Genomic DNA, 57,671 nt, shown 5'->3' with positions numbered 1-57,671 from the left:
ACGCGGTCGACCAGCCCGACGCCGACGACCGCGGGTTCCTCTCGCCCGTCGCGACGGGGGACGACGGCGGCAGCCGGCTCGCCGAGGCGCTGCGCGAGCGCGGGGTGACGGTGCAGCGGGAGACGGACACGCGGGCCGCGCTGCTGGCCGCCCGCGACGACCCCGCCACGCTCTTCGTACCCGCGCCGGCGCTGCTGCACCCGGACACGGTCGGCGCGTTGGCCCTGCTGCCCTCGGCCACCAGGCTGGTGCTGGTGGACCCGCCACGGCGGGTGCTGGAGGCGATCCCGCTGTCGGTGCAGCCGACCAGCCGGCGCTGGGCCGCGCAGGCGGTGGAGCCGGACGCCCGGGGCCTGCCCTGCCCGATGCCCGAGCTGGCGCAGCTCGGGCGCGCGGCGGTCGGGTTGCAGCGCTATGCGGTCACCTCGAGCAGGGCGACACATGTGCAGTTCTGTTTCGACGGCGGGCTCGCCCGACTGCTCCGGATCCCCGAGAGCGTGGTGGTGGTCGGCGCCAGCGACCCGTTCCGCAACGACCGGATCGACGAGTGGGACAACCTGGCGTTCGCCACCGCGCTGCTCGGCGGGGCGGGCCGGGTGGTGTGGCTCGACCTGGCCGGCCCGGCGCCGCCGCCGACCTTCGGCTCCGGCGACAGCGACAGCCCGGCCTGGTCGCCCACGCCGGGCGGCTCCACGGAGTACGGCGGGCCGGGCGACGGCCGCCCCGGCAGTGGCGACGGCGACGGGGGACGCGGCGGCCCGGGCGGCGGCGCGGACGAGGACGGAGACGACTCCAGCGCCGGCGGCTCCGACCCGCCGAACCCGCTCTGGTCCGCCTTCCCCGGCTGGTTCTGGGCGCTGCTGCTCCAGCTCGCCCTTGCCGCCCTGCTGGCCGCCGTCTGGCGGGCCCGCCGGCTCGGCCCGCCGACGCCGGAGCCGCTGCCGGTGACGGTCCGCTCGGCGGAGACGGTGCTCGGCCGGGCCCGGCTGTACCAGAAGGCCGGCGCCCGGGACGCCGCCGCGCGGACGCTGCGCACCGCCGCCCTGGACCGCCTGGCGGCCCGGCTCAACCTGCCGCCGGCCGCCCCGCCCGCCGAGGTGGCCGCCGCGGTCGCGGCCCGCACCGGCGACGACCCGGGGCGGGCCGCGGACCTGCTCTACGGCGACGGGCCCGAGACCGACCAGGACCTGTTGGAGCTGGCCCGCGAGCTGGACCGGGTGACCCGTACCGTCGCCCCGCCCCCGGCCGACGCGCCGCCACCCCCGCTCCCACCCGACGCACCCCCGGCCCTCGGGCCGCACCTCCACCCCGCGCCGCACCCGGCCGGGCCGCAGGCCGACGGGCCGCACCCGGCCGCGCCCCACCCCGCGGACGGGCCGCCACCGGCAGCCGGACCGCACCCGCACCGACCCGAAGGAGACCACCGGTGACCCGACCCGCCGGAACCGCCGAGCCGCTGACCGCCGGCGCCGCCGACCCCCGCGCCGCCCTGCACCGGCTCCGCGCCGAGGTCGCCAAGGCGGTCGTCGGGCAGGACGCGGTCGTCACCGGCCTGGTGATCGCCCTGCTCTGCCGCGGACACGTGCTGCTGGAGGGCGTGCCGGGCGTGGCCAAGACCCTGCTGATCCGCACCGTGGCCACCGCGCTCGACCTGCGCTCCAAGCGGGTGCAGTTCACCCCGGACCTGATGCCGGGCGACGTGACCGGCTCGCTGATCTTCGACCCGCACACCGCCGCCTTCACCTTCCGCGAGGGACCGGTGTTCACCAACCTGCTGCTCGCCGACGAGATCAACCGGACGCCGCCGAAGACCCAGTCGGCGCTGCTGGAGGTCATGGAGGAGCGGCAGGTCTCGGTCGAGGGCGACCGCCGGCCGCTGCCGGACCCGTTCATCGTCGCCGCCACCCAGAACCCGATCGAGTACGAGGGCACCTATCCGCTGCCGGAGGCGCAGCTCGACCGGTTCCTGCTCAAGCTCACCGTGCCGCTGCCCAGCCGGGACGAGGAACTGGGGGTGCTCCGCGCGCACCACGCCGGCTTCGACCCGCGCGACCTGACCGCCGCCGGCGTACGTCCGGTGGCCACGGCGGCCGACCTGGAAGCGGCGCGGGCGGCGGTCGGCCGCGTGCACATGGCCGAGCCCCTGTTCGGCTACATCGTCGACCTCTGCCGGGCCACCCGCGGCACCCCGGCGCTGGAGCTGGGCGCCTCGCCCCGGGGCGCGACCGCGCTGCTCACCACCGCCAAGGCGTGGGCCTGGCTGGCCGGCCGCGACCACGTCGTACCCGACGACGTGAAGGCGGTCGCCCGGCCGACGCTGCGGCACCGGCTGCGCCTGCGGCCCGAGGTCGAGCTGGAGGGCGTCAGCGTGGACGCGGTGCTGGACACGGTGCTCGCCACCGTGCCGACGCCGCGATGACCTGGCGGGCGGCGCTCCTGCTGGCGGTCGGCGCGCTGACCCTGCCGGCGTGGCCGGCGCCGTTCGTCGGCCTGCTGGTGATGACCGGCGCGGTGCTGCTGCTCGTGCTCGTCGACCGGGCGCTGGCCGTGCCGCCGGGGGCGCTCACGGCGGCCCGGGAGGGCGACCGCGCGGTGCGGCTCGGCGGCACCGCCACCGTCGCGCTGCTGCTGCACAACCCCGCCCCCCGTACGCTGCGCGCCCGGGTCCGCGACGCCTGGGTGCCCTCGGCGGGTGCCCGGCCGGACGTGCCGCCGTCCCGGACGGTGCACGTCGCGCCGGGCGGGACGGTGACGCTGCCCAGCCGGCTCACCCCCCTGCGGCGCGGCGACCGGCCGGCGGTGGCGCTGACCGTGCGCTCGTACGGGCCGATGGGGCTGGGCTTCCGGCAGCGCTCCGGCCGCCCGGCCACCCCGCCGTGGACGCTGCGCGTGCTGCCCCGCTTCGACTCCCGCCGGCACCTGCCGGAGAAGCTGGCGCGGCTGCGCGTCATCGACGGCACGCAGGTCAGCCGCGGGCGGGGCCAGGGCACCGAGTTCGACACCCTCCGCGAGTACGTGGTCGGCGACGACGTGCGGTCGATCGACTGGCGGGCGAGCGCGCGCCGGGCCGACGTGCTGGTCCGCACCTGGCGCCCCGAGCGGGACCGCCGGCTGGTCTGCGTGCTGGACACGGGGCGCACGTCTGCGGTGCGGGTCGGCGACGAGCCCCGGCTGGACACCGCGATCGACGCCGCGCTGCTGCTCACCGCCCTGGCCGCCCGCGCCGGTGACCGGGTCGACCTGCTCGCCGCCGACGCGGCGGTCCGGGCGACGGTGACCGGCACCGGCCGGCCGGCCCTGCTCTCCCGGCTGGTGCACGCCCTCGCCCCGCTCCAGCCCGCGCTGGTCGAGACCGACTTCGACCTGATCGCCGGCGAGCTGCTGCGCCGGCGGAGCCAGCGCAGCCTGGTGGTGCTCTTCACCGCCCTGGAGGCCGGGGCGCTCGGCGAGGGGCTGTTGCCCGTGCTCCCCCGGCTCGCCGCCCGGCACAGGGTGGTGATCGCCGCGACGCACGACCCGGTGCTGACCGCGCTCACCACCGCCGTCCCGCAGCGCCCCGGGGACGCCTACGCCGCGGCGGCGGCGTGGCGCGCGCTGGCGGAACGCGAGCGGGTCCGCGCCGCCCTGGCCCGGCACGGCGTCACGGTCGTCGACGCCCCGGCGGGTCACCTGGCCCCCACCCTCGCCGACACCTACCTGCGCCTCAAGGCCCAGGGCCAGCTCTGACCCCGGCCTCCCCCCGGGGCGCAGCGGTCAGTGGCCGGCGGGTGGGTCGAGGGCGTCGGCGGGCGGCACGGCGGGCGCGCGGCGGCCGAGGATCACGACGTACGCCAGGAAGGCGAGCCAGACGGCGGCCCCCAGGGCGACGCGGAGCGGGACCGGCACGGGCGCCGGGGTCACGAACGCCTCGACGACGGCGGAGACCGCGAAGAGCCCCACCAGACCGACGGCGACGAGGACCCCCTCGCGGCCCGCCCGGGCGACCGCCTGCCCCCGGGTGAGCTGCGCGGGCGGCGCGATCCACGCCCAGCCGGTACGCAGACCCAGCCCGGCGGCCACGAAGACGCCGGTCAGCTCCAGCAGCCCGTGCGGGGTGATCAGCCCGAAGAAGACGTCCGCCCGGCCGTAGGCGACCATCACCCCGCCGACCACGCCGATGTTGAGCGCGTTCTGCCAGAGCAGGTAGAACACGGGGACGATCAGCACCCCGGCGGCGAGGCACTGGGCGGCGAGCCAGGCGTTGTGCGTCCACAGGTGGAACGCGAAGGTCGGCGCGGCGAACTCGGTGTAGTAGCCGGCGAAGCCGGACTCGACGAGGTCGGCGGCGGCCTCGTCGCCGATGAAGGCCCCGGCCGTCTCGGGATTGCCCGACACGAACCAGATCAGGAAGAAGCTGAGCAGCGTGAAGCCGGTCGCCACCCCGCACCACCAGGGCCAGGCGCGGTAGACCGCCCCGGGGAAGCCGACCAGCAGGAACCGGCCGACCGCCGCCCAGGACGGTCGCGGGCGGTCGGTGAGCCGGGCCCGGGCGCGCAGCACCACCTGGGAGAGCTGGCTGACCAGCGCCGGGTCGGGTGAGCGGCTGCGCAGCACCGAGAGCTGGGTGGTCGCCCGCTGGTAGAGGGCGACCAGCTCGTCGACCTCGGCGGCGTCGAGCCGGCCGCGCCGGGAGAGCTCCTCCAGCCGCCGCCACTCCCCGCCGTGTTCCGCGACGTACGCGTCGAGATCCACCGTCACCCCCGTCCGGCGATCATAGTGTTCACTGTCGGGGTGAGAGCGCAACCACGACCGCCGGCCCGACCCGCCCCGTGGGGCGACGCCGGGCTGGTCAGCGGGGAGGCCGTGGAGCTGGATGTCCGGGCCGCCCGGATCGGCTCCCGGGTGCTCGCGCTGATGCTCGACGTCCTGGTCCAGCTGGCGCTGGCGCTGGTGCTGGTCCTGACCGCCGCCGTCGCGTTCGCCAACCTGCCGACCGGCATCGTCGACGAGGCCCTCGCCGGTGGCGCTGCGACGGTGGGGCTGGTCCTGGTGCTGGTCGGCTATCCGGTGCTCTGCGAGCGGCTCAACCACGGCCGGACGCTGGGCAAGATGGCGGTCGGGCTGCGCGTGGTCAGCGCCGACGGCGCCCCGGTCGGGTTGCGGCAGTCGCTGACCCGGGCGCTGGTCGGCGTGGCGGTGGAGTGGCCCGGGCTGGTGCTGCCGCTGCTGAGCTGGGTGGCCGGGGTCGCGGTGATGCTGAGCGACCGGCGCGGGCGCCGGCTGGGCGACCTGGTGGCGGGCACGCTCGTCGTGCACACCCGGACGGCGACCGCCTGGCGGCCGGTGCCGACGGCGGTGCCGGTGCTGGTCGGCTGGGCGTACACGCTGGACCTGAGCCGGCTGGACGACGGGCTGGCGCTGGCCGCCCGACAGTATCTCGCCCGGGTGCACCACCTCGCGGAGCCGGCCCGTGGGCGGCTCGGCCGCGGCCTGTGGGCCGAGGTCTCGGCGGTGACGACGCCGCCCCCGCCGCCGGGCATGCCGGAGTCGGTCTACCTGGCGGCGGTCCTCGGCGAACGGCACCGGCGGGCGTGGCACCGGCTGGGTCGGGGCCGGGCGGTCGCCGCGGCGCTCTGGCCGGAGCTGACGCCCGCCGCGTCCGCGCCGCCCGGCGCGCCCCTGCCCGGTGCCGCGCCCGTAATCGCCGCGCCCCCCGGCACCATCCGCCCGGCGGCCCCCGGCGCGGACGTGGGCGGGAACACCCCGGCCACGCCGCCGAGGCAGGCCCCACCGGCGGCGATCGCCGCGCAGGCCCCACCGGCGGTACGGCCCGCGGTCGCCGCGCAGGCCCCACCGGCGGTACGGCCCGCGATCGCCGCGCAGGCCCCACCGGCGGTACGGCCCGCGATCGCCGCGCCGGTGGGCGGTGCACGCGGCTCCGACCCCGGCGCCTGAGCGCCGGCGGGGCGTCGACAGTCGGCCGGCTGTGGCAGGATCCGGCTCGCTCGCCCCTACCGAGACGGGAAGACCGTGGCCGACGACCTGTTCACCCCCACCATCACGCCGGCGGCGTACGAGGCCCGACGCCCGCCGTGGCGCCCGCACTCGCTGATCTTCCCCGCCGTGTTCGGCGGGCCCACGGCGGCCACCGTGCTGGCCCTGGTCAACGGGCACCGGCTGGGCCTGCCCCGGCGGGCGAACCTGGCGGTGCTCGGCGTCGGGCTGGCCGCGCTGGCGGCCCGGCTGGTGGTCACGCTGGCGATCTTCGACGACGAGGCCGACCGCCCGGCCCGGCTGGTCGGGGCGCTGGCGGGCGCGCTGGTCTGGCTGGCGGCCTCCACCGCGCAGAAGCGCCGGTTCCGGGCGTACGAGCTGCGCGGGGGCGAGCCGGCGTCGCTGTGGCTGGCCGGCGTCGGGGCGGTGTTCCTGCTGGGCTTCGCCGAGGCCCTGCTCCTCGTGCTGGTGACGGCGTGAGCGCCCCGGAGGCCGCGCTCGCCCGGGCGGCCCACCTGCTGGAGCTGAACCGGCCGGACCAGGCGCTCGACGAGTTGAACCGGCTCCCCGCCGCGCTGGCCACCCACCCCGCCGCGTACCAGCTGCGGGCGGCGGCGCTGACCGGGCTGGACCGCTGGGACGAGGTCGCCGCGGTCGCCCGCCAGGGGCTGGCCGAGACCGGCCCGGACGCGGAGCTGCTCGGGCGGCTGGGTCTCGCGCTGCGCCACCGCCGCGAGTTCGCCCCGGCCGAGCGGGCGCTGCTCGACGCGCTCGCCATCGAGCCGGAAAATCCGTGGCTGCTCTGCCAGTACGCCGACCTCTGCTCGGCCGTGGGCCAGACCGACAAGGCGGAACGCCTGGTCGCCCGGGCCGCCGCGATCGTCCCGGACGCGCCGGCCGTCTTCGCCTCCCGCTTCCAGCTCGCCTACGCCCGGGGCGACGACCGGGCCGCCGAGCGGATCGCCCGAGAGTTCCTCGGGGCGTGGCCGGGCAGTCCGGCGGCGCTCGCCCTGCACGGCGTCGCCGCCGCCCGCCGTGGCCGGGTCGGTGCCGCGCACCGCGCCTTCGGCGAGGCGGTGGCGCACGACCCCACCGACGCCGACTTCGCGGAGGCGGCGTGGGAGACCCGGGTGTACGCCCATCCGCTGCTGGTGCCGCTGCGGCCCCTCTACCGGCTGGGCATCCTCCGCACCTGGCTGCTCGCGATCGGCGTGGTCGTGCTGCTCAACCTCGCCGGGCTGGACCTGCTCGCCGGCCTGTTCGGCCTGGCGTGGCTGCTCTTCTGCGTCTGGTCGTGGATCGCCCCGCCGCTGGCCCGGCGGCTGGTCCTCGGCCGGTGGCGGTCGTGAACCGGCCGGGGGCGCGCGGTGGCGGCGGCGCGGCGGTGAGGGGGTTCGGGCCGTGGCTAGCCGTACTGGCGCTGGTGCTGCTGCTCAGCGCCCTGCGCCTGCGCGCGCTGGCGGCGGTGGTCTCGCTGGCCTGGCTGGCCTGGTGCGTGTGGACCTGGGTCCGCCCCGCCCGCCGCCGCCCGCGTCACGACTGACCGCCGCCCGCCAGGAGCAGCCGCCGCCGGCCGCCGAGGGCTCGCGCCACGTCCGTGGAACGCCGACGGGCCGGCCCGCTGACGCGGGCCGGCCCGTCCGGTGTGCTCGGCTCAGTAGCGGTAGTGCTCCGGCTTGAACGGGCCCTCCACGGGGATGCCGAGGTAGGCGGCCTGCTCCTTGGTCAGGGTGCTCAGCTTGGCGCCGAGCGCGTCCAGGTGCAGCCGCGCGACCTTCTCGTCCAGGTGCTTCGGCAGCACGTAGACGCCGGTCGGGTATTCCTCGGTCTTGGTGTACAGCTCGATCTGGGCGATCGTCTGGTTGGCGAACGAGTTCGACATCACAAAGCTCGGGTGGCCGGTGGCGTTGCCCAGGTTCAGCAGGCGGCCCTCGGAGAGCACGATGATCGCGTGCCCGTCGGCGAACTTCCAGAGGTCGACCTGCGGCTTGATGTTGACCCGCTCCACGTCGGAACGCTTCGCCAGGCCGGCCATGTCGATCTCGTTGTCGAAGTGGCCGATGTTGCCGACGATGGCCTGGTGCTTCATCCGGGCCATGTGCTCGTTGGTGATGACGTCGAAGCAGCCGGTGGCGGTGATGAAGATGTCGGCCTGCTCGACCACGTCGTCCAGGGTGGCGACCTGGTAGCCGTCCATCGCCGCCTGGAGGGCGCAGATCGGGTCGACCTCGGTCACCACGACCCGGGCGCCCTGGCCGCGCAGCGACTCGGCGCAGCCCTTGCCGACGTCGCCGTAGCCGAGCACGACCGCCATCTTGCCGCCGATCAGCACGTCGGTGGCCCGGTTGATGCCGTCGATGAGCGAGTGGCGGCAGCCGTACTTGTTGTCGAACTTGCTCTTGGTCACCGAGTCGTTGACGTTGATGGCCGGGAAGAGCAGGGTGCCGGCGCGGTGCATCTCGTAGAGCCGGTGCACGCCGGTGGTGGTCTCCTCGGTCACGCCCTTGATGCCGGCGGCGATCCGGGTCCACCGCTGGCCGTCCTCGGCGAGCGAGCGGTGCAGCAGGCCGAGGATGACCGCGTACTCCTCGGAGTCGGCGGACTCGACCGGCGGGACGACCCCGGCCTTCTCGAACTCGACGCCCTTGTGCACCAGCAGGGTGGCGTCACCGCCGTCGTCGAGGATCATGTTGGGGCCGGAGCCGTCGGGCCAGGCGAGCACCTGCTCGGTGCACCACCAGTACTCCTCCAGGCTCTCGCCCTTCCAGGCGTAGACCGGGACGCCGGCCGGCGCCTCCGGGGTGCCGTCGGGGCCGACCACCATCGCCGCGGCGGCGTGGTCCTGGGTGGAGAAGATGTTGCAGGACGCCCAGCGGACCTGCGCGCCGAGCGCGACCAGGGTCTCGATCAGGACGGCGGTCTGGATGGTCATGTGCAGCGACCCGGTGATCCGGGCGCCGGCGAGCGGCTGGGCGTCGGCGAACTCACGACGGATCGCCATCAGGCCGGGCATCTCGTGCTCGGCGAGCTGGATCTCCTTACGCCCGAACTCGGCGAGCGACAGATCCGCCACCTTGTAGTCGCCCTCGGCGAGGGTGCTCGGCCGAGCCTCGGACGGCGTTCCACTGGCGGACGCCGGGAGGGTGCTGGTCATGGAAGCTCCTGTCGGACGATGTGCTGCGCGACCCTCCACCTTACGCGCGCGGGCCGCCGCCGAAGGGACCGGCCGGTGAAGAGCGCAGGAAGACAGAAGCGGGCAGCGCACGGGGCGGTCGGTCGTGTACGGAGTTACCGTCCACCAGCCGCCCGCCCCGTGCATCCCCCCGGTTTGGATCCCTCGCGCGCGTTCTCGGACCGTCGTCGCGATAACGCTGCGTACCCATAGAGTCACACTCTGCTGACGCGACGTCAAGCTATTCCGGGAAAGTCGGACTTGCGCGTGGAGTCGGCTCAGCGCAGGCCGCAGCTCGCGACGTACGCCTCACCCGCGCCCGCCACGCGCAGCGGCCCGGCGGCCGCCGTCCCGACCGCGGCCCGCCCCGGCCCCAGCGTCACCGCGCCGCTGCCGTCGTCGACCGTGACCTCCCCGGAGCAGCACAGCACCACCCGGGGCCCGGGCACCGGCAGCGTCACCTCCGGCGGCGTCGCGCCCACCGTCACCCGGTGCAGCGCGAAGTCGTCCACCGGCACCGGCCAGGCGACCACCCCGGGAGCGACCTCCAGCGGCGGCACCACCGGTTCGCGCAGCACCTCGAAGCGCAGCACCCGCAGCAACTCGTCGACGTCGACCCGCTTCGGGGTCAGCCCGCCGCGCAGCACGTTGTCGCTGGCCGCCATGATCTCCACGCCGGTGCCCCGCAGGTAGGCGTGCAGGTTGCCGGCCGGCATCCAGATCGCCTCCCCGGGGGCGAGCCGCACCCGGTTGAGCAGCATCGCCACCAGCACCCCCGGATCGCCCGGGTAGGCGGCGCCCAACTCCCGCGCCAGGTCCCCGTCGGGCCCCGCGACCCGGGCCGCCACCACGGCCGCCACCAGCGCGTCCCGCTCGTCGGCGGGCCAGGTCAGCAGCAGCCGTACGGCGTCCCGCAGCCCCGCCGGGCCGGTGCGCAGCGCCGCCAGCACCGGCTCCAGCCCCGGCACGCCGAAGCCGGCCAGCGCCGCCGCCGAGTCGGCCGGGTCGCGGAAGCCGCAGAGCGCCTCCATCGGCGAGAGCGCGACCAGCAACTCCGGCTTGTGGTACGGGTCGACGTAGTTGCGCTGCCCGGCCGGGCGGCCCGCGTCGGCGGCGTGCCCGGCGCGGGCCTGCTCGGCGTCCGGGTGTGCCTGGAGGCTCAGCGGGGCGTCGGCGGCGAGCACCTTGAGCAGGAACGGCAGCCGGGTGCCGAACCGGCCGACGACCCGCTCGCCGAGCCAGTGGTCCGGCTCGGCGAGCAGCACGTCGGTCAGGCTGACCCGGCCGCCGTCGCGGTCGACCATGGCCGGGGCGCCCGGGTGGGCGCCCAGCCACAGCTCGGCCTCCGGGCCGTCGCTCGGCACCGGCCTGCCCTGCAACCTCGCGATCGCCGAGCGGGACCCCCAGGCGTAGTCCCGGATCGGTCCGTACAGCAGTTCCACCGGTCAGCCCCCGGGCCGCCCGGCGGCCTCACCCGGCTCGGACCCCGGCACGGCGGTGGGCGCCGCGCTTCCCGTGCCGGCCCGCTCGGCGGCGGCGCTGTAGATGTCCGGCTCCAGGTAGATCACCCGGGCGGTCGGCACGGCGGCGCGGATCCGGGCCTCGACGGTGTTGATGCTGCGGGCCAGCACCTCGGCGCTCTCGCAGGCCGGCGCGGCGACCTTCGCGGCCACCATCAGCTCCTCGGGGCCCAGGTAGAGCGTCTTCATGTGGATGATCCGCTCGAACTCGGGGCCGTCGGTGACCGCCTTCTCGATGGCGGCGACGTCCTGCGCCTCGGCGCCCTCGCCGAGCAGCAGGCTCTTGGTCTCGATCGCGAGGATGATCGCGATGGCCACCAGCAGCACACCGATCATCCCGGTGCCGATCGCGTCCCACTCGCCGTTGCCGGTGATCAGCGTCATGCTGACGCCGAAGAGCGCGAAGACCAGACCGACCAGCGCGCCCAGGTCCTCCAGCAGCACCACCGGCAGCTCGGGCGCCTTGGCCCGCCGGACGAACCGCACCCAGGACTGGTTGCCCCGGACGAGGTTGGACTCCTTGATGGCGGTGCGGAAGGAGAACGACTCCATGACGATCGCGACCACCAGCACGGTGACCGGGACCCACTGCCACTCGTCGATCGGCTCCGGGTGGGAGAACTTGTGGTACGCCTCGTAGAGGGCGAACAGGCCACCGACGCTGAACAGCACGATGGAGACGATGAACGCGTAGATGTAGCGCTCGCGGCCGTAGCCGAACGGGTGCTGCGGGGTGGCCGCCCGCTTGGCCCGGCGGCCGCCGAGCAGCAGCAGCCCCTGGTTGCCGGAGTCGGCCACCGAGTGGATCGACTCCGCCAGCATCGACGACGACCCGGTCAGCAGGAACGCGACGAACTTGGTGACGGCGATGCCGACGTTGGCCAGCAGCGCGGCGACGATCGCCTTCGTCCCGCCGCCGGCGCTCACGCCACCGCTCCGGTCCGTCGCCCGGCGCCACCGGGCATCGGCGCGCCGCGCCGTCCGAACCGTTCCCTGCTATCGCTCACTGGTTTGCCAGCTCCTTCATCTCGGTGATGGCCGGCACGGCCATCGGGTCCAGTCCGTGTGCCAGCGCGAGGTAGACCGAGGCGAAGTCCGGCACGGCGACCAGCGAGGCGAGCCGTTCCAGCGCGGAGCCGCCCTCGGCGGTCACCACGTCGCAGCGCACGCCCCGCCGCTCGGCGAGGGTCTGCACCGCGTCGGCGCGGCGCTCCTCGACGTCGAGCGGCTCGTCGGCGTCGTCCTCCGGGTTCAGCCCGCCGTCGCGCAGCAGCACCAGCCGCAGCCGGGTGCCCGCCGGCGCCTCGTCGTCGGGGTCGGCGAAGATGTCCCGCTCCCCCTCGGCCAGGCCGCCGAAGACGCCGTCGAGCAGGCCGACCCGCCCGCGCCCCGCCTCGCCCAGCGCCCCGCTGACCACCGGGTAGCGGGCGTTGGCGGAGAGGGTGTCGCCGAACCGGCGGGCCGCCACGGTGGCCAGCGGCGACGAGCCCCAGACGATCGGCACCGAGCCGGCGAGGCCCAGGGCCAGCGACTTCGCCGGGTTGACGAAGGACTCGGCCGTCGGGCGGCAGCGGTCGGCGTCCGCGTCCAGCCGGGCCGCGGTCTCCGCCAGGTCCGCCTCGTTGACCTTCACGAGGCCGAGCGTACGGGCGGCGAGCAGGACCGGCACGGTGAGCGCCCAGAGGCTGGCCCGGGCCGGGGCGCGCCGGGGCACCGGGATGAACGGCGCCCGGGCCCGCTCGGCCACCGACTGCAACTGCGAGTCGGGCGCGCCGACGGCGACGAGCCGGGCGCCCCGCCGGTGCGCGGCCTCGGCGGCGCCCAGCGCCTCGGGGCTGCGGCCGGAGGCGCTGACGGCGATGACCACGTCGGCGGCGCCCACCCAGCCGGGCACGCCGGCGCTGCGGTGCGGGATGACGGGCACCGGGCAGCGCGGCCCGGCGACGGTCGCCAGCACGTCCCCCGTACGCCCGGCGGTGCCGATGCCGGCGATGACCACGGCGCGGGGCCGGCCCTCGTCGGCGAGCACCTGGAGGTTGGCCTCGGCGGCCAGGGCGGCCGACTCGCGGACCTGCGCGCCGGCGGAGGCGGTGTGCCGCAGCATGCCGCCCGGGTCGTGCTCGCCGAGCGCGCCCTGGTCGTCGAGCAGTGCCTCGTCGGGCTCCCGGCGGCCGCTGACTCCGGCCGTACCGTCGATCACGACCGCTCCGCGGGGCCGCGTGCCTCGTCGAGCAGCAGCACCGGCACGTCGTCGCGGACCTCGAAGATCCGGCCGCACTCGGTGCACGTCAGCGTCTGCGCCTCCGCGTCGTAGTCGAGCGGGGCGTGGTGCGTGTCCGGACAGGCGAGGATTTCCAGCAACTGCGGGTCCAGGGCCACGGCGCGGCTCCTTCCACGTATGCGGTTTCACCGATCGACGGTGCCGACCGGCGCAGGCGATCTTATCGGCGAACCCGGTCGAGCACCTCGTCGCGGAGGGCGGTCATCCGCTCCCGCGTCGGCGCCTCGACGTTGAGCCGCAGCAGCGGCTCGGTGTTGGAGGCGCGCAGGTTGAACCACGCGCCGTCCGGGAAGCGCAGCGTGAGGCCGTCCAGCTCGTCGGCCTCGGCCTGCGGGTACGCGGCCCGCACCTCGGCCACCTTGGCGGCCTGGTCGGCCACCGTCGAGTTGATCTCGCCGGACGCGACGTACCGCTCGTACTCGCCGGCCAGCACGGACAGCGGCAGCGACTGCTCGCCGAGGGCCGCCAGGGTGTGCATCGCGGCGAGCATGCCGGTGTCGGCGAACCAGAAGTCCCGGAAGTAGTAGTGGGCGGAGTGCTCGCCGCCGAAGATGGCGTTGGTCCGGGCCATCTCCGCCTTGATGAAGGAGTGCCCCACCCGGGCGACGACCGGCTCGCCGCCGTGCTCGCGGATGATCTCCGGCACGGCGGAGGAGGTGATCAGGTTGTGGATCACCGTCGAGCCGGGGTGCTTCGCCAGCTCGCGGGCGGCCACCAGGGCCGTGATGGCCGACGGCGAGACCGGCTCGCCCCGCTCGTCCACCACGAAGCAGCGGTCGGCGTCGCCGTCGAACGCCAGGCCGATCTCGGCCCCGTGCTCGACGACCGCCCGCTGCAGGTCGACCAGGTTCGCCGGGTCGAGCGGGTTGGCCTCATGGTTGGGGAACGTGCCGTCCAGCTCGAAGTAGAGCGGCACGATCTCCAGGGGCAGCGCCGGCAGGGCGGCGTCGCCGAGCACCGTCGGGACGGTGTAGCCGCCCATGCCGTTGCCGGCGTCCACGACCACCTTCAGCGGACGGATGCCCGACAGGTCGACCAGCTCACGCAGGTACGCCGCGTAGTCGGCCAGCAGGTCACGCCGCTCGGCGGGCGCGGCCGGCCCGCCGGCCGGACGGGCCTCGCCCTTGTCCAGCAGGGCCTGCGCCCGGTCGCGGATTTCGGCCAGGCCGCTGTCCTGCCCGATCGGGCGGGCCCCGGAGCGGCACATCTTGATGCCGTTGTACTGCGCGGGGTTGTGGCTCGCGGTGAACATCGCGCCGGGCAGGCCGAGCGAACCGGAGGCGTAGTAGAGCATGTCCGTCGAGGCGAGCCCCAGCTCGATCACCGAGCGCCCCTCGGCGCGCACGCCGGCCGCGAAGGCGGCGGCCAGGCCGGGGCCGGTGGCACGCATGTCGTGCGCGACGAGCACCGCGTCGCCGGGCTCGTCGTACGCGTTCAGCACCTGCGTGAAGGCCGCGCCCAGCGCCTCGGCGGTGCGCTCGTCCCACTGGTCCGGCACCGTCCCACGGACGTCGTAGGCCTTCACGATCTGGGACAGATCAGACACCGGTCTCGCTCCTCGCGCCGCAGGTCGTCAACGGCCTGAGCGTATCGGAGGGGCGCCGGGCGGCCCGGCTCAGCCGGGGAGCCGGGGCATGAACACCGTGTGGTCGCCGCCGCCGGCCTCCGGGGGCGGGTCACCGGGCCGCCCGGAGGCGGGCGGTCCCGAGGCGGGCGGTGCCGAAGCGGGCGGCCCGGAGGCGGGCGGCGCCGAGGCGGGCGGTCCCCAGGCGGGTGGTCCCGAGGCGGGCGGCGCCGACGTCGGGCGGCCGTACTGGCCGGGGGCGGGCGGCGCCGACATCGGGGCCCCGGGCGGGGCCGACGCCGGCGGCGGGGCGGGCGCGTCCCCGCCGGGGCGACTGCCGTACACGCCGCCGGTGGGGCGCGGCGCGGACGTTGTCCCGTACACGCCCGGGGCGGGCTGCTGGCCGTACACCTGGCCGGGCGGGGTGGGGGCGGCGGCCGGGCCCCGCGCGGAGCGGTAGGTGGTGCCGCCGGGGTTACGCGGCAGCGGGACGCGCGACAGGTCGTCGGCCGGCTCCTTGTCCGCCCGCGAGCGGCGGAACAACAGGACGATGAGCAGGATCCCGACGGCGACCATGGCGATGCCGAAGAACATGATCACCGAGCCTCCGCCGCCGGACTCCTCGGCGGCGGCGTCGACGGTGGCGCCGGCGCCCTGGCCGGAGAGGGCCGCCGCGGTCACGCCCGCGTCGACGCTCGCCGGTACGGTGGCCACCGCGCTCGGGGTGGGCGACGGCTTCTTCGACGGCGTCGGCGTCGGCGACGCGGAGGCCCGGCCGCCGACCACCCGGGAAGCCTCGGCGGCCCGGCCGAGGAGCCGCCCGAGGGCGCTGGTGGCCTCGCCGGCCACCGTCAGCCGACCGTCCGGCGCACCCGCCACGAACGCCACCCGGTAACGCACCGTCGCGCTCTTGCCCTTGCACAGCCGCGGGTTCGCCGGCGCGGTCGCCGGGGTCGCCACGCTGCCGCCGCCGCCCGAGAGCGAGACGGGGAACCAGCGACCACCCACGTTGACCTGCGCCCGGACCTGGTCGGCGCGCAGCCCGCCCAGGCGCAGGCCCAGGGCGGTGCGCAGCAGCACGCAGCCGTCGCTGCGCTTGCGCACCTCGATCGAGACGCCCTCGGCGGAACCGCCGGCCGTGAAACTGCCGGCCGACCGCACCCGGACCGAGTCGTCGGCGGCGAGCGCCGGCGTCGCGCCGAGCGCCACCAGGCCACCCAACAACGCGCAGACCGTCGCGAGCCGCGCCACGTGCCGACGTACCGCCATGATCACCTCGCCGTTCCTCCCCCGACGGGGGTCCGCCGGTAGGCTACTACCGCGCCCGGACGGGCCAGGGTCATCGAGCGTTCCGGATGTGCTGCGGATTACCCCGACGGCCACCTTCCGGCACCTGTCTCGACCCGTCGATCCTGGTCCCGGCCCCACGGCCGGTCGTCCGGCGCCCATCGCCCGTCGCCTCTTTCGACCGGGCGGCGGGTTCGCCCTCATCCTCGGCGCGGTGACCCGGGTGTGGCGGCGGGTTCGCTCCCCATCCTCGGCGCGGCGACCCGGGTGAGGCGCCGGGTTCGCTCCCCATCCTCGGCGCGGTGCCCCGGCCGGCGCCTCAGCCCGGGGTGGCGGCGGCCAGCGCGTCCCGGCAGAGCCGGTCGGCGGTCCGGGTGGTCTCCGGCAGCCGGTACCGCGGCGTCAACGCGAGCACCCGGGCGGTCGCGTTGTCGAGACTCATCCGGTGGCCGACGCTGACGAAGACCGGCTTCACCCCGTCGCGGGTGCGCAGCACCCGGCCGACCACCTCGTCCCCGTCGCGCAGCGGCGTCCACGCGCCGCGCCGGTCAGCCGGCGGCGCCCACGCACCGAGCAACGGCGTCTTGCCGACGCCGATCGCCGGCAGGCCGGTCACCACGCCCAGGTGGCAGGCCAGCCCGAACCGGCGCGGATGGGCAAGCCCGTGCCCGTCGCAGACCAGCACGTCCGGGCGTACGGTCAGCCGGTCGAGCGCGTCGAGCAACGCGGGCAGCTCACGGAACGCGAAGAGCCCGGGGACGTAGTCGAAGGCCGGCCGACCCACACTGACCGCCGAGTCGACCACCGCGAGGGTCCGGGCGTCCAGCACCGTCACGGCCGCCGCGAGGCGGTCGCCGCCCTCCGCGTACGCCACGTCCAAGCCGGCCACCGTCGCGGGCTCGGCCGGCCCCGGCCCGACCAGGTCGACCAGCGGACGCAACCGCTCCTGTACGGCCAACGCCTCCGCCACGCTGCCCGGCGGATCCACCCGCGCACCCGTCACGTCAGGGACACCTTCCACTTCGTCGGGACGACGTGTCATCGGTAGCCGGCCTGCTCCCGCCCTTGCTTGTCGCTGGTCAGCCCGTCAACGCCTTACTCCGCGATGTCCGGTTCAGCCGCCTCGCCATGCTATTCGCTCCCGCCAGCCATGACGGACACCGAGAACGATGGGAGCCCTACTGGCCAGCACCGATCAAACTTGTCCGCTCAGCCGGAACCTGGGTCGTTCTGGCGAGCAGGCGGTGTGAGCGGGAGCCTGCGATACGGCACGACGATCCTCAACGGGCAATGGCACCGGCGCCGAGCGAACTTCGACCAGTGGCAGCACTCATGCCTGCTCGCCCAGCAGGGGATCGGCTGCCGGGTCTCCCGCCCGCCGCAGCTCTTCTTCGAACATGACGAACGTCTTCCTCCGGATCCCCTTGACCAACGCCGCTTCGACAGGGCTCAGCGGCCGCCGTTCCGCATCCGCCTGCTCCTCGATCGCGCTGACCGTCTCATAGAGGGCGAAGATCGGACCGTCACCCCTCAGATAGCGTCCCCGATCATGCTCGATGTATTCGATGAACTCATCGCGCGACAATTCCTCAACCTCGTCACCACCAACAAAGAGGACTTTGCGAACCAATTCGTCAACACGCTCCCACCCTCCGGTCTTCCGTGATATTCGCCAAGCCTGAATTCGGCCCGCGTCATCCGCTACAAGCTTCAGAGGGCTCTCGTAGTAGTTGAAGAACGCCGGCAGTCTCCCCGGCCGTCGAGTGCTCACCGCTCCATCGCCTCTCGCTCGTGACGTTCCAGAGCAACTCGAAACGCTTCCTGCTCCCGGGCGACGAGACCATCCCGTATCGCCAGTTCCGATGTGGTCAGAGAGCGGTCCTGCGACTCCGCCATCGCCTCAAGGTCACGGCGCACCTCGTAGAGCGCATGTTCCCACTCCGCCACCTCGTCCATGGCGGCAAGTTGGAGGCGCAGTTCCGCCACATGTCCGTTCGACATCCGCAAACTTAGCAGCACGTCCCGATAACCGCTCAACTGAGGCTTAAGGAAACGGTCCTTCTTGACGAGAACGTCAATACCGGGTTCCTGACCTATCCGCCACAGCCCGCGATACAGATCGTCAAGTCTGCGGAACTGGATCCTAGCCGCAGCCAGGTCCTTCAAGGACGACACATCGTTTTGGTACTCGACCAACTTGTCGAGGACGCGTTGACGGTCTTTGGGCTTGTCGCGCCAGCTCGCGACACCTTGCCGCCCAGCCATTCGTATGGCCAGTTCGTTCAGTTCCCGCTGGGCTACTATCGCCTCACGATAAAGATGCTCCAAGTAGCTCAGGCGATAGCTCTCGTCGTCCTGCCGGGAGGAATCGAACCCTGACTGGTACACCTTTCGGCTCCTCGGGCTGACCGAGTCACCAAGCGCCTTCTGCTCGGCGCTTATCGAACCCTCGGGCGCCTCGATCTGATCCGAGTCGATCGCGCTGGCATCGGAGCTCACGTTGTCATCGAGGACGGAGCCGAGGACGTCGATCGCCTGTTGATGTGTGGCCAGGTGATGGAGCGTCACCGGGCGCGCAGTCAGCGAGTTCGTCAGCTCCGGGGTGGCGAGGATCATCCGCGCCAGGTCAGGCTGCCGCGCCAACTGCCGGACGAGGGTCTCGGCGAGCATCGGCTCGCCTCGGGGCGGTTCCCGCCAAGTCTCGTCCAGCATGCGTTGCACACGCGGCTCAGCGAACAGCCGGGCCACGTCTCGGGCGGCTGGCTCGTCGAGGTGCGGCACGAGACGACGGAGCGTCGGCCCATCGAGAGCGGCAGCCACCTCGGCGGGGGTCACGCCTGCGGCGAACACCGCGTCCAGGTCCGGCTCGCCGGCCAGGACGGCGTTGGCAGCAATGCCGTTGGCCATCCGCTCCGCCTGGGCGCGTTCCCGCTCGGACCGCAGGTCCTTTGGTGGGAGGCCGTCATGACCGGACGGCTGCCTCGGCTCGTCGAGCTGCGGTGAGGGCCGGTCCGGCACCGGCCCGCTCGGCGGGGCCGCCCCAGGACCATCGAGCAGGTGCATGCGGTTCAGGTACGGCTCGCCGTACCCCTGGTCGATTTCGACGGGCGGGTATTCCGGCAGGTCCGGTCGCTCGCTGAACCGGCCGCGCCGCAGCCCGCCCAACGGCATGGGCCGCGCGTCCGGCCCGAGCACCAGCACCTCGGTGTCGACAGCGTTGTACGGGTGGGGGGTGCCCCGGTGTCGATAGAGGGGCGCGTCCGACAGGACTCTGACCTGCGGGTCGAGGTAGAGCACCGTGCCGTGTTGGTTGAGGGCGACCCAGATGTGCGACCCGCCGCCCTCCCAACTGTTGACGACGAACGCGAAGCTGCCGTGGCCGGCGATGCGGAGCTGGTCGTGCAGGTTGCGGTAGCCGGCGTCGATGGCCCGCTGCCGCTCGGCGCCCTGCATGTCGTCGGTCGGCTGGCAGAGACGCTGGAACCGCCCCCCGGTGACGTCCTCGACCCGCCCGATGCCGTCCCGTTCCCCGTCGATGGGGCGCGTGACGTCGCCGGCCAGATAGGCGTCGAACGTGCGGGGCGCGGCCACCCGGGGCCGGCCGTGCATCCACGTGTCGAACATCGACAGGGTGCAGTCGATGCAGTTGATGCCGCGGGTCGGGTCGGCCTCCGGCCCACCGTCGTTCACCAGCCTGAACCAGCCGCCCCGCCGGGGATCGGCGGTCCGCCTGACGCTCCCGTCCGGCTCACGCGGCATCTGCCGTTCGATGTCGGTCTGGTGCAACGCCAGCGGGGGACGCAGCCCGCCCGGCTGGCCGTAGCTCCGCGACCGGTCGACGGACGGCGGATGGTCGTCACCCGTCAGCGCCGAACGGTCCCCGGTCTCCACGGCGCCGAGCGCCAGGTCGCCGACATCGTCGTTGATCCGGCGAAAGTCGGCGGGATCGACGACGCCCACCACCGACGGTACGGCTCTGCCGGCCAGCACGGCTTCCGCATAGTCGAGGCACTGCCCGTACGCCCGCGACTCGTCGTCCGCCGCCACCTGCCACCTGGCAGCCTGGCGCGCCTGACCCGTCTGCCGCAGGTGAGACGCATGGGCCACGAAATCCCGCGCCCGCTGGTCGTGTTCCTCCGCGCGTGCCCTGAGCCGGGCAGCCTCGTCGAAGCGGCGCTTGTCCTCGAACCACGCCCGTTGCGACTCGAAGTAGCCGCGATAGCGTCGTCTCTCGAACGCATCCCGGTCGACCGCCCACCTGGCCGCATACCACTCCGGAGTCCTGACCTGGGGGACGGATGGCCCGTCTTGGCCGGCCGCCGCCGTCGAGTCGGTGCGGACGTGCGGGTTCGGCGTGGGCGTTGGCGCGTCGAGCGGAGGCACCCGGGTGGGAGGTGCCTGCGGTGGATCTGCTGATCCCGCCCCGGCGACACCTCGTACGGCCGTCTCAGGGCTGGGGACCGCCGGGGCGTGCCCGGCAACCGGCACGGACGCGCTCGCCGTCCTCGGCTCGGAGTGCGTGAGGGAGGTCTGCCCGACCGCCGGGGTCCCCACGGCCGCCCCAGCCCCGACTGCCGACGCCGCCACCGGCGCAGCCGGAGCACCAGCAATGCCTGCGGCGTTTCCGGAGCCGGCAACACTCGGGACGCTTCCGGAGGCGGCCGTTTGGACGTCGGCGCCGGTCGAGAAGGTGGCGTTGGCAGCGACGGGCGCCGCCGTCGTGACCGAGGAGAGCGTCGGGCTGGGGGCAGGTTCCGGTAGCGCGGACGGGGCGGGAGCCGTCGCGCCTACCCGTTCGGCGCTGGCGGCGGTCACGCCCTCGGTCGTGGCACCGGTCCTTGCGGGCGTATCCGAGAGCTGAGACGAGGCCGCCTGCCCCTCCGGCGACTGTCTCGGCGCTGGCACCGCCTCAGCGCCCCGATGACTCTCGGCTGTCCCACCGGCCGATGCCCCTGAGCCGTGCGCAGGCGACCCCGCTCCATCTCCTGGCACGGCAACCGGGGCGGCCTCCGCCGGCACGTCGGGAGACGTCGAAATCCCGCCGGCTCCTGTCGTCGGCGTCAGTGACATTCCCGCCAGGGCGCTCAGCTGGCCGTCGAGCCGGGCCTGCAACGCCGCGTCGGCCTGGGTGGTGGCCGAGCCCCGGGCGCCGGACACGGCCGCGCGGGCGGCATCCTCCACGGAGGTCAGACCCTGTCCGGTGGCGAGGCTGGCGGCCTGCTCGGCCATCACCTCGCCGGTCATCTCGCGTCCGACGTGCTCCCCGATCCGGGCGCCCCGTCCGGTGGCGTGTCGGCCGAGGCCGGCCAGCGGCGCCACCGCCCCGCCGGCCAGCCCGCCGACCGCCGTCGTGCCCAGCTCCGTCAGGTCCAGCCCGTGCCGTCGGCCGGTCGAGTTCTGGTACGCCTGGGTGGCGAGGTTGATCCCGCTCTCCTCGGCCGCCTCGGAGAGGCCGCCGAGCGCCGCCCGCCGGCCCATGCCACGCACGCCGCCCTTGGTGACCTCCTTGGCCGCTCGCTCGCCGGCTTCCTTGAGCCCCTGCTTGAGCGACTTGCGGGCCAGTTGCGCCATGAGCCGCTTGAAGATCTGTTGCACGATCAGCCGGGTGGCGGTGATCGCCGCCCCGGCGGCAGGCGAGGCCGCGCCGGCGGTGAGGACGGTGGCGACCGCCAGCGACAGCAGCTCGATCACCAGGATGCCCAGCTCGATCCAGACTTCGAGCTTGGCGCCCTCGATGTCGCAGCCGCACTCCTCGACCAGCCTGCCCAGCTCGGTGCTGACGGCGAGCAGCACCGGCAGCGGCGCCTCGTCGCCCTCGGCGACCCGACGCCAGGCGGTGTCGAACGCCGCGGCGACCGCCCCGACGCCGCCGTAGCCACCCCGCACCTCACCGGCTGCCGCGACCGCGTCGGCGTGCGGCCCGGCCAGTGCGGTGGCCACCGAATACCACTGGTCTGCAAGTTCCCAGACCGCGCGCTCGTTCCCCTCCGGCCACTCGACGCCGATCACCCAGTCAAGGGCCTCGTAGACCCAGCCCGGCAGATCCCAGGGCGAGTAGTCGAGCGGGTGGGGGATGGGGCTCGGCAGCAGGCTCATCCGGGTCTCCTCCGCGGATCAGCGCTGCTGGTGCCGGTCGCGGGCGCGGTCGAACCGACCGGCGCTCGCGGCGTCCGTGCGCACATTGGCGTCGACGGAGCGGACGACGTCCGCACCCAGCCCGTCGAGGTGCCGGCCGACGCCCTCCCACACGCGCAACACCAACTCCTCGATGCCGCGGTACTTCTGCTCGAAGGCGGCCCCGATGTCGTCCTTGCCCCAGGGGCGCGACGCGCTCGCCGCCGCGATCGCGCCGCCCACCTCGCGGCGGCGGGCGACGACGGCCTCACCGGCGAGCGAGAGGTCGGCCCCGCCGCGCCGGGCGCGCTGCGGGTCGAGCCAGAGCTGCCCGTCCATCACTCGCCCCGGCGCAGCGCCGAGTCCGCCCGGCCCAGCAACGACCCGAAGTCCCCCGTACGCAGGAAGTCGACCGCACCGGAACCGGCGGGCAGATAGCCGGCCACCAGCTCCTGCGTGGCGGACGCCGCAGCGGCACCGGCCCGCAGGACCGTGTTGGTGATCTTCCGGCTCAACGCCTTCGCGTCCCGGTCGTGGTAGACGGAGGGGTGGATCTCCACGGAGATGAGGTCGCCCCGGGCCCCGACGGTGGCGGTCACCTGGCCGTCCTCGGAGCGCTCCGTCACCCGCAACTCGGCGAGCCGGGCCTGCAACTCGTCCAGATCGGACCGTAGTCGCTGGTAGTCCCCGTACACCTCGTCGAACCGCGCCCGCAGCGCGCGATTGGCGTCCCGGTCCACGCTCTCCACCAACGCCACCCTCCCCCGTCACCGTCGGTAGGGCGAACCATACCGGGCGCCACAATTCCGTGGGGTCCGGTAGTTTCAAGCCCGTGATCGATCGCCAGCAGGCCGAGCAGCTCGCCGCCGTGTGGGCCCGCCGCGACTCGCAGCGCCTGGGTCACGAGTGCCGGCCGACGGTCGACGAGTTCGACCTCGGCTACGTGATCACGTCCACTGTGTCCGTCGAGGCGCGGGCGGTGCCGGGCGATCTGCCGACCACCGTGGTGGACAAGCGGACCGGCGAGGTGACCACCTGGCCGCGCGTGCCGGTCGAGGTCGTCGAGCAGATGTACCGCCGGAGCCGACCGGAGGGCGCCGCAGCGCCGCGCACGGTGGATCCCGCGAGCCAACTGCTCCGCGAGATCCACCGGCTGCCCACCCCGGACACGGCGGCGCATCTGACCGTCGAGGGCCGGCTGTTTCGCGCACGGGGCGCCAAGGGCGACGTCGAGCTGCACCATCACCCGCTGGTGCGCGCCTATCTGGACGAGCTGCCCACCGGGCACCTGGTGCGCGGCGGTGACCGGCACGCCGAGCTGATCGTCGTCTCCGACGTCCTGCACGACTACGACCAGCGGCGCACCGCCGAGGGCGTCGCCCCGCTCGACATGGCCGACGCGAAGGACCTCCTGGAGAGCGCGCGGTTCGAGGTCTTCCGGGTTCGCGAGCCGGGGGATCCGCACGGCGGCCCCGCGGACCGCCCGTGCGACTCGTGCGTGGACCTGCTCGTGGAGTTCAACCTCCTGCCCTGGTCCGACCGTGCCTTCACGTTGCCGTGGCAGCCGGATCCGCAGCCGGATCCCGATCCCGGCCGCTTCCCGCCCGAGGTCGCACAGGCGCTCGTCGCGGCCGGTTGGCGACCGCACTTCGGGGACGAGGTCGTCGCAAGCTCCGCCATCCGGGATGTGAGCGCGGTCCGGGGCAGGACGTCCGCGCACACGGGTTTCCCGGCGGCCCTGGCGACGCTCACCGCCTTCCCCAGCCTGGTCGGCGCCCGACGCGGGCCCGGCGAACAGGTGTGGATCTCGCGCTTCGACATCCGCCCGCGTCAGGTAGCCCACACCGCCGACAGCCTGGCCGACTTCGCCAATGTCCTCGGGTCGCGGCTCTTTCCCATCGGCACCGAACGGCAGGAGAGCATCCTGGCCGTCGACGAGCGGGGGCGGGTGTTCGCGTTGGACCAGGCCGGCGAGTGGTTCCTCGGCGAGGACGTCGACGCCGCCCTGACCACCCTGCTGCTCGGTCGGGCGCCCGCCCGGGTCCGCGACGACGGCACCTGGTGACCTACAACGTCACCCCGGTCAGCACCATGACGCGCGGGTCGGTGTAGTCCTCCATCGCGCTGCGCAGGCCCTCGCGCCCGACGCCGCTGCCCTTCACCCCGCCGTACGGCATCTGGTCGGCCCGGTAGGACGGCACGTCCCCGACGATCACCCCGCCGACCTCCAGGGTGCGGTGCGCGGCGAAGGCGACGTCCAGGCGGTGGGTGAAGACGCCGGCCTGGAGCCCGTACGCCGAGTCGTTGACCGCGGCGAACGCGGCCTGGTCGTGCTCGACGCGGGCGACCACCAGCACCGGCCCGAAGACCTCCTCCGCGCTGACCCTGGCGTCGGCCGGCACCCGGGTGAGCACCGTCGGCGGGTAGGTGGCGCCCTCGCGCCGGCCGCCCACCTCGATGGTGGCGCCGGCCGTGACGGCCTCGTCCACCCATGCCTCGACCCGTCGGGCGGCCTCCTCCGACACCAGCGGGCCCACGTCGGTCAGCTCGTCGGACGGGTCGCCGGTGCGCAGCTCCCGCACGGCCGCGACCAGCCGGGGCAGGAACGCGTCGTAGAGCCATTCGTGCACGTAGACCCGCTGCACGGCGATGCAGGACTGCCCGGCCTGGTAGTTGGCGAACGTCGCGATGCGGTGCGCCGCGTACGTCAGGTCCTCGTCGGTGTTCCAGTCCTCGCAGATCACGGCGGCGGCGTTGCCACCCAGCTCCAGGGTGACGTGCTTGTCGGGCGCGGCGCGGCGGATCGCCGCGCCGACCGGGCCGGAGCCGGTGAACGACACCACCGACAGCCGGGGGTCGGCGACCAGTTCGGCGGCGCGCTCGTTGGGCAGCGGCAGCACCGAGAACATACCCTCCGGCAGGTCGGTCTCGGCGAGCAGTTCGCCGAGCAGCAGCGCCGACAGCGGGGTGGCCGGGGCGGGCTTCACGACGATCGGCGCGCCCACCGCGATGGCCGGGGCGACCTTGTGCGCGACCAGGTTGAGCGGGAAGTTGAACGGGGTGATGCCGAGCACCGGCCCCTTCGGCGCCCGCCGGACCAGCGCGATCCGCCCGGTGGCGGTCGGGTCGGTGTCGAGGCGTTGCAGCTCGCCGGAGAAGCGTCGGGCCTCCTCGGCCGCCCAGCGGAAGGTGGAGACCGCCCGGCCGACCTCGGCCCGCGCCCACCTCAGCGGCTTGCCGCCCTCGGCGGTGATGAGCAGTGCGGCCTCGTCGGCCCGCTCGGCGAGGCGTCGGGACACGTGGTCCAGGGCCGCCGCGCGGGCGTGCGCGGGCAGGGCCGCGGCCGCCGCCGCCACCCGGGCGGCTGCCGCGACGGCCGCGTCGACCTGGTCGGCCGTGGCCAGGGTGGTACGCCCGACGGCGCGCCCGTCGTACGGGTGGTGGACGGTCAGCTCGCCCTCGCCGTGGGCGGGGCGGGAGGCGACGTAGAACGCTGCGGACTCCACGCGAAGCAGCCTAGAGACCCGGTGGCCTGTCCCGCCGCCGGCCTGCCGTCGCAACCTGCCGCCCGCCCCGGCGACGTGCTGCGCCGCCCGCCGCCGCAGTGATGTAGGTCACTCGTACGGGCCGGGACCGGCCGGCCTCGAGGCGGGTTTCGGCAGGTGGGGACGGGCGGGCCGAGCCCGACCCGGTCGACCCGGGACGACTCCCGCCAGCGCTTGCCCAATATCGAAACATCTACACGTTCAGACGTCAGCCCTCTACAGTCTTGCTCAATTTGATCAACTCTGATCGATGGCGCGAACCGCCGTCGTTGAGCGAGAGGAACACCCGAGGGATGACACTCCCCTATCCTGCCGGGCGCCGCTGGCGCTTCGGAGCGGTGACCGCCGCCGTGGCCGCAGCAGTGGCGTTCGGCACCCCCGCGACCGCCGCCCCCGCCGAGGGACAGATCCTCCTGGCCGGCGGCGCCACCGCCGTCGACGACTCGTACATCGTCGTCTTCAAGGACGCCTCGGTGGGCCGGGCCGACGTGACCAGCAAGGCGCGCGACCTCGCCGGCCGGCACGGCGGCGCGGTCAACCGGACGTACCAGAACGCGCTGCGCGGCTTCGAGGCGCGGATGTCCGAGGCGGAGGCCAAGCGGCTCGCCGCCGACCCCTCGGTGCGCTACGTCCAGCAGAACCACACGATGCGGATCAGCGGCACGCAGAGCCCCACGCCGTCCTGGGGCCTGGACCGCACCGACCAGCGCGCGCTGCCGCTGAACAACTCCTACACCTACCCGAACACCGGCTCGGGCGTGAAGGCGTACATCATCGACACCGGCATCCGGTTCTCCCACGGTGACTTCGGCGGTCGCGCCGTCAGCGGGTTCGACGCGGTCGACGGCGGCAGCGCCGACGACTGCAACGGGCACGGCACCCACGTGGCCGGCACGGTCGGCGGCAGCGCCTACGGTGTGGCCAAGGGCGTCACCCTCGTCGGCGTCCGAGTGCTCGACTGCGGGGGCAGCGGCACCAACGCCGGCGTCATCCAGGGCGTCGACTGGGTCACCGGCGACCACGCCGCCGGCCAGCCCGCCGTGGCCAACATGAGCCTCGGCGGCGGCTTCAACCAGGCCGTGAACGACGCGGTGGCCCGCTCCATCGCCGACGGCGTCAGCTACGGCCTCGCGGCCGGCAACGACAGCGGCGCGAACGCCTGCAACAGCTCCCCGGCCAGCACCCCCGCCGGGATCACGGTCGGATCGACCACCAGCACCGACGCCCGGTCGTCGTTCTCCAACATCGGCACCTGCCTGGACATCTTCGCCCCCGGCAGCTCGATCACCTCCGCCTGGCACACGGGCGACACCGCCACGAACACCATCAGCGGCACCTCGATGGCGACCCCGCACGTGGTCGGCGCCGCCGCGCTCGTGGTCGCCGCCAACCCGTCGTTCACCCCGCAGCAGGTACGCGACAAGCTCGTCGCCGACGCCACCAGCAACGTGGTGACCAACCCGGGCACCGGCTCGCCCAACAAGCTGCTGTACGTCGGCGACGGCGGCACCACCCCGCCGCCCCCGCCGCCCACGGGCTGCACCCAGACCAACGGCACCGACGTGACCATCTCGGACAACGCCACGGTGGAGAGCACGATCACCATCGCGGGCTGCACGGGCAACGCCGGCTCGGCCAGCACGGTCGCGGTGGACCTCGTGCACACCTACATCGGTGATCTCGCCGTCAGCCTCGTCGCCCCGGACGGCAGCGCCTACACCCTGCACAACCGCACGGGCGGCTCCGCCGACAACATCAACCAGACCTACACCGTCAACCTCTCCTCCGAGGTCGCCAACGGCACCTGGAAGCTGCGGGTCCAGGACGCCGCCAGCGGCGACACCGGCTACCTCAACAGCTGGACGCTCAACCTGGGCGGGTCCGGCACGACGGACTGCACCGGCACCAACGGCAACAACGTCACCATCGGCGACAACGCGACGGTGACCAGCGTCGTCGCGATCGCCGGCTGCACCGGCAACGCCTCGTCGACCAGCAAGGTCGCGGTGCAGATCGTGCACACCTACATCGGCGACCTGGTCGTCAGCCTCGTCGCCCCGGACGGCAGCGCCTACACCCTGCACAACCGCACGGGCGGCTCCGCCGACAACATCAACCAGACCTACACCGTCAACCTCTCCTCCGAGGTCGCCAACGGCACCTGGAAGCTGCGGGTCCAGGACGCCGCCAGCGGCGACACCGGCTACATCGACACCTGGACCCCTACCCTCTAACCAGCCAGGCACAAGGTCCCCCGACGGCGACACCGCCCACCAACCGAACAGGTCCAGGCCGGGTAACAGCGAAGGGACCCTCGCCCCCCGCCCTCGCCCCCCGCCCCCGCCCTCGCCCCCGCCCTCGCCCCTCCCGCCCCTCCCGCCCCTCCCGCCCTCGTCGATCTTGCACTTTGTGCCCGCGAAAAGTCCTTTTGGTACCGGTAAGTCGGGGCAGAAGGTGCAAGATCGCCGAGGTCAGGGGCGTGGGGGCGGGGCGCGGGGGCGGAGCGCGGGGGGCGGGGGGCGGGGGCGGGGGCCGAGGGGGCGTCAGGAGAGGGCGGCGCGGATCGTGGCGACTATGCAGGCGGGGCGGCTATAGAGGTCGCGGTCGGTGAAGTAGCGCATCCGCCAGCCGTTCACGTCGAGCCAGTTCATCCGCTCGCGGTCGTACCGGAGTTGATCACGTTCGAGATGCGACGCGCCGTCGTACTCGATGCCGACCCTGCGCGCCCGGTAGCCGAGATCCAGCCGGTAGCGAGGCAGGCCATCACCATCGTGCACCCACAGCTGCGGCTCGGGCGCCGGGAGCCGCCCGTCGACCAGGACCAGCCGCAACTGGCTCTCCTGCCGACACTCGGCTCGGCCGTCCGCCAACGGCACGAGGTTCCGAATTTGCCGTACGCCACGGAGCCCGCGATGGACCGCCACCTCCGCCATCAGCTCGTGTGGATCGACCGTGCCCGACCGGATGGCAGCGTCGAGCACGGGCAGGGCGTCCAGCCGCCGGACGGTACGCGCCAACTCGACGGCGCACCGGGCGGCCGGCACGCAGGGCACCCCCCGGACGAGGACGGGCCGCGTGGGAATCACCGAGTGGTGGACGACCAGGCCGGGAAGCCGCGGCTTGGGCACCGTGGCGGGCAACTGGACGTGGACGATGTCCTCGCGCAGTACGCCGAAGCCGTACCGCCGGGCCGCGCTCTGCCTGGTCAGCATGGCCTCCTCGGGAAGGCACAGCATGAGGGCGCGCAGTTCGTCCTCGTCGTCGCAGGGCTGGTCGCCGTAGACACCCCGCCGCACCCGATGCAGTTCCGCCCTGTCGAGTCTGGTGCGGATCCGCTTCACGGTGAGGTCCCGCATCAGCTCGCCGGCGCGCCAAAGCTGAGTAGACATGCGCACAGGATCGACGAAACCGCCCCGCCACCCCGGCCCTCAACGGCTTCCCCTGTGGACAACCCCCGCCCTGTGGACAACTCCCCAAACCCACCCCACCCGTGCTAACACCACCCCCTCCCGCCCAGCCCAGCCTCGTCCAGCCCCGTCCCGCCCCGGCGATCTTGCACTTTTGGCCCCCGATAAGCGAGGAACGCCCGAAATGCCGAGGCAGAAAGTGCAAGATCGCGGGCGGCAAGGGGGGCGGGGCGGCAAGGGAGGGGGGTTAGCGGGCGTCTAGGAGGGGTTGGTGGGGGGTCCAGGGTGGGCCGCCGGTGGCGTCGCGGCGGCGGCGGGCGATCGCCGACAGCGCCTCCAGTACCACCCGGTTGGCCAGGTACGCGGTGATGTCGGCGTGGTCGTACGGCGGGGCGACCTCGACCACGTCGACGCCTACGACGGGCAGCTCGTAGCAGCAGCGCCGGACCGCGTCGAGCAGTTGGCGGGAGGTCAGCCCGCCGGGTTCCGGGGTGCCGGTGCCGGGCGCCATGCCGGGGTCCACCACGTCCACGTCGACGGAGAGGAAGACGCCCTCGCACTCGTCCACCGCGATCCCGAACGCCTCCGTCAGGCACTCGTCGAGGCCGCGCGCCACCAGCTCGGTCATCTCGTACGACCGCATCCGCTGCTCCGCCATCCACGACAGGGTCTCCGGGCCGGGCCAGTAGCCGCGCAGGCCGATCTGGAGGAACCGGTCGCCGCGTACGGCGCCGGACTCGATGAGCCGGCGCATCGGCTGGCCGTGCCCGTGCAGGCTGCCGAACTCGATGTCCCCGGTGTCGGCGTGCGCGTCGAAGTGCACCAGCGACACCCGGCCCGGCCCGTGGTGGCGGGCGACGCCGGTGGCGTCGGGCAGCGCGATGGAGTGGTCGCCGCCGAGCACCACCGGGATCGCGCCGGCGCGCGCCACCGCGAAGACCGCCGACTCCAGGGCGGCCAGGGAGCGTTCGATGTCGCCGGAGAACATCTCGACGTCGCCGGCGTCGTACACCCGCAGGTCGCGCAGTGCGTCGACGCGCAGCGCGAGGGACGGTCGGGAGCCGTCGTGCGGCAGGTAGCAGGCCTGGCGGATGGCGGACGGCCCGAACCGGGTGCCCGGCCGGTGCGAGGTGCCACCGTCGAAGGGCGCGCCGACGATCACGATGTCGGCGTCGGCGAAGGACGACGGGTCGTCGAGCGCGCAGCGGTCGACGCCGAGGAAGGTGACGTCGGGGCCGTACATCGGGCCGTAGCGGGTCATCGCTGCTGTTCCTCCACGGTGGGCGGCGGCCGGCGGCCGCGCAGGGTGCTGGCGAGCACCAGCAGCAGGGCGACCACGAACATCGCCGTGCCGACGACGTTGACCTGCGGCGGGATGCCCCGCTGGGCGGCGCCCCAGACGTACATCGGGAACGTGACGGTGGTGCCGGCGTTGAAGTTCGTGACGATGAAGTCGTCGAACGACAGCGAGAACGCCAGCAGCGCGGCGGCCACGATGCCGGGCCGCACCAGCGGCAGGGTGACCAGCCGGAAGGTCTGCCACTCGCTGGCGTAGAGGTCCATCGCGGCCTCCTCCAGCCGGGAGTCCATCCCGGCCAGCCGCGCCCTGACGGTGACCACCACGAACGACACGCAGAACGTGACGTGCGCGACGACGACGGTCCAGAAGCCCTGCGGCACCCCGGCGGAGACGAGGAGGGCGAGCAGCGAGGTGCCCAGCACCACCTCGGGGGTGGCCATCGGCAGGAGGACCAGCACGTTGAGCGCGGACCGACCGCGGAACCGGTGCCGCACCAGCGCGAACGCCATCAGGGTGCCGAGCACCGTGGCGACCGCGGTGGCGACGAAGCCGATCTGGACGCTGCGCACCACCGCGTCGCACATGTCCGAGGTGGCGCAGGGGTCGCGCCAGTTGTCGAGCGTGAACTCGTGGAGGTCGTACGACAGGCGGCTGGACGGGCGGTTGAACGAGAGCGCGGCGACGACGCCGACCGGCAGGAGGAGGTAGCCGAGCACCAGCAGCGCCACGCCCGTCACCCAGTGGTCGGCCAGCCTGCGCAGGATCCGGGCCGTCACGACGCCTCATCCGTGCGGCGCAGGCAGCCGAGGACGACCGCGAGGATCGCCGCCATCAGCAGGAACGACAGGGCCGCACCCTGCGGGTAGTCGAGCCGGACCAGGAACGCGGAGTCGATGACGTTGCCGATCATGTATTCGTTGGGGGTGCCGAGCAGTTCGGCGTTGATGTAGTCGCCGCTGGCCGGGATGAGGAAGAGCAGCACGCCGGCGACCAGGCCAGGCATGGACAGCGGCAGCGTCACCCGGCGGAAGGCCCGCAGCGGGCTGGCGTAGAGGTCGCTCGCCGCCTCCAGCAGCCGGGGATCGAGCCGCTCCAGGCTCGCGTACAGCGGCAGCACCAGGAAGGGCAGGAAGTTGTACGTCAGGCCGAGCACCACCGCGACCGGGGTGGCCAGCAGCCGGCCGTCGGGCGCGAGCAGGTGCACGTCGCGCAGCAGCCCGACGAGCCCGCCGCTGTCGGACAGGATGGTCTTCCAGGCCAGCGTGCGCACCAGGAAGCTGGTGAACATCGGCGCGACCACGCAGACCAGCAGCAGGTTCTTCCACCGCCCGGCCTTCCGCGCGATGGTGTACGCCAGCGGGTAGCCCATCAGCAGCGCCAGCAGCAGCGCCAGGCCGGCGTAGCCGAAGGACCGGGCGAACTGCGGCCAGTATGCCGCGAGCGCGTCCGGGTAGTTGCCGACCGCCCAGGTCAGCGCGTACCCGGTGGCGAGCGAGCCGGCGGGGTCGTAGAGGCTGGCGGCGGCGAGCTGGAACAGCGGCGCCGCGAAGAAGAGGAACAGCCACGCCGCGCCGGGCAGCACGAGCAGGTACGGCCGCAGCCGGCGCCTGCCGGAGCGGCGGGCCTGCGGTGACGGCGGCGACGACGGCAGGGGCGGGGGCGGCGGCGGTCGCCCCGACCCGGTGGCGGCGCGGGCGGGGACCCTCACGAGGGCGCTCCGACCGGCTCGTCCAGCACCGGCGTGCCCGCCTCCTCGCCGGGCTCCCGGGCCAGCAGGAAGGCGTGCCGGGGATCCCAGTAGGCCACGGCCGCCGCGCCCACCGCGCGCGGGCCGGTCGCGCCGCTGTTGGCCACGAAGACCGACAGCTCGCCGCCCCAGCCGGTACGCAGCAGGTACTGGGTGCTCACCCCCGTGTAGGAGGCGTCGGTGACGACCCCGGTGACGTGCTGGCAGCCGGCGGGGACCTGGTCGGCCGAGTCGACCAGGTGCAGCTTTTCCGGGCGTACGCCCAGGTGGACCGGCCCCCGGTCGGCGCGGGACCGGTCGGCGGGCACCGAGAAGCGACCGCCGTGCACCGAGACGGCGACCTCGTTCCCGGTGGGGCCGGCGGCCTCGCCGGCGAGCAGGTTGGACTGGCCGAGGAAGTTCGCCACGAACGCGGTGGCCGGGAACTCGTAGAGGTCGGCGGGCGCGCCGAGCTGCTCGATCCGGCCGGCGTTCATCACCGCGACGGTGTCGGCCATCGTCATGGCCTCCTCCTGGTCGTGGGTGACGTGCACGAACGTGACGCCGACCTCGGTCTGGATGCGCTTCAGCTCGATCTGCATCCGCCGGCGCAGCTTGAGGTCGAGCGCGCCGAGCGGCTCGTCCAGCAGCAGCACCTGGGGGCGGTTGACCAGGGCGCGGGCCAGGGCGACCCGCTGCTGCTGGCCGCCGGAGAGCTGGGCGGGCCGGCGGTGGCCGAAGCCGTCGAGCTGCACCAGCGCGAGCATGCCCGTCACCTCGTCGTCGACGGAGCGGAAGCCGCGCCGGCGCAGGCCGAAGGCCACGTTCTCGAAGACGTTCAGGTGCGGAAAGAGCGCGTAGCTCTGGAACACGGTGTTCACCGGCCGCTTGTACGGGCGCAGCCGGGTGACGTCCCGGCCGCCGAGCAGCACCCGCCCGCTGGTCGGCTCCTCCAGGCCGGCGACCATCCGCAGCGTGGTGGTCTTGCCGCAGCCGGACGGCCCGAGCAGGGCGAAGAAGGTGCCCTGCGGCACGGTCAGGCTGAGCTCGTCCACCGCCGTGAGGGTGCCGAACCGCTTGGTGAGGTCGGCCAGCCGCAGGTCGGCGGCCGGTGTGTCGCGTCCCGGGGTCGCCCCGCCCATGCCGCTCACGCCCCGATGATCCGCTGGAACTTGCCCTCGTAGTCGCGTTCCTGCTGCTCGTCCAGCGCCATGAAGACCTTGGACCTCGCCAGTATGGTCTCGTCGGGGAAGATCAGCGGGTGGGCGGCCAGCTCCGGGTCGAGCTTCTCCAGCTCGGCCTGGGCGCCCTGGACCGGGCAGATGTAGTTGACGAACGCGGCGAGCCTCGCGGCGATCGCCGGGTCGTAGTAGTGGTCGATGAGCCGCTCGGCGTTGCCTCTGTGGGTGGCCTTGTTCGGCACGACCACGTTGTCCGACCAGATCATCACCCCGGAGTCGGGCACGACGAACCTGATCTTGTCATCGTCGAAGCCGAGCTGGACGGCGTCGCCGGACCAGCCGATGCACGCGGCGATGTCGCCCTTGGCGAGGTCGGGCGCGTAGTCGTTGCCGGTGAAGCGGCGGATCTGCCCGGAGTCCACGGCCCTCTCGAGCTTGTCGAGCGCGTCGTCGAACTGGGCGGCGGTGAAGTTCGCCGGGTCGTGGCCGTTCGACTGGAGCAGCAGGCCCATGGTGTCGCGCATCTCCGCCAGCGCGGTCACCCTGCCCTTCAGGTCGGGGCGGGTGAGCAGCTCGTCGACCGTACGGATCTCCCTGGTCACCCTGCCGTTGTAGGCCAGGCCCGCCAGGCCGGACTGCCACGGGATGGCGAGCTGGTCCTGCGGGTCGAAGGACCGGTTGCGCAGCGACGGCAGCAGGTTGGCCGCGACGTTGGGCAGCTTCGACCGGTCGAGCCGCTGCACCCAGCCGAGGCGGATCAGCCGCGCCGCCATCCAGTCGGAGAGGACCACGACGTCGCGCCCGATGCTCTGGCAGCCCGCGAGCTGGTGGCGCACCTTGCCGAAGAACTCGTTGTTGTCGTTGACGTCCTCCGTGTAGGTCACCTGGATGCCCGTCCTCGCGACGAACGCGTCCAGGGTCGGCCGCTTCGACCCGTCGGAGTCGTCGACGTCCATGTACTGCGGCCAGTTGGAGAACGTCAGCTTCTTCTCGGTGCCCGACAGGTCCTCGCTGACGCAGCCGGCCCCGGTCCGGGTGGCCGCCTCGGTGCCGCAGCCGGCCAGCGCGCCGCCCGCGGCCAGCAGCGCGGCCGAGCCGAGGGCGCCGGTGAGCAGCCCACGCCGGGTGAGGGACCGAGCGCGAGTGCGCATGTGACGACTCCTAGGGGGTCGACGTCGACGGCGGGACGGGGGAGGATGGCGCGCCGGCGGGAGGGTGCAATGGGACGAGTGATCCTGACATGAGGCCCCCTCCCGTACAAGTGATTCCGTTGCGGCCATACCTCCAGACGACGGAATGCGCCAAACTGTGCGAGGCCACCCGGCGGCCCGGGACCGACATGGGGAGCGATCGATGACGAACCGTCAGCACGACAGCGGCAACGGCGGGCGACGGGTCGCCGTCCGGGAGGGCGCCGGCCACGCCCTGCTCGACGACGTGGCGAAGCAGATCATCGAGCAGCTCCAGGAGGACGGCCGCCGGCCGTACGCGACCATCGGCAAGGCAGTCGGGCTGTCGGAGGCGGCGGTGCGCCAGCGCGTGCAGCGGCTGCTCGACGCCGGGGTGATGCAGATCGTGGCCGTGACCGACCCGCTCCAGCTCGGCTTCCCCCGGCAGGCCATGATCGGCCTGCGCACCGACGGCGACATGGAGGCCGTGGCCGACCGCCTCGCCGAGCTGGACGAGGTCGCCTACGTGGTCATCACGGCGGGCTCGTTCGACCTGCTGACGGAGGTGGTCTGCCGCAACGACGACCACCTGCTGGAGATCCTCCAGCGGCTGCGGGCGGTCGAGGGCGTGCTCGCTACGGAGGCGTTCGTCTATCTCAAGCTGCGCAAGCAGACGTATTCCTGGGGCACCGCCTGATCGGGCCGGCGGCCGGGCCGGAGACGCACCGACGGGCCGCCGGTGGGATCAGCCGGCGCGCCCGGCAGCGGCGACGAACGCCCGCCAGGCGTCGGGCGCAGCTGGTCTTGGAGCGTGGGCGCCGACCGGCGGACGACGCCGGATCACAGACCCCGAGAGGGTACGGAATCCGTCGCCCTTACGCCTGATACTCTTTGAATCCGTTGCCATATCGACTAGGCAGCACCGGTTTCACTTGTGTTCGCGGTCCGGGTGTGCGATAACCGTGGGCAGAGCGGCCGGCGTCACCCCGCACCGGCCCGGGACCCGATGGGGCTGACCATGGCCGACGCCACCGACCACCTCTGGATGCACTTCACGCGGATGGCGAGCTACTCCGCCGGCGAGGTGCCGACCATCGTGCGCGGCGACGGCGCGTACGTCTGGGACGACCGGGGCCGCCGCTACCTGGACGGGCTCGCGGGCCTCTTCGTCGTCAACGCCGGCCACGGGCGCGCCGAGCTGGCCGAGGCCGCCGCCAAGCAGGCGGGCGAGCTGGCCTACTTCCCGCTCTGGTCCTACGCCCACCCCAGGGCGGTCGAGTTGGCCGAGCGGATCGCGGCGCTGACCCCCGGCGACCTCGACCGCGTCTTCTTCACCACCGGCGGCTCCGAGGCGGTCGAGGCGGCGTGGAAGCTGGCCCGGGCCTACTACAAGCGCACCGGCAGGCCGAACAAGCACAAGGTGGTCAGCCGCCACGTCGCCTACCACGGCACCTCGATGGGGGCGCTGTCGATCACCGGCCTGCCCGGCATCAAGAGCGACTTCGAGCCGCTCGTGCCCGGCGGCATCAAGGTGCCGAACACCAACTTCTACCGCGCTCCGGAGCACGGCGACTCCCCCGAGGCGTTCGGCCGGTGGGCCGCCGACGAGATCGGCCGCGCCATCGAGCGGGAGGGGCCGGACACCGTAGCGGCCGTCTTCCTGGAGCCGGTGCAGAACTCCGGCGGCTGCTTCCCGCCGCCGCCCGGCTACTTCGAGCGGGTCCGCCAGATCTGCGACGCGTACGACGTGCTGCTCGTCTCCGACGAGGTGATCTGCTCCTGGGGCCGGCTCGGCGAATACTTCGGCGCCGTCCGGTACGGGTACCAGCCCGACATCATCACCACCGCCAAGGGGATCACCTCCGGCTACGCCCCGCTCGGCGCGATGATCGCCAGCGACCGGCTGACGGAGCCCTTCCTGACCGAGACCGGGATGTTCGCCCACGGGGTGACCTTCGGCGGCCACCCGGTCTCCTGCGCGGTCGCCCTGGCCAACCTGGAGCTCTTCGCCCGCGAGGACCTGATCGGCCACGTACGGGCCAACGAGGCCGCCTTCCGAGCCACCCTGGAGAAGCTGCACGACCTGCCGATCGTCGGCGACGTACGCGGCGACGGCTACTTCTACGGCATCGAGTTGGTCAAGGACAAGGGCACCCGGGCGACCTTCGACGAGGCCGAGTCCGAGCGGCTGCTGCGCGGCTTCCTGTCCACGGCGCTGTTCTCGGCCGGGCTCTACTGTCGCGCCGACGACCGGGGCGACCCCGTCGTGCAGCTCGCTCCGCCGCTGATCGCCGAGCAGCGGCAGTTCGACGAGATCGAGCAGATCCTGCGCGCGGTGCTCACGGAGGCGTGGGCGCGCCTGTAGCTCCCCGCCGTCGGGCCGCGCGCCTCGGCCGCGTCAGTGGCTGGGGGGAATGACGCGGAGGTGGCCGCGGCGGCCGGTCTGCGGGGCCGAGTTCAGCGTCTCGTCGTCCTCCGGCGGGCGGGGGGCCACCGGGCGGGCGGCCTCGCGGACGGCCTCGGCGAGGGCGACCAGGTCGTCGGTGGTGGGCGGCGGGGGCTCGAACTCGCCCTCGTGCCGGACGACGTCCCATCCGCGCGGTGCGGTGAGGCTGCGGGCGTGCGGCTCGCAGAGGTCGTAGGTGTGCGGCTCGGCGAAGGCGGCCAGCGGCCCCACCACGGCTGTCGACTCGTTGTAGACATAGGTCAGCGTGGCGACCGCTTGCCGGGGGCAGCCGTTACGGGAGCAGCGCCGTGGTGACCTCACGGCGGCAGGGTATCTCCATTACCGGGTCCGGCGCACCGCTTCGCGTTGCGACACGCCCGTCGCGGTGATCACAATTCGGCCGGTTCGGCGCGCGCGGCGCGCCACATCGGCGGCGCTGCCGCAGGCCAGGTCGGTGCGGGAGCTAACCTGTCCCTCATGACGAGCCCGGAACACCGCCGCCCCGGCCCCGGCCGGCGCGCCCGCGACCGGCACGGGCGCGGCCTGCGCGGGCGGCTGGTCCCGGCGACGGTCCCGCTGGCGCGGACCAAGGCGGAGATCTTCGACGATCTCGTGCTGGACACCGTCGAGACCCTGGAACGGCGGTTCGCCAAGGAGCTGGCCGGTGTCGAGTTCGCGGTGGAGGACGTCCCGCCGGACCTGAACGTCTACGACTCCGACGTGCTGGAGGACGGCGAGGTGCCGCTCGCGCGCCTGCTGCCCGGCCGGCCGGGCCGGCAGGAGGTGCCCCCGCGGATCGTGCTCTACCGCCGGCCGCTGGAGTTCCGGGCCATGGATCGCGAGGATCTCGCGGATCTCGTGCACGACGTGATCATCGAGCAGGTGGCCAACCTGCTCGGTGTCGACCCGGACGAGCTGACCTGAGCCGCCCGTCGGGTGCCGCCGCGAACGGCGACCGGTTGGTTCGCGCCTGAGCCGGGCGGCCCCCACCGCCCTGGCCCGGCGCCACTCAGGCGGCCCGCCGCTTGAGCTTGCGCCGCTCCCGTTCCGAGAGCCCACCCCAGATCCCGAACCGCTCGTCGTGGCCGAGAGCGTATTCGAGGCATTCCGTCTTGACCTCGCAACGCGAGCAGATTCGCTTCGCCTCGCGGGTCGAGCCGCCCTTCTCGGGAAAGAACGCCTCCGGGTCGGTCTGCGAGCAGAGCGCCCGCTCCTGCCACTCCGGCGCGTTTCCGAGCAGGTCGGCCACCTCAAGCTGGCCGTCCATCAAAAGCCTCCTTGTCGCGCACCGGCGTCATCGCCGCTGCAACCCCCCACGCGAAAGGCGCGCGTGTCCGTGCGGTCCGATTTGCTGCGTTCCGTGCGAACAACCCCATTCAAATTACACGCGTGTAATGCGTGCGCCGTCAAGCCAAACTTGATAATGGAGTCGCCCTCCCGACAACACTCCGGACGGCCACCCGGCCGCCCGGCCTCGCAACCTGCCCTATCGATTCAGACCCCGGCCGAGTAACGCCCTCTCCGGCGAGTTGCCCGAGTTTTCTCCCGTGGCGCTTCCCCACCGGCCCGACCGGACACGCCGACGGAGACCCCCGAAAGACCACCACCGCAATCGTTGATCTTGGTGGGGCACAGGTTAACGCGACTTCGCGCCGACCGCCCGTCGAGCGGCGGACCAGCGGTGCCCGACCTTCCACAATATGGACGATCGCGCCTGGACGACCGGTGACGGTCGACCCGACCGGGGGCCGGGCGAACGCCTCCTGCCAGGCAAAATCCGCGAACGTCCGACCGCGACACCGCTTCGTCCCACCGGTGTCCGACCGTCCCACCAGACGGTATGGACGCCGGTGCGCGGGCTCCGGGCGGACGGCACTGTGGAAGGTGCCGTCGCGCTCCGGCGGCGGGTGGGACCCGACCCTAGGACCGGGGGCGGCCGTACGCGGTCGTGCGCCGGCGGGCCGGGCGTCCGGCGGCAGCGGCGATGGCGACCAACTGCTCCTCCGTACGCGCCGAGCCGTTGCCGGAACCGGCCATCCGGGAGATCGTCTCCTCCATCAGCGTGCCGCCCAGGTCGTTGCAGCCGCCCCGGAGCATCGCCGCCGTGCCCTCGTCGCCGAGCTTCACCCAGGAGCACTGGATGTTGTCGATCCGGCCGTGCAGCAGCAGCCGGGCCATCGCGTGCACCACCCGGTTCTCCCGCCAGGTCGGCCCGGGGCGGGCGATGCCGGCCAGGTAGATCGGCGCGTTCGTGTGCACGAACGGCAGCGCCACGAACTCCGTGAACCCGCCGGTGCGGTCCTGCACGCCGGCCAGCACCCGGAAGTGCGCGAGCCACTGGCCGGGATGGTCCACGTGGCCGTACATCATCGTGGAGCTGGAGCGGATGCCCAGCTCGTGGGCCGTGCTCACCACGTCGACCCAGGCGGCGGCCGGCAGTTTGCCCTTGGTGAGCACCCAGCGCACGTCGTCGTCGAGGATCTCCGCGGCGGTGCCGGGGATGGTGTCCAGGCCGGCCTCGCGCAGCCCGGTCAGCCACTCCCGCACCGACACGCCGGCCTTCGCGGCGGCGGTGACGATCTCCATCGGCGAGAACGCGTGCACGTGCATCCCCGGCACCCGCGCCTTGATGCCCCGGACCAGGTCGGCGTAGACGGTCACCGGCAGCTTCGGGTCGATGCCGCCCTGGAGGCAGACCTCGCTGGCGCCGGCCGCCCACGCCTCCTCCGCCCGGTCGGCGACCTGCGCCACCGACAGCCGGTACGCGTCGGCGTCCCGCTCCCGCTGGGCGAAGGCGCAGAACCGGCAGCCCACGTAGCAGACGTTGCTGAAGTTGATGTTGCGGTTGACCACGTACGTCACGTCGTCGCCGACCGCCGCCCGGCGCACGTCGTCGGCGAGGCGGCACAGCTCGTCCAGCGCCGGCCCGTCGGCGGCGAACAGCGCCAGCGCGGCGTCGGCGTGCCGCGGCTCCAGCAGCGCCGCCGGGTCGTCGGCCGCCAGCCGCAGCCCGGCCCGCAGGTCGCGGTCGGTCCCGCCCCCGCCGCCGGCGGTCACCTTGCCGGCCACCTCGGACCAGTCGCCGTAGACGTGGTCGAAGTCGCCGCGCCGGTCGCCCGTCCGCCCGGTGGTGTCGATGGTGGCGTGCAGGTCGGTCCGCCCGCCGTACGTCTCGTCGGGCTCCTGCCAGGGGCGGCCCACCGGTCGGGCCTCCTCGACGGCCAGCCCCGTCGCCGGGTCGGCCAGCGCCCCGACGTGCGGCAGCAGGCGCGGGTCGAGCCACGGGTCGCCGGCCCGCACGTACTCGGGGTAGATCGTCAGCCGCTCGCGCAGCGTGAAGCCGGACTTCTCCGTGTGCCGGGCCAGCTCGTCGATCTGCGGCCAGGGGCGTTCCGGGTTGACGTGGTCCGGGGTCAGCGGGGACACCCCGCCCCAGTCGTCGATGCCGGCGCGCAGCAGCAGGTCGTACTCGCCCGCGATCAGGTTCGGCGGGGCCTGGATCCGGGCCTTCGGGCCGAGCAGCACCCGGGTCACCGCCACCGTGGCGGCCAGGTCGTGCAGCTCGGCGTCGGGCATCCCGCGCATCGCCGTGTCCGGCTTGGCGCGGAAGTTCTGCACGATCACCTCCTGGAGGTGGCCGTACTCGCGGTGCGCGCGGCGGATCGCGAAGATCGCGTCGACCCGCTCGGCGGGCGTCTCGCCGATGCCGATCAGGATGCCCGTGGTGAACGGCACCCCGACCCGGCCCGCGTCGTCGAGCACCCGCAGCCGTACCGCCGGCTCCTTGTCGGGCGAGCCGAAGTGCGGGCCGCCCGGCTCCGACCAGAGCCGCGTCGCCGTGGTCTCCAACATCATCCCCATGCTGGGCGCGACGGGCTTGAGCCGCTGCAACTCCGACCAGGAGAGCACCCCCGGGTTGAGGTGCGGCAGCAGCCCGGTCTCCTCCAGCACCGCCACCGCGCACGCGCGCAGATAGTCCAGTGTGGAGTCGTAGCCCCGCTCGTCCAGCCAGCGCCGGGCCGCCGGCCAGCGCTCCTCCGGCCGGTCGCCGAGGGTGAACAGGGCCTCCTTGCAGCCCTGCGCCGCGCCCGCCCGGGCGATGGCGAGGACCTCGTCGCGGTCGAGGAACGCCGCCGGCAGCCGGTGCGGCACGGTCGCGAAGGTGCAGTAGTGGCAGCGGTCCCGGCACAGCCGGGTCAGGGGGATGAAGACCTTCTTCGAGTACGTGACCACGCCCGGCCGCCCGGCCTCGCGCAGCCCGGCGTCGCGCACGGCGCCCGCCACGTCGAGCAGCTCGTCCAGCGCCCCGCCCCGGGCGGCCAGCAGCGCGGTGGCCTCGTCGACGTCGAGCGCCCGCCCGGTCGCGGCCCGGCGCAGCGCCCGCCGCACGCTCGCGTCACTCGGGCCGGGCTCGGTGCGATCAACCATCCGCCCAGCCTAAGCGCTCACCGGTCCCGCCCCGCCCGCCCGGCCCACACCGTGAACAAGCGCACCACCCGCCGGCCGGACCTCCGGCTGCCGGCTCCGGATGGCGAACCGGGGGCGGACGGGTGGGGCCGGCCGACACGGGAGCCGGGAGCCGGCCCGGCGGCGCGGGAGGCCGGGACGGCGGCGGCGCGGAAGGCCGGGACGGCGGTCGCGGAGGAGGCGGGACGGCGGTCGCGGAGGAGGCGGGACGGCGGTCGCGGAGGAGGCGGGAGCGCGAGCGCCCCGCACGGGACCGTGCGGGGCGCTCGGGTGCCGGTGGTGCCGCCCGGTCAGCGAGGGGCGTCCGGGTTGTCGCCGGGGTTGATGTGCTGGGTGCGGTCGGAATCCCCGTCGGTGGGGCGCGGGATCGCCTGGGTGGGCTCGACCGACTGGCGCGGGATCGCCTGCGTCGGCTCGGCCGAGGGCGGCGGCCCGAACGGCGGGGCGCTGGGCGCCGACCCGAACGGGGGCGCGGAGTGCGGCGCGGCGTTGGCCGGCGGGGCGGACTGCGGCGCCGGGTTGAACGACGGGGTCGGCTGCGGGCCGCCGAACTGCGCGGGCTGCTGACCGTACGGGGCGCCGTACGGGCCGGGGGCGGCCCAGCCGCCCGGCTGGCCGGGGACCGGCTGGCCCGGCTGACCAGGTTGGCCGGGGACCTGCTGGCCCGGCTGGCCCGGGTAGCCGCCCTGCTGCTGCGGCCAACCGGGCTGCGGCTGGCCGTAGACGCCGGGCTGGGGCTTCGGCTTGGGAACGTGGTAGAGGGTGCGCCAGATCTTGAAGACGACGAACGCGGCGAGCGCGAGGAGCGCCAGCCACCCCGCCCGGGTCAGCAGGCCCAGGAAGGCGTCCAGGATCTCGGCCTCGGCCAGCCGGTCGACCGTCCAGACCAGGAGGGTCAGCACGCCGAACAGGGCGCTGACCGCGTACTGGACGAGCGCCACCTGGGTGACCAGTTTCGCCTTGGGGGTGGCGGGCCGCACGTGCGTGACGAGCAGCACGGCCAGCACCGGCAGGACCACTGCCTCCAGGCCGACGAAGACGAAGAAGGCGCTGCCCGCCCGGCCGGCGAACGTGGTGTACTGAGCCGGCGTCAGCAACCGGATCAGGCCGACGAAGAGGAACACGGCGTTCGCGCCGAGGAGCACGAACGCGGCGAGCTCCCGCAGCGGCTTGGTCAGTTGGCTGGCCTGCGTCCCTTCGGTGGGCGCGGGCTCGGCGGGGCTGGTCACGGAATCCCCCTCGGGGCGAAAGCGGACAGTTGCCGACGTGAGCCTAGTCTCCCGGGCCACCGGCCGATCGGAGGCAGCCCGTGCGCGAGGATGTCGGCATGCGCATCGTGGTTCTGACGGGCGGCATCGGGGGCGCCCGCTTCCTGCTCGGCGTCCGGGCGTACGCCCGCGAGGTCGGCGCCGAGGTGACCGCCGTGGTCAACGTCGGTGACGACCTGCTCCTGCACGGGCTCAAGATCTGCCCCGACCTGGACAGCGTGATGTACACGCTGGGCGGCGGCGCCGACCCCGAGCGGGGCTGGGGCCGGGTCGGCGAGAGCTGGACCGTCAAGCAGGAGCTGGCCGCCTACGGCGCCGAGCCGACCTGGTTCGGGCTCGGCGACAAGGACGTCGCCACCCACCTGGTGCGCACGACCATGCTCAACGCCGGCTATCCGCTGCACGCGGTCACCGAGGCGCTCGCCACCCGCTGGGAGCCGGGCGTACGCCTGCTGCCGGCGACCGACGACCGGCTGGAGACGCACGTCGTGGTGGGCGGCGGCGAGCCGGCGGGCCCGGACGGCGGCGGTCAGCGGGCGATCCACTTCCAGGAGTGGTGGGTACGCCACCGCGGGAACATCCCCACCCACCGGTTCGTCTTCGTCGGCGCGGAGACCGCGCGGCCCGCGCCCGGCGTGCTGGAGGCGATCGGGGCGGCCGACGTGGTGCTGATCGCGCCGAGCAACCCGGTGGTGAGCATCGTGCCGATCCTGGCCGTGCCCGGGCTGCGCGAGGCGGTCACCGACGGTTCCGCCCCGGTGGTCGGCGTCTCGCCGATCGTCGGCGGCGCACCGGTGCGCGGCATGGCGGACCGCTGCCTGGAGGTGCTCGGGGTGGAGTGCAGCGCGGCCGGCGTGGGCCGCCTCTACGGCGCCCGGTCGGCGGGCGGGCTGCTCGACGGCTGGCTGGTCGCCGAGGAGGACGCCGGCGCCCTGGTGCCGGAGGTGACGGTGCGCTCGGCGCCCCTGCTGATGACCGACGAGGCGGCGACGGCGGCCATGGTCCGCGCCGCGCTGGAGTTGACGTGAGGCTGGAGATCCTGCCGGTGCCGGGCATCGGCCACGTGTCCGAGGGCGACGACCTCGCCGCCCTGATCGCCACCGCCGCGCCCTGGCTGCGCGACGGCGACGTGCTGGTGGTGACCAGCAAGATCGTCTCCAAGGCGGAGGGGCGGCTGGTGGACGTCCCGGCGGACGGCCCGGAGCGGCTCGCCGCGCGCGACGAGGTGCTGGCCGCCGAGACGGCGCGGGTCGTGGCGACCCGGGGCGCCACCCGCATCGTGCAGACGCACCACGGTTTCGTGATGGCCTCGGCCGGGATCGACGCCTCGAACGTCGACAAGACCCGGCTGGTGCTGCTCCCGGCGGATCCGGACGCCTCGGCCCGGGCGCTGCGCGCCGCCCTGCGCGACCGCTACCACGTCGACGTCGCCGTGATCGTCAGCGACACGATGGGCCGGCCCTGGCGCAACGGCCTCACCGACGTGGCGCTCGGCGTCGCCGGGATGGACGCGATCCGCGACCACCGGGGCGAGGTCGACCCGTACGGCAACGAACTCCAGCTCACCCAGATGGCGGTCGTGGACGAGCTGGCCGGCGCGGGCGAGCTGATCAAGGGCAAGTGCGACCAGGTGCCCGTCGCGGTGGTGCGCGGCTACCTCACCGCGACCCGGCCCGACGACGGCGACGGCGCGGCCGCGCTGGTCCGGGACGCCGCGATGGACCTGTTCTCGCTGGGCACCGCCGAGGCGAAGGCGGCCGGGCTGGCCGCCGCCGCCACCCTGCCCGACGCCACCAACCCGACCCCGCCCGACGTGGCCGCGGTGCGGCGGGCCATCGCCGCGGTCGCCGACGCGGTCGCGCCCGGCACGGACTTCACCCTGGTCACCGACGAGGCCGTACGCGCCGGCACGGTCGCCGCCGTCGCCGGCTGGCCGGCGGGGGCGACGGCGCTGGTGCTCGGCTCCCCGGCCGACCCGGCGGGCCCGGCCGAGCTGGTCCGCTTCGGCGCCGACCTGCACCGCCTGCGCGCCGCCCTGGCGGCGGAGGGCGTCGCCTCGCTCCCGCTGCCCCCGCCGGCCGGCACCCCGGCGGCTGCCTGCCTGGCCCTCTGAGCAGGCGACGGTCAGGAGTTGAGCATGGCCCGCCCCAGCGGGGTGAGGGTGTGCAGGACGGTGTTGCGGTCCCGGTGGCTGACCAGGAGGCCGGCGTTGCGCAGCACGGTGGTGTGCTGGCTGGCTGCGGCCGGCGAGATGTTCAGCCGGCGGGCCACCTCCCCCGTGGTGCAGCCGTCGTCGCTGACCGCCAGCACGGCGGCCCGGGTGCGGCCGAGCAGCGCGGCCAGCGCCTCCCGGCCGGTGTCCGGCGCGCCCGGGCCGGCGGCCTCGCCGGGCGCCGGTGCGAGCCCGCCCAGCCGGTCCACCGGATAGACGAGGACCGGCGGCAGCGCCGGGTCGAGCAGGGCGACCGGGGTGGCCGCGCAGAAGAACGACGGGACCAGCAGCAGGCCGCGCCCGTCCAGGTGCAGCTCCCGGCTGTGCGGGTAGCCGCGCACCTGGAGCACCCCGGAATCCCAGTGCAGGGCGGGCCGCAGGCCGGCCAGCAGCCCCTCGACCCCGCCGTCGAGCAGCGACCGGGCGCGGCGGGCCCGGTCGGCCTCCACGGCCGCCTGGATTCGGGTCCAGTACGGATCGATCGCCAGGTCGCGGTACTGCTCCATGGCGCCGGTCAGGTCGCGCAGCGTCTCCGGTTCGCCCCGGGCCAGCGCGGTCGCGTTGGCGGGCAGCGCGTTGCCGGCGGCGAGGAGGGACAGGTCGCGGCGCAGCAGCGACACGGGGGTACGCCGGACGGCCTCCAGGCCCGCCTCGAAGCCGGCCGTGCTCTCGTGCGGGGTGAGGAAGTCGGGAAAGTAGCCGCGCGGCGGGTTCAGCGCGAGGAGCAGGCGGAGCCCCGCGGAGGACCGCCCCTGGCGCAACCCCCGGGTCACGGTGTGTCGCCAACCCGTCAGCAGCGGGTCGCGGTCGCGCACCGGCAACAGGTGCAGACTGAGGACCAGTTCCCACACCGGGTCCGCCGCCGGAGCCACCCGGGTCCGGAGGATGTCCTCGGCGGAGAAATGGATCTTCAGCATGGAGCGCTCCCGTGTCGCCTGGCAGGGGGATGCCGGGTGACCGTTGCAGCGTACCCGGGCGGCACTTATCTCCGTCTTTCAGCCTGAGCTGAAAAACCTCGACGCCGACCGCACAGGTTCGTCATGCTTCCACTGCCCGCACGGGGCGGGCGCGTCGATGACGCGCCCGCGAGTCGGGGCCCCAGGGGGACGGGGAGACCGGCGGCCGGGCAGCGCCACGAGGGTCTGCGGGCCTGCTCCGCGGAGGTGCTGTCCGGTCGCCGGTCCGGGCCCGCCCGATCGCTCCCGCTCCTGTTGCCGTTGCCGCCGCTCCCGTTGCCGTTGCCGCCGCTCCGTTGCCGTTGCCGCCGCTCCGTTGCCGTCGCTCCGTTGCCGTCGCTCCTGTTGCCGCTCCCGTTGCCGTCGCCGGGTCGAGCCGTTGGCGTTCAGTCGACCCAGAGGGCCACGCGATGGTCCTCGTCGGTGACGTAGAAGCTGCGCCCGCCCCGCTCGGCCAACCCCTCGACGTGGTGGAACGGCGCCAGGTCGGCCACCAGCTCGCCGGGGACGAGGTGCCCGTCGCCGGGCGCGGGAAACCGGACGTGCCGGGAGGTGACGTCGCCCCCGGTCGGGTGGTCGTCGAGCAGCACCGAACCCTTGCCGAGCGCGTCGATCGACCCGATCACCGCCGCGTAGCCGCCGTCGTCGGTGGGGGTGATCGCGCGGAAGCCGGCGAGCGCGCCGGGCGGGGTCACCCCCGTCAGGACGTACGCGCCCGCCGCCTCCGGCCAGCTCGGCGCGGGATCGAACATGCCCGACACGCCCGACAGCTCGACGAGGATCGGCTCGCCGTCGGCAGTCACCGGGAACCGCAGTCCCAGCAGGACGTCGCCGGCCGGCGTGAAGGCGGCGGCCTCGACGTTCAACGGCAGGTCGTCGGGGACGAGCCGGCTGACCCAGCCCTTCGACCGGGCGGTGCCGCGCGCGACGGTCTCCCCGATGAACCGGGCCCGCACCCGCTCGCCGGGCGGCAGCGGGGTGAAGGCCGCCTTGAGCAGGGCGTCGTTGACCGCCCGGTGCAGCCGGAACCGGTTGCGCACCACCCGCACCGGCAGCGTCCCGCCGGCCGCGTCGTCCTCGCGGAACCGGGCCACGAAGGCGCGTCGCGGGCGCAGCGGCCCGCCCTTCGAGCCGAAGTGCGAGCCGAAGACGTACACCCAGCCGTCGTGGTGGGCGAGCGCCTCGCCGTCCTCCGTCCGGCCGTTCTCGGCCCCGGCGTCGGCGGACACGTGGCGGGCGACCCACTCGCCGTCGTCGAGTTCCAGCAGCAGGGCCAGGCACTGCTCCACCGGCCCCTCGTCCAGCACGGTCCAGAAGCCCTGCCGGGCGCCGTACGCGCGCAGCAGCGCGGCAGAGCGCACCGGCAGCAGGTCGCTGGCCTCGTTGCCGGCCACGACGAACTCCAACAGTCGCAGGGTCACCCGGCCAGGGTACGAAGCGCCGGCTCGTACAGTGTCGGCATGCCGAACTCCCCCGCCACCGCGCCCCGGACGGCGCCGCCGCCCGCCGACGGCGACGTCCACGCGGCGCTGTACGCCGACGCCGTCGCCACGCTGCGCCGATGGGAGCCGACCGGCCGGGACGCCGCCGAGGCCCGGGACCGCACCGTGGCGCTGCTGGCCGCCGGGCCGGTGGCGATGAGCCGGGCGCACCGGCCGGGCCACGTCACGGCGAGCGCGCTGGTGCTCGACGCCACGGGGTCGCGGGTGCTGCTCTGCCTGCACGGCAAGTTCCGCAAGTGGGTGCAGCTCGGCGGGCACTGCGAACCCGCCGACCGCACCCTCGCCGGCGCCGCCCTGCGCGAGGCCACCGAGGAGTCCGGCATCGCCGGCCTGCGGATCGACCCGGTCCCGATCGACGTGGACATCCACCCGGTACGGTGCCAGGGCGGCTCCCTGCACTACGACGTGCGGTTCGCCGTCCTGGCCCCGCCCGGCGCGGCGGAACGGGTCAGCGCCGAGTCCGAGGCGCTGGGCTGGTTCCCGCCGGACCGGCTGCCGGAGCCGCTGGCCGGCGGGACGGCGCGGCTGGTCGCCCCGGCCCTGGCGACGCTCAGACGAGCCCCTCTTCGCCCCGCTCCTTGAGCTCGTCGACGATCTTCTTGACGTCCTGCGCCCGGTCGCGCGGGCAGACCAGCAGCGCGTCCGGGGTGTCGACGACGATGAGGTCGTGCACGCCGACGGTGGCCACCAGCCGCCCGGAGTGCGGCACCACCACCAGCCCCGAACTGTCCCGCAGCAGCACACCCGGCTTGGCGTCGGCGCCGAGCACCACGTTGCCGTCGGCGTCGGCGGGCAGCACCTCGCCCAGGGTGTGGAAGTCGCCGACGTCGTTCCAGCCGAAGTCGCCGGGCACCGTGGCCACCCGCCCGGCGGTCGCCGCGCCCTCCATCACCGCGTAGTCGACGGAAATCCTCGGCAGCGTCGGCCAGACCGTGCCGAGCACGTCGTCCTGCGCGTCGGTGCCCCACGCCTCGGCGATCTCGGCGATCCCGGCGTGCAGGGCGGGCTGCTGGCGGGCCAGCTCGGCGAGGAACACGTCCACCCGCCAGACGAACATGCTGGCGTTCCAGAGGTGCCGGCCGGAGCGCAGGTACGCCTCGGCGACCTCCGCGCTCGGCTTCTCCTTGAACTCGGCGACCGGGCGCAGCGGGCCGCCGTCGACCGGGTCTCCCGTCTGGAGGTAGCCGTAGCCGGTCTCCGCCCGCGTCGGGGTGATGCCGACCGTCATCAGCAGGCCCCGCTCGGCGCCGCGTACCGCCTCCTGGACGACCTCCCGCCACCGCTGCGGGTCGCCGATGAGGTGGTCGGCCGCGAAGGAGCCCATCACCGCCTCCGGGTCGCGCCGCGCGATGACGGCGGCGGCCAGGGCGATCGCCGCGCAGGAGTCCCGGGGCGAGGGCTCGACCAGGATGTTCTCCTCCGGCAGCCCGGCCAGCTGGCGCGCCACCGCGGCGGCGTGGGCGGTCCCCGTGACCACCAGGGTGCGCTCCGCCGTGGTCAGCGGGCCCAGCCGCTCGACCGTGGCCTGGAGCAGCGAGGCGGCGGAGCCGGTCAGCGGGTGGAGGAACTTGGGGTGGCCGGCGCGGGACAGCGGCCACAACCTCGTGCCGCTGCCACCCGCCGGGATGACGGCGTAGAGCATCAGCACATCATGCCCGAACCCCGCCCGCCCGGACGCCGGGTTGCCCGCCGCCCCGCCGCGGTGTCAGGCGCGGGCCCGGCTCCAGGCCGCGATGTGCACCTCGGCGCTGGACTCCCACGTGAACTCCTTGGCCCGGTCGAAGCCGGCCTTGGCCAGGGACAACCGCCGCTGCTCGTCGTCGAGCAGCGCGGCCAGGTCGGTGGCGATCTGGTCGGGGGCCTCGCTGGTGTACGCGACCGCGTCGCCACCCACCTCGGGCAGCGACAGCCGGGGCGTGGTGAGCACCGGCGCGGCACACGCCATCGCCTCCAGGATCGGCAGGCCGAAACCCTCCCCGTAGGACGGGTAGGCGGCCACCAGCGCCCCGCCGAGGAAGCCCGGCAGGTCCGCGTAGCGGAGATAGCCCGGACGCAGCAGCCGCAGGTGCGACGGGACCTCCGCCACCGCGCGGTCGATGTCGTCGTCGTGCCCCTGACCGCCGGCGACCACCAGGGCCGGCGGGTTCTCCCGGTCGGCCACCGCCCGGGCCCAGCCACGGATCAGGTTGGGCACGTTCTTGCGGGGCTCCTTGGCGCCGAGGAAGGCGACGTAGCTGGTGCCGCCGAGCCCCAGCCGGGCCCGGACCCGGGCCTTCTCCTCCTCGCTGGGCGCGTGGAAGGCGGCGTGGTCGACCCCGTGATAGGCGACGTCGATCCGGGTCGGGTCGGCGTCGAGCAGCCGGATCAACTCGTCGCGGGTGGCCTTGCTCGGCACGATCACCCGGTCGGCGCGGCGCAGGGAGGTCTTGATGGCGCTGCGGAAGAACGTGCGTCGGGACTTGTCGTAGTGCTCCGGCTCGGTGAAGAACGTCGCGTCGTGGACGGTCACCGTGACCGGGCAGCCGGCGCGCAGCGGGCAGGTGTAGAACGGCGAGTGCAGCACCTGCGCGCCCACCTGCTGGGCGAGCAGCGGCAGGCCCGTCTGCTCCCAGGCGAGCCGGGCGGGACGGTGCGCGACGGCGGCCGGGGCGGGGATGACCTCCGCCCCGGGCAGCATCCGGGCGTAGCGCTCCAGGTCGGTGCGGAGGCTGACGACGGCCAGCTCCACCCCCGACCCGCACACCTTGCCGAGGGCGCCGAGCAGGCCGTCGACGTATCGACCGACACCGCCACGATCGGCGGGGACACTCGTGGCGTCGATGAGCACGCGGGGCGGGCGACCGGCGGTCACGGGGCGACTCCTTGAACTGGCGGGGTTGTGGGGAACAACACTCCGGGCAAGCCTACGCCGGAGCCCGGGTCGGACGCTGACTGCGACCCGACCGTACGCCGACTTGTCGCTGTCTTCGAGTACGGCCGGCGGGGGCGTATCGTTCGCGCCGATGGCCGACAACATTGCCCGGGTCTTCGCCGACGCGATCGCGACCGACCCGACCCGACCGCTGCTGACCTGGTACGACGACGCCACCGGCGAACGGGCCGAGCTGTCCGGCGCGACCCTGGCGAACTGGGTGGCCAAGACGGCCAACCTGCTCGTGGACGAGGCGGCCGTCGGTCCCGGCGACACCGCCGCGGTGCTGCTCCCGCCGCACTGGCAGACCGCGGCGGTGCTGCTCGGCTGCTGGTCGGCGGGGCTGCGGGTGGCCGACACGCCGGGCGACGTGGACGTGCTCTTCGCCGCCGTCGCGCGGATCGAGGAGGCGGGCGCGTGGCGGGCCGGCGAGCGGTACGCCCTCGCCCTCGACCCGTTCGCGCTGCCGATGCGGCAGGTCCCGCCCGGCTTCGCCGACTACGTCTCGGTGGTGCGCGCGCACGGCGACCACTTCAGCCCGTACGCCGCCGGCCCGGACGACGCCGAACTGCTGGCCCGCGCGACCGCCCGCGCGGGTGCGCTCGGCATCGTGGCCGGTGACCGGGTGCTGGTCGACACGGCCACGTACCCCGACCCGGTCGACTGGCTGCTCGCCCCGCTGGTGGCCGGCGCCAGCGCGGTCCTCTGCGCCAACCTCGACCCGTCCCGCGTGGAGCCCCGCACCACGACGGAAAAGGTCACCCGCCCCCTAACCTGACCCACCCCCTCGCCGCGCCTTCTCGCCCCGCCCCCTCGCCGCGTCGATCTTGCACTTTGTGCCCCGACACACGGGTCAAATACCCCATATCGGGGGCAGCAAGTGCAAGATCGACGCGCGGCGAGGGCGCGACGAGGGCGCGGTGCACTCCATGCCGCCCCCTCGCCTCGCCACTCTCGCCCTCTCGCCTCGCGCCCCCTCCCGCCCCCGCTCACGCCCTCCTGCTCACGCCCTCTCGCCCCGCCCTCCCGCGCCGCCCTCCCGCGCCGCCCTCTCGCACTGCCCTCTCGCCCCGCCCTCCCGCATCGCCCTCCCGCGCCGCCCCCTCGCCACGTCGATCTTGCACTTCTTGCCCCGACACAAGGAGCAAATCCCTCAGATCGGGGGCCATAACTGCAAGATCGACGCACGGGAGGGCACGAGGGGGCACGGGAGGGCGCGAGGGGGCGCGAGGGGGCGCGAGGAAGGGCGCGGGATGGAGGGCGGGTGGGGCGTGGGGAGGGGTCAGGAGGGTGCGGGGGTGCAGGGCCTGGGGTGGGGTGTGGGAAGTGGGGAGATCAGGCGGGGGTGGGGTCGGGGTTGGTGGCGCGGCGCTGAGCGAGGGTGGCGAAGGCCGACAGCGACTCCGGGTTGGCCAGGGCGCCCTTGGCCGCCGCCGAGTCCACCGGCGTACCGGTGAGGATCTTCTTGACCGGCACCTCCAGCTTCTTCGCCGACAGGGTGCGCGGGACGGCCCGCACCTGGTGGATCTCGTCCGGGACGTGCCGCGGCGACAGGGCGGTACGCAGCTCGCGGCAGATCTTCTTGCGCAGCGCGTCGCCCAGCTCCAGCCCTTCGGCGAGCACCACGAAGAGCAGCAGCTCGCCGGCGCCGCCCTCGTCGTCCTCCAGGTGCACCACGACCGAGTCGACGACCTCGTCGAGCCCCTCGACCACGGAGTAGAACTCGGCGGTGCCGAGCCGTACGCCGCCCCGGTTGAGGGTCGCGTCGGACCGGCCGGTGATCACGCAGCCGCCCCGCTCGTTGATCGTGATCCAGTCGCCGTGCCGCCAGACGCCCGGGTAGACGTCGAAGTACGCCTCGCGGTAGCGGGTGCCGTCCGGGTCGTTCCAGAAGCCCACCGGCATGCTGGGCATCGGCTCGGTGATCACCAGCTCGCCCAGCTCGCCGATCACCGGGGTGCCGTCGGCCGACCGAGCCTCCACCTTGGCGCCCAGCGCCCGGCAGGTGATCTCCCCGGCGTGCACCGCCAGCAGCGAAACACCGCCGACGAAGCCGGTGCAGACGTCCGTGCCGCCGGAGAGCGACTGGAGCTGGAGGTCGTCGTCGACCGTCTCGTACACCCAGGTGAAGCCCTCGGCGGGCAGCGGCGCGCCGGTCGAGCCGACCCCGCGCAGCGCGGACAGGTCGGCGACGTCCCTCGGCACCAGGCCGGCCTTGCGGCAGGCCAGCAGGAACGGCGCGGAGGTGCCGAAGTACGTCGTGCCGGTCTCCTCCGCCAGCCGCCACAGCGCACCCAGGTCGGGGTGCCCCGGGTTGCCGTCGAAGAGCACGATGGTCGCGCCCGCCGCCGGCCCGGAGACCAGGAAGTTCCACATCATCCAGCCGGTGGTGGTGAACCAGAAGAACCTGTCCGCCGGGCCCAGGTCGTGGTGCAGGGCCAGCATCTTCAGGTGCTCCAGCAGGATGCCGCCGTGGCCGTGCACGATCGGCTTGGGCAGGCCCGTGGTGCCGGAGGAGTAGAGCACGTAGAGCGGGTGGTCGAAGGCGACCGGGGTGAACGTCAGCGGCTCGTCGGTGTCGGCGGCGAGATCCGACCAGGCCAGCGCGCCCTCGAACGCGCCCGCCGCCAGGTCCGGAGCGCCGGCCGGCGGCGCGCCCACCGACGAAGCACCGGCCGGCGGCGCGGCAGCCGGCGAAGCAACACGCGACGAAGTACCGGCCGACGAAGCGGCGGCTGACGGCGCGGCAGCCGGCGAAACGGCAGCCGGGTCGAGGTAGCCGATGCCGACGGTGTGCTCCAGCGACGGCAGGGCGGCCCGGATCGCCGCCACCTCGCCCCGCCGGTCCACCGGCTTGTCGCCGTAGCGGTAGCCGTCCACCGCGACGAGCACCTTGGGCTCGATCTGCTGCCAGCGGTCGGTGACGCTGCGGGTGCCGAACTCCGGCGCGCAGGAGGAGAAGATCGCGCCGAGGCTGCTGGCGGCGAGCAGCAGCACGTACGTCTCGGGGATGTTCGGCGCGTACGCGGCCACCCGGTCCCCGGCGCCGACGCCGAGCCGGCGCAGCCCCGCCGCCACCCGGCGGACCTGCTCGCGCAGCTCGGCGGCGGTGAGGGTGACCGGCGCCCGGGTCTGGCCGTGCGCGATCACCACCGGGTCGTCGTCGGCCCGGCCGGGCATCCGCAGCACGTTCTCGGCGTAGTTGAGGGTGGCGCCGGGGAACCACCTGGCCCCGGGCATGCCCCGGTCGGTCAGCGTGGCCGTCGGCGGGGTGTGCGCGACCACCTCGAAGTGGTCCCAGACCGACCGCCAGAACGCCTCGAGGTCGGTGACCGACCAGCGCCACAGCTCGTCGTAGTCGGCGAAGTCCAGCCCCCGGTGCTCCCGCAGCCAGCGCAGGTAGCTTCCGATCCGGGACCGCTCGCGTACGTCCGCCGGCGGCGTCCACAGCACGTCACCCACTGTTCCACCCTCCCCTGGCCCCGCACGACACTGTGAAATGGGCCGTGGCGCCATCTTGCCCTACCTCGAAGCGCCATTCTCCGCACCCGACCCCCGTCGGCGCACGTGCGGAGCCCACATGCCCCACCACCCGCCTGTGTGGCCGAGGTGCGGGGAGAGCACCGGCCCCGGTGCCGCCATTCAAGGTCAGCACCGGCCCGGTGCCGCCGTCAAGATCACCACCGGCCCCGATGCCGCCCGCCAAGGTCACCACCGACCCCGGCATCGCCACCGGCACCGGCCCGGCGTCGCCACCAGGTCGGCCCGGGCCCCGTCCCGGCGCTTCCGGTGCGGGAGGGGCCCTCCGGCACAGCGTCAGCCCGCGCGGTGGGCCTGGATGGCGCGGCGGCGGGCCAGCCGGTGGGCGCGGCGGATCTCCGCCTCCCGGAACCGCCGCTCGTCCTCCGGGCTCTCCGGCAGCACCGGCCGGACCGGCCGCGGCGCGCCGCCGAGGTCGACGCCCACGAAGACGAGGTACGCGGTGGCCACCCGGACGGGCTCGTCCTCGGCCGAGTCCCACCGCTCGGCCACCACCCGGACGCCCACCTCCATCGAGGTCTGCCCGGTCCAGTTCACCTGAGCGTGGGCGTGGACCAGGTCGCCGACGCGGACCGCCTCGGCGAAGACGATCTCGTCGATGGCCGCCGTGACCGCCGTGCCGCCGCTGTGCCGGGCCGCCGCCGCGCCCGCCACGTCGTCGATGAACTTCATCAGCACCCCGCCGTGCACGCTGCCGTAGAGGTTGACGTCGACGGCGGTCATGATCCGGCTCAGGGTGACGCGGGAGTACGAGGTCGGCTTGCCGGCCGGGGCGGCGGAGGGGTGCTCGGTCATGTCGGAAACGGTACGGTGCGCGGATGCGACATCTCTGGAGCTTCCTCGCCGGGTTGGTGGTGGCACCCGTCACGTGGGTGCTGGTCACGCTCGGGCAGGACGGGTCGGCGGGCACCGTCGACCGTTGGGTCGAGATCGGCACGTCCAACTCGGCCAATCTCATCGAGCCTGCCGTATATCTCGCCGTCGGCGGGATCCTGCTCGGCCTGCTCGGCACGCTGCGCATCTCACCGCTCGGCCCGCTGGTGGCCGGGCTGCTGCTCGCCGCCCCGTACGTGGGGATGTTCGTCGCGCCCTTCGAGGTGCGCGACCGCATCCCGGACGGCTGGAAGGTCTTCGGCGATCCGCTGCCGCTGCACCTGCCGGTGGAGAACGGCACCCTGTTCCTGATCGGGCTGCTCCTGGTGATGGCGACGTTCAGCGGGCAGCGCTGGCGCCGCTGGCCCCGCCCGGCGGCCGAGCCGACGCCGGCCACCGCGTCGGGCCCGGAGCGGGACGACTTCACGCTGACCGACTGGCCCCCGGCCGGCTCGACCGACCGGGACACCGCCCCGCTGACCCTGGGCTACCCGGACCCGACGCCGACCGAGCCGCTGCCCCGCCGCACCGGCGGCGAGTCGCCGTGGTCGGCGCCGCCGCGCACGGGCAACCGACCGGAGGACACGACCGAGATCCGGTGACGCCCCCGGGCGGGCCGGGAGACCGGCCCGCCCGCCGACCGGGCCCGGCCGACCCTGGACCTGCGGCCCGACCCGGGACCCGCGGCCCGGCCGACCAGAAACCCGCCCCGCCGGCCGGAACCCGCGGCCCGCCCGCCAGAAACCCGCCCCGCCGACCAGGACCCGCGGCCAGGCCGACCAGAGATCTGCCCCGCCGGCCGGGACCCGCGGCCGGCTCAGCCCTTGAGGAGCTGGCGGGCCATGACGATGCGCTGCACCTGGTTGGTGCCCTCGTAGATCTGGGTGATCTTGGCGTCCCGCATCATCCGCTCCACCGGGTAGTCGCGGGTGTAGCCGTAGCCGCCGAGCAGCTGCACCGCGTCGGTGGTGATCTCCATCGCCGCGTCCGAGGCGAAGCACTTGGCCGCCGCCCCGAAGTAGGTCAGGTCGGCGTCGCCGCGCTCGGACTTGCCGGCCGCCGCGTACGTCAACTGCCGGGCCGCCTCCAGCTTCATGCCCATGTCGGCGAGCATGAACTGGACGCCCTGGAACTCGGCGACCGCCTTGCCGAACTGCTTGCGCTCCTGGACGTAGCCCTTGGCGTAGTCGAGCGCGCCCTGGGCGATGCCGACGGCCTGCGCCGCGATGGTGACGCGGGTGTGGTCGAGGGTCTTCATCGCGGTGGCGAAGCCGGTGCCCTCGGCGCCGATCATGCGGTCCGCCGGGATCCGGACGTTGTCCAGGTAGACCTCGCGGGTCGGCGAGCCCTTGATGCCGAGCTTCTTCTCCGGCGCGCCGAAGCTGACCCCGGCGTCGGACTTCTCGACCACGAAGGCGGAGATGCCCCGGGACCGGGCCGACGGGTCGGTCACGGCGAAGACGGTGTAGAACTCCGACACCCCGGCGTTGGTGATCCAGCGCTTGACGCCGTTGAGCACCCAGTGATCGCCGTCACGTACGGCGCGGGTGGTCATCGAGGCCGCGTCGCTGCCCGCCTCCGGCTCGGAGAGGCAGTACGAGAACATCGCCCCGCCGGCCGCGACCGGGGTCAGGTACTTGCGCTTCAGCTCCTCCGAGCCCGCCAGCAGCAGCGGCATGGTGCCGAGCTTGTTGACCGCCGGGATCAGGGAGGACGAGGCGCAGGCCCGCGCGACCTCCTCGATCACGATGGCCGTGGCCAGGGCGTCCGCCCCCGCGCCGCCGTACTCGACGGGGATGTGCGGGGCGTGGAAGTCCGCGGCGCGCAGCGCGTCGTAGGACGCCTTCGGGAACTCACCGGTCTCGTCCGCCTCGGCGGCGTGCGGCGCCACCTTGGCCGCACAGACCTCACGGACCGCCTCCCGGATCGCCTCGTGCTCCTCGGGCAACCGGTAGACGTCGAACGACTGCTCTGCGGCCATGTCGGCCCCTCCCCTTCACCGCTATCATGCGCAGTCTGTAGCGTCTCCTGACCGCCGACGGCGCAGACTGAAGGATAGCGACCACCTCAGGCGATGTTACCGCCGCGTAGGCTAGGCCACGACGCGCGTCGACGCCGCCCGGCGATGATGGAAGTGACAGGCATAGAGTCCCTCCGGTGCCCGCCCAGGCGCCGCAGCAGAACGCGACGCGACGACGCGACGCCAGCGCGAGCGGAGAAGACAGGCGTGACGATCCCGTACCCGAACACCCAGCCGATGCCCGCCATCGCCGCGGTGACGCCCCCCTCGGGCGCGCAGCGGCCACGGGTGACCTTCCTGGGCACCGGCTACCTCGGTGCGACATACGCCATCTGCTACGCGGAACTGGGCTACGAGGTTCTCGGCTTCGACGTCGACGCCGACAAGATCGCCATGCTGAACGCCGGCGAGGTGCCGATCCACGAGCCCGGCCTGGACGAGCTGCTCAAGCGCAACCTGGCGGCCGGGCGGCTGCGGTTCAGCACGGACATCGCCGAGATCGCCGAATTCGGCGACGTGCACTTCATCTGCGTCGGCACGCCCCAGCGCGCCGACGGCATGGGGGCCGACCTATCGTACGTCGAGGCGTCGGTCACCAGCCTGGCCCAGCACCTGACTCGCAAGGCGCTGATCGTCGGCAAGTCCACCGTGCCGGTCGGCACCGCCGAGTGGGTCGAGCAGCTGGTCAGCAAGCACACCCCCGCCGACCTGGGCGTCGAGGTGGCGTGGAGCCCCGAGTTCCTCCAGGAGGGCTTCGCCGTCGACGACGTGCTGCGGCCCAACCGGATCGTCGTCGGCGTCAAGAGCGAGTGGGCCAACGGCATGCTCTACGCCGCCCACAAGGGCGTCTTCGACCTGGCCGCCACGGAGGACCGCGAGGTGCCCCTGGTGGTCACCGACTTCGCCACCGCCGAGCTGGTCAAGGTCGCCGCGAACGCCTTCCTCGCCACCAAGATCTCCTTCATCAACGCGATGGCCGAGGTCTGCGAGGCCTCCGGTGGCGACGTCACCCACCTCGCCCGGGCCATCGGCCTCGACCCGCGCATCGGCAACCGGTTCCTCCAGGCTGGGCTCGGCTTCGGCGGCGCCTGCCTGCCCAAGGACATCCGCGCCTTCCAGGCCCGCGCCCAGGAGCTCGGCGCCGGGGAGGCGCTGCGCTTCCTGCACGAGGTCGACCTGATCAACATGCGCCGCCGGACCCGGGTCGTCCAGCTCGCCGCCGAGCTGCTCGGCCGCC

49 protein-coding genes (2 of these 49 only partly in view) are annotated in these 57,671 nt (G+C 74.1%); 18 read left to right on the top strand and 31 right to left on the bottom strand.

The features are described 5' to 3' along the window. The 3 genes in view from ACWENR_RS01120 to ACWENR_RS01110 are tightly spaced (at most 26 nt apart) and all read left to right on the top strand, a layout consistent with a single transcriptional unit that may run on beyond the window. Nucleotides 1-1,430: the 3' portion of a DUF4350 domain-containing protein gene (locus ACWENR_RS01120; protein ID WP_452275043.1), read on the top strand. It extends 133 nt beyond the left edge of the window; the window shows 1,430 of its 1,563 coding nt (coding positions 134-1,563); the start codon falls outside the window, past its left edge; the stop codon is at nt 1,428-1,430. Between the two features lie 26 nt (nt 1,431-1,456). After that, entirely contained in the window at nt 1,457-2,419 is a 963-nt protein-coding gene (locus ACWENR_RS01115; RefSeq protein ID WP_452275060.1) for an AAA family ATPase, read from the top strand. After that, entirely contained in the window at nt 2,416-3,726 is a 1,311-nt protein-coding gene (locus tag ACWENR_RS01110; RefSeq protein WP_452275042.1) for a DUF58 domain-containing protein, read from the top strand. The genes ACWENR_RS01115 and ACWENR_RS01110 overlap by 4 nt, the downstream gene beginning before the upstream one ends. A 27-nt stretch (nt 3,727-3,753) precedes the next feature. Here the strand turns inward: ACWENR_RS01110 and ACWENR_RS01105 are convergent, their stop codons facing one another. After that, complete coding sequence (locus ACWENR_RS01105) at nt 3,754-4,731, bottom strand: stage II sporulation protein M (RefSeq protein ID WP_452275041.1); 978 nt, start codon at nt 4,729-4,731, stop codon at nt 3,754-3,756. A gap of 39 nt (nt 4,732-4,770) precedes the next feature. Here ACWENR_RS01105 and ACWENR_RS01100 point away from each other — a divergent pair, with 39 nt between their 5' ends. The 4 genes from ACWENR_RS01100 (at nt 4,771) to ACWENR_RS01085 (ending at nt 7,516) form a co-directional block, all read left to right on the top strand. Next, complete coding sequence (locus ACWENR_RS01100) at nt 4,771-5,934, top strand: RDD family protein (protein ID WP_452275040.1); 1,164 nt, start codon at nt 4,771-4,773, stop codon at nt 5,932-5,934. 75 nt (nt 5,935-6,009) lie between these two features. Further along, nucleotides 6,010-6,453, top strand: coding sequence for a hypothetical protein (locus ACWENR_RS01095; protein WP_452275039.1), 444 nt, complete (start codon nt 6,010-6,012; stop codon nt 6,451-6,453). Further along, nucleotides 6,450-7,322, top strand: a complete 873-nt coding sequence (locus ACWENR_RS01090) for a tetratricopeptide repeat protein (RefSeq protein WP_452275038.1) — start codon at nt 6,450-6,452, stop codon at nt 7,320-7,322. The genes ACWENR_RS01095 and ACWENR_RS01090 overlap by 4 nt, the downstream gene beginning before the upstream one ends. A 35-nt stretch (nt 7,323-7,357) precedes the next feature. Beyond that, nucleotides 7,358-7,516 (top strand): hypothetical protein, encoded by a 159-nt coding sequence (locus tag ACWENR_RS01085; RefSeq protein ID WP_452275037.1) that lies wholly within the window; start codon nt 7,358-7,360, stop codon nt 7,514-7,516. Between the two features lie 111 nt (nt 7,517-7,627). On the opposite strand, the gene ahcY is transcribed toward ACWENR_RS01085, so the two are convergent. From ahcY to ACWENR_RS01025, 12 genes are all read right to left on the bottom strand, one after another. After that, nucleotides 7,628-9,127 carry an adenosylhomocysteinase gene (gene ahcY / locus ACWENR_RS01080; protein WP_452275036.1) on the bottom strand — a complete coding sequence of 500 codons (1,500 nt, stop codon included), beginning with the start codon at nt 9,125-9,127 and terminating at the stop codon, nt 7,628-7,630. Between the two features lie 296 nt (nt 9,128-9,423). Next, nucleotides 9,424-10,587, bottom strand: coding sequence for a mannose-6-phosphate isomerase, class I (gene manA, locus ACWENR_RS01075; protein WP_452275035.1), 1,164 nt, complete (start codon nt 10,585-10,587; stop codon nt 9,424-9,426). A 3-nt stretch (nt 10,588-10,590) separates the two neighbouring features. Beyond that, nucleotides 10,591-11,592, bottom strand: coding sequence for a cation diffusion facilitator family transporter (locus ACWENR_RS01070; protein WP_452275034.1), 1,002 nt, complete (start codon nt 11,590-11,592; stop codon nt 10,591-10,593). Between the two features lie 76 nt (nt 11,593-11,668). After that, nucleotides 11,669-12,865, bottom strand: a complete 1,197-nt coding sequence (locus ACWENR_RS01065; RefSeq protein WP_452275033.1) for an SIS domain-containing protein — start codon at nt 12,863-12,865, stop codon at nt 11,669-11,671. Further along, nucleotides 12,862-13,044, bottom strand: a complete 183-nt coding sequence (locus tag ACWENR_RS01060; RefSeq protein WP_091097439.1) for a Trm112 family protein — start codon at nt 13,042-13,044, stop codon at nt 12,862-12,864. The genes ACWENR_RS01065 and ACWENR_RS01060 overlap by 4 nt, the downstream gene beginning before the upstream one ends. Before the next feature lie 62 nt (nt 13,045-13,106). Beyond that, on the bottom strand, nt 13,107-14,492 hold the full coding sequence (locus tag ACWENR_RS01055; protein ID WP_452275032.1) for a phosphomannomutase/phosphoglucomutase: 1,386 nt from the start codon (nt 14,490-14,492) through the stop codon (nt 13,107-13,109). A gap of 69 nt (nt 14,493-14,561) precedes the next feature. Beyond that, the gene (locus ACWENR_RS01050; RefSeq protein WP_452275059.1) at nt 14,562-15,779 is read right to left on the bottom strand and encodes a hypothetical protein; all 1,218 of its coding nucleotides are present in this window, start codon (nt 15,777-15,779) and stop codon (nt 14,562-14,564) included. 337 nt (nt 15,780-16,116) lie between these two features. After that, the gene (gene nfi / locus ACWENR_RS01045; protein ID WP_452275031.1) at nt 16,117-16,800 is read right to left on the bottom strand and encodes a deoxyribonuclease V; all 684 of its coding nucleotides are present in this window, start codon (nt 16,798-16,800) and stop codon (nt 16,117-16,119) included. Nucleotides 16,801-17,127: 327 nt separating this feature from the next. Then, nucleotides 17,128-17,568 (bottom strand): hypothetical protein, encoded by a 441-nt coding sequence (locus tag ACWENR_RS01040; RefSeq protein WP_452275030.1) that lies wholly within the window; start codon nt 17,566-17,568, stop codon nt 17,128-17,130. Further along, nucleotides 17,565-21,893: a toxin glutamine deamidase domain-containing protein gene (locus tag ACWENR_RS01035; RefSeq protein ID WP_452275029.1), complete on the bottom strand. Its 4,329-nt coding sequence runs from the start codon at nt 21,891-21,893 to the stop codon at nt 17,565-17,567. The genes ACWENR_RS01040 and ACWENR_RS01035 overlap by 4 nt, the downstream gene beginning before the upstream one ends. Nucleotides 21,894-21,911: 18 nt before the next feature. After that, complete coding sequence (locus tag ACWENR_RS01030) at nt 21,912-22,250, bottom strand: hypothetical protein (RefSeq protein WP_452275028.1); 339 nt, start codon at nt 22,248-22,250, stop codon at nt 21,912-21,914. Further along, a complete protein-coding gene (locus tag ACWENR_RS01025) occupies nt 22,250-22,660 on the bottom strand; it encodes a YbaB/EbfC family nucleoid-associated protein (RefSeq protein ID WP_452275027.1) in 411 nt (136 codons plus the stop codon). Before ACWENR_RS01025 ends, ACWENR_RS01030 begins: the two co-directional genes overlap by 1 nt. An 83-nt stretch (nt 22,661-22,743) precedes the next feature. Here ACWENR_RS01025 and ACWENR_RS01020 point away from each other — a divergent pair, with 83 nt between their 5' ends. Next, a complete protein-coding gene (locus tag ACWENR_RS01020; protein ID WP_452275026.1) occupies nt 22,744-23,976 on the top strand; it encodes an SUKH-3 domain-containing protein in 1,233 nt (410 codons plus the stop codon). 1 nt (nt 23,977) lies between these two features. On the opposite strand, the gene ACWENR_RS01015 is transcribed toward ACWENR_RS01020, so the two are convergent. Then, on the bottom strand, nt 23,978-25,417 hold the full coding sequence (locus ACWENR_RS01015; RefSeq protein WP_452275025.1) for an aldehyde dehydrogenase family protein: 1,440 nt from the start codon (nt 25,415-25,417) through the stop codon (nt 23,978-23,980). A 332-nt stretch (nt 25,418-25,749) separates the two neighbouring features. On the opposite strand from ACWENR_RS01015, the gene ACWENR_RS01010 reads away from it, so the two are divergent. Next, nucleotides 25,750-27,690, top strand: coding sequence for a proprotein convertase P-domain-containing protein (locus tag ACWENR_RS01010; RefSeq protein ID WP_452275024.1), 1,941 nt, complete (start codon nt 25,750-25,752; stop codon nt 27,688-27,690). A 309-nt stretch (nt 27,691-27,999) separates the two neighbouring features. Here the strand turns inward: ACWENR_RS01010 and ACWENR_RS01005 are convergent, their stop codons facing one another. The 6 genes from ACWENR_RS01005 to ACWENR_RS00980 all read right to left on the bottom strand — a co-directional run bounded on the left by ACWENR_RS01005 (nt 28,000) and on the right by ACWENR_RS00980 (nt 34,221). Further along, nucleotides 28,000-28,845, bottom strand: coding sequence for an endonuclease domain-containing protein (locus ACWENR_RS01005; protein ID WP_452275023.1), 846 nt, complete (start codon nt 28,843-28,845; stop codon nt 28,000-28,002). Nucleotides 28,846-29,110: 265 nt separating this feature from the next. Then, nucleotides 29,111-30,124 carry an agmatinase gene (gene speB, locus ACWENR_RS01000; protein ID WP_452275022.1) on the bottom strand — a complete coding sequence of 338 codons (1,014 nt, stop codon included), beginning with the start codon at nt 30,122-30,124 and terminating at the stop codon, nt 29,111-29,113. Continuing rightward, nucleotides 30,121-30,939: an ABC transporter permease gene (locus tag ACWENR_RS00995; protein WP_452275021.1), complete on the bottom strand. Its 819-nt coding sequence runs from the start codon at nt 30,937-30,939 to the stop codon at nt 30,121-30,123. The genes speB and ACWENR_RS00995 overlap by 4 nt, the downstream gene beginning before the upstream one ends. Further along, entirely contained in the window at nt 30,936-31,871 is a 936-nt protein-coding gene (locus ACWENR_RS00990; RefSeq protein WP_452275020.1) for an ABC transporter permease, read from the bottom strand. Before ACWENR_RS00990 ends, ACWENR_RS00995 begins: the two co-directional genes overlap by 4 nt. Continuing rightward, nucleotides 31,868-33,031 (bottom strand): ABC transporter ATP-binding protein, encoded by a 1,164-nt coding sequence (locus tag ACWENR_RS00985; protein ID WP_452275058.1) that lies wholly within the window; start codon nt 33,029-33,031, stop codon nt 31,868-31,870. The genes ACWENR_RS00990 and ACWENR_RS00985 overlap by 4 nt, the downstream gene beginning before the upstream one ends. A 5-nt stretch (nt 33,032-33,036) precedes the next feature. Next, nucleotides 33,037-34,221, bottom strand: a complete 1,185-nt coding sequence (locus ACWENR_RS00980) for a polyamine ABC transporter substrate-binding protein (protein ID WP_452275019.1) — start codon at nt 34,219-34,221, stop codon at nt 33,037-33,039. Nucleotides 34,222-34,423: 202 nt separating this feature from the next. Here ACWENR_RS00980 and ACWENR_RS00975 point away from each other — a divergent pair, with 202 nt between their 5' ends. Together ACWENR_RS00975 and ACWENR_RS00970 are read left to right on the top strand one after the other, a co-directional pair. After that, nucleotides 34,424-34,936: an Lrp/AsnC family transcriptional regulator gene (locus tag ACWENR_RS00975; RefSeq protein ID WP_452275018.1), complete on the top strand. Its 513-nt coding sequence runs from the start codon at nt 34,424-34,426 to the stop codon at nt 34,934-34,936. A gap of 321 nt (nt 34,937-35,257) precedes the next feature. After that, entirely contained in the window at nt 35,258-36,604 is a 1,347-nt protein-coding gene (locus tag ACWENR_RS00970; protein WP_452275017.1) for an aspartate aminotransferase family protein, read from the top strand. A gap of 33 nt (nt 36,605-36,637) precedes the next feature. On the opposite strand, the gene ACWENR_RS00965 is transcribed toward ACWENR_RS00970, so the two are convergent. Continuing rightward, on the bottom strand, nt 36,638-37,006 hold the full coding sequence (locus tag ACWENR_RS00965) for a DUF3499 domain-containing protein (protein WP_091097507.1): 369 nt from the start codon (nt 37,004-37,006) through the stop codon (nt 36,638-36,640). Between the two features lie 156 nt (nt 37,007-37,162). Between ACWENR_RS00965 and ACWENR_RS00960 the strand changes: the two genes are divergently transcribed. After that, a complete protein-coding gene (locus ACWENR_RS00960; RefSeq protein WP_452275016.1) occupies nt 37,163-37,609 on the top strand; it encodes a metallopeptidase family protein in 447 nt (148 codons plus the stop codon). Between the two features lie 85 nt (nt 37,610-37,694). Here ACWENR_RS00960 and ACWENR_RS00955 read toward each other — a convergent pair whose 3' ends face one another. The 3 genes from ACWENR_RS00955 to ACWENR_RS00945 form a co-directional block, all read right to left on the bottom strand. Further along, nucleotides 37,695-37,952 (bottom strand): WhiB family transcriptional regulator, encoded by a 258-nt coding sequence (locus ACWENR_RS00955; protein WP_007455784.1) that lies wholly within the window; start codon nt 37,950-37,952, stop codon nt 37,695-37,697. Nucleotides 37,953-38,605: 653 nt separating this feature from the next. Then, the gene (locus tag ACWENR_RS00950; RefSeq protein WP_452275015.1) at nt 38,606-41,113 is read right to left on the bottom strand and encodes a bifunctional FO biosynthesis protein CofGH; all 2,508 of its coding nucleotides are present in this window, start codon (nt 41,111-41,113) and stop codon (nt 38,606-38,608) included. A gap of 329 nt (nt 41,114-41,442) precedes the next feature. Further along, a complete protein-coding gene (locus tag ACWENR_RS00945; RefSeq protein ID WP_452275014.1) occupies nt 41,443-42,381 on the bottom strand; it encodes a hypothetical protein in 939 nt (312 codons plus the stop codon). Between the two features lie 98 nt (nt 42,382-42,479). On the opposite strand from ACWENR_RS00945, the gene cofD reads away from it, so the two are divergent. Continuing rightward, the gene (cofD, locus tag ACWENR_RS00940; RefSeq protein ID WP_452275013.1) at nt 42,480-43,448 is read left to right on the top strand and encodes a 2-phospho-L-lactate transferase; all 969 of its coding nucleotides are present in this window, start codon (nt 42,480-42,482) and stop codon (nt 43,446-43,448) included. After that, on the top strand, nt 43,445-44,533 hold the full coding sequence (locus tag ACWENR_RS00935; protein ID WP_452275012.1) for a coenzyme F420-0:L-glutamate ligase: 1,089 nt from the start codon (nt 43,445-43,447) through the stop codon (nt 44,531-44,533). Before cofD ends, ACWENR_RS00935 begins: the two co-directional genes overlap by 4 nt. 11 nt (nt 44,534-44,544) lie before the next feature. Here the strand turns inward: ACWENR_RS00935 and ACWENR_RS00930 are convergent, their stop codons facing one another. Both ACWENR_RS00930 and ACWENR_RS00925 read right to left on the bottom strand, forming a co-directional pair. Next, entirely contained in the window at nt 44,545-45,549 is a 1,005-nt protein-coding gene (locus ACWENR_RS00930) for an ArsR/SmtB family transcription factor (protein WP_452275011.1), read from the bottom strand. 425 nt (nt 45,550-45,974) lie between these two features. Then, the gene (locus ACWENR_RS00925) at nt 45,975-47,009 is read right to left on the bottom strand and encodes a hypothetical protein (protein WP_452275010.1); all 1,035 of its coding nucleotides are present in this window, start codon (nt 47,007-47,009) and stop codon (nt 45,975-45,977) included. 39 nt (nt 47,010-47,048) lie between these two features. On the opposite strand from ACWENR_RS00925, the gene ACWENR_RS00920 reads away from it, so the two are divergent. After that, nucleotides 47,049-47,672 carry an NUDIX hydrolase gene (locus ACWENR_RS00920; protein WP_452275009.1) on the top strand — a complete coding sequence of 208 codons (624 nt, stop codon included), beginning with the start codon at nt 47,049-47,051 and terminating at the stop codon, nt 47,670-47,672. On the opposite strand, the gene ACWENR_RS00915 is transcribed toward ACWENR_RS00920, so the two are convergent. Both ACWENR_RS00915 and ACWENR_RS00910 read right to left on the bottom strand, forming a co-directional pair. Further along, nucleotides 47,641-48,732 (bottom strand): mannose-1-phosphate guanylyltransferase, encoded by a 1,092-nt coding sequence (locus tag ACWENR_RS00915; protein WP_452275008.1) that lies wholly within the window; start codon nt 48,730-48,732, stop codon nt 47,641-47,643. The two genes, ACWENR_RS00920 and ACWENR_RS00915, sit on opposite strands and share 32 nt — an antisense overlap. Before the next feature lie 63 nt (nt 48,733-48,795). Further along, nucleotides 48,796-49,941, bottom strand: coding sequence for a glycosyltransferase family 4 protein (locus tag ACWENR_RS00910; RefSeq protein ID WP_452275007.1), 1,146 nt, complete (start codon nt 49,939-49,941; stop codon nt 48,796-48,798). Between the two features lie 151 nt (nt 49,942-50,092). Between ACWENR_RS00910 and ACWENR_RS00905 the strand changes: the two genes are divergently transcribed. After that, nucleotides 50,093-50,779 (top strand): TIGR03089 family protein, encoded by a 687-nt coding sequence (locus ACWENR_RS00905; protein ID WP_452275006.1) that lies wholly within the window; start codon nt 50,093-50,095, stop codon nt 50,777-50,779. A 557-nt stretch (nt 50,780-51,336) separates the two neighbouring features. Here the strand turns inward: ACWENR_RS00905 and ACWENR_RS00900 are convergent. Then, nucleotides 51,337-53,517 (bottom strand): acetoacetate--CoA ligase, encoded by a 2,181-nt coding sequence (locus tag ACWENR_RS00900; protein ID WP_452275005.1) that lies wholly within the window; start codon nt 53,515-53,517, stop codon nt 51,337-51,339. A 300-nt stretch (nt 53,518-53,817) separates the two neighbouring features. Continuing rightward, complete coding sequence (locus ACWENR_RS00895; RefSeq protein WP_452275004.1) at nt 53,818-54,336, bottom strand: acyl-CoA thioesterase; 519 nt, start codon at nt 54,334-54,336, stop codon at nt 53,818-53,820. A 23-nt stretch (nt 54,337-54,359) separates the two neighbouring features. Here ACWENR_RS00895 and ACWENR_RS00890 point away from each other — a divergent pair, with 23 nt between their 5' ends. Then, nucleotides 54,360-55,016 (top strand): hypothetical protein, encoded by a 657-nt coding sequence (locus ACWENR_RS00890; RefSeq protein ID WP_452275003.1) that lies wholly within the window; start codon nt 54,360-54,362, stop codon nt 55,014-55,016. A gap of 215 nt (nt 55,017-55,231) precedes the next feature. On the opposite strand, the gene ACWENR_RS00885 is transcribed toward ACWENR_RS00890, so the two are convergent. After that, nucleotides 55,232-56,395: an acyl-CoA dehydrogenase family protein gene (locus tag ACWENR_RS00885; protein WP_452275002.1), complete on the bottom strand. Its 1,164-nt coding sequence runs from the start codon at nt 56,393-56,395 to the stop codon at nt 55,232-55,234. A gap of 246 nt (nt 56,396-56,641) precedes the next feature. On the opposite strand from ACWENR_RS00885, the gene ACWENR_RS00880 reads away from it, so the two are divergent. Beyond that, on the top strand, nt 56,642-57,671 hold the 5' portion of the coding sequence (locus tag ACWENR_RS00880; protein WP_452275001.1) for a UDP-glucose dehydrogenase family protein. The gene runs 398 nt beyond the window's last position; only the first 1,030 of its 1,428 coding nucleotides appear in the window; its start codon is at nt 56,642-56,644; its stop codon lies off the right edge, out of view.

It is taken from the genome of Micromonospora sp. NPDC004336 (genome assembly GCF_053602615.1).
The sequence above is the reverse complement of the archived record's forward strand: the minus strand, read 5'-3'. Positions and strand labels throughout refer to the sequence as shown.

Bases quoted from the DNA above. Each gene is read 5' to 3' on its own strand.
- speB (WP_452275022.1), bottom strand. From the start codon at position 30,124: ATGACCCGCTACGGCCCGATGTACGGCCCCGACGTCACCTTCCTCGGC.
- ACWENR_RS00920 (WP_452275009.1), top strand. From the start codon at position 47,049: ATGCCGAACTCCCCCGCCACCGCGCCCCGGACGGCGCCGCCGCCCGCC.
- ACWENR_RS01005 (WP_452275023.1), bottom strand. From the start codon at position 28,845: ATGTCTACTCAGCTTTGGCGCGCCGGCGAGCTGATGCGGGACCTCACC.
- ACWENR_RS01050 (WP_452275059.1), bottom strand. From the start codon at position 15,779: ATGGCGGTACGTCGGCACGTGGCGCGGCTCGCGACGGTCTGCGCGTTG.
- ACWENR_RS00890 (WP_452275003.1), top strand. From the start codon at position 54,360: ATGCGACATCTCTGGAGCTTCCTCGCCGGGTTGGTGGTGGCACCCGTC.
- ACWENR_RS00885 (WP_452275002.1), bottom strand. From the start codon at position 56,395: ATGGCCGCAGAGCAGTCGTTCGACGTCTACCGGTTGCCCGAGGAGCAC.
- ACWENR_RS00980 (WP_452275019.1), bottom strand. From the start codon at position 34,221: ATGCGCACTCGCGCTCGGTCCCTCACCCGGCGTGGGCTGCTCACCGGC.
- ACWENR_RS00950 (WP_452275015.1), bottom strand. From the start codon at position 41,113: ATGGTTGATCGCACCGAGCCCGGCCCGAGTGACGCGAGCGTGCGGCGG.
- ahcY (WP_452275036.1), bottom strand. From the start codon at position 9,127: ATGACCAGCACCCTCCCGGCGTCCGCCAGTGGAACGCCGTCCGAGGCT.
- ACWENR_RS01010 (WP_452275024.1), top strand. From the start codon at position 25,750: ATGACACTCCCCTATCCTGCCGGGCGCCGCTGGCGCTTCGGAGCGGTG.
- ACWENR_RS00915 (WP_452275008.1), bottom strand. From the start codon at position 48,732: ATGCTCTACGCCGTCATCCCGGCGGGTGGCAGCGGCACGAGGTTGTGG.
- ACWENR_RS00930 (WP_452275011.1), bottom strand. From the start codon at position 45,549: ATGCTGAAGATCCATTTCTCCGCCGAGGACATCCTCCGGACCCGGGTG.
- ACWENR_RS00895 (WP_452275004.1), bottom strand. From the start codon at position 54,336: ATGACCGAGCACCCCTCCGCCGCCCCGGCCGGCAAGCCGACCTCGTAC.
- ACWENR_RS01035 (WP_452275029.1), bottom strand. From the start codon at position 21,893: ATGAGCCTGCTGCCGAGCCCCATCCCCCACCCGCTCGACTACTCGCCC.
- ACWENR_RS01030 (WP_452275028.1), bottom strand. From the start codon at position 22,250: ATGGACGGGCAGCTCTGGCTCGACCCGCAGCGCGCCCGGCGCGGCGGG.
- ACWENR_RS00955 (WP_007455784.1), bottom strand. From the start codon at position 37,952: ATGGACGGCCAGCTTGAGGTGGCCGACCTGCTCGGAAACGCGCCGGAG.
- ACWENR_RS00985 (WP_452275058.1), bottom strand. From the start codon at position 33,031: ATGGGCGGGGCGACCCCGGGACGCGACACACCGGCCGCCGACCTGCGG.
- ACWENR_RS00960 (WP_452275016.1), top strand. From the start codon at position 37,163: ATGACGAGCCCGGAACACCGCCGCCCCGGCCCCGGCCGGCGCGCCCGC.
- ACWENR_RS01110 (WP_452275042.1), top strand. From the start codon at position 2,416: ATGACCTGGCGGGCGGCGCTCCTGCTGGCGGTCGGCGCGCTGACCCTG.
- ACWENR_RS00900 (WP_452275005.1), bottom strand. From the start codon at position 53,517: ATGGCGCCACGGCCCATTTCACAGTGTCGTGCGGGGCCAGGGGAGGGT.
- ACWENR_RS00905 (WP_452275006.1), top strand. From the start codon at position 50,093: ATGGCCGACAACATTGCCCGGGTCTTCGCCGACGCGATCGCGACCGAC.
- cofD (WP_452275013.1), top strand. From the start codon at position 42,480: ATGCGCATCGTGGTTCTGACGGGCGGCATCGGGGGCGCCCGCTTCCTG.
- ACWENR_RS00970 (WP_452275017.1), top strand. From the start codon at position 35,258: ATGGCCGACGCCACCGACCACCTCTGGATGCACTTCACGCGGATGGCG.
- ACWENR_RS00975 (WP_452275018.1), top strand. From the start codon at position 34,424: ATGACGAACCGTCAGCACGACAGCGGCAACGGCGGGCGACGGGTCGCC.